46 protein-coding genes, 1 tRNA gene and 1 riboswitch are annotated in these 49322 nt (G+C 36.7%); of the genes, 30 read left to right on the forward strand and 17 right to left on the reverse strand.

The window, feature by feature from the left end; genetic code table 11:
* Positions 1-148: 148 nt before the first annotated feature.
* A tRNA-Trp gene (locus tag KO502_RS01165) sits at positions 149-225 on the reverse strand.
* Positions 226-614: 389 nt separating this feature from the next.
* Between KO502_RS01165 and queA the strand changes: the two genes are divergently transcribed.
* From queA to yajC, 3 genes are all read left to right on the forward strand, one after another.
* The gene (queA, locus tag KO502_RS01170) at positions 615-1721 is read left to right on the forward strand and encodes a tRNA preQ1(34) S-adenosylmethionine ribosyltransferase-isomerase QueA (RefSeq protein ID WP_216020720.1); all 1107 of its coding nucleotides are present in this window, start codon (positions 615-617) and stop codon (positions 1719-1721) included.
* Positions 1722-1858: 137 nt separating this feature from the next.
* On the forward strand, positions 1859-2992 hold the full coding sequence (gene tgt, locus KO502_RS01175) for a tRNA guanosine(34) transglycosylase Tgt (protein WP_216020894.1): 1134 nt from the start codon (positions 1859-1861) through the stop codon (positions 2990-2992).
* A 253-nt stretch (positions 2993-3245) separates the two neighbouring features.
* Positions 3246-3581 (forward strand): preprotein translocase subunit YajC, encoded by a 336-nt coding sequence (gene yajC, locus KO502_RS01180; RefSeq protein ID WP_216020721.1) that lies wholly within the window; start codon positions 3246-3248, stop codon positions 3579-3581.
* Positions 3582-3640: 59 nt separating this feature from the next.
* On the opposite strand, the gene KO502_RS17170 is transcribed toward yajC, so the two are convergent.
* Positions 3641-3769 carry a hypothetical protein gene (locus tag KO502_RS17170; RefSeq protein ID WP_289846758.1) on the reverse strand — a complete coding sequence of 43 codons (129 nt, stop codon included), beginning with the start codon at positions 3767-3769 and terminating at the stop codon, positions 3641-3643.
* A gap of 147 nt (positions 3770-3916) precedes the next feature.
* Between KO502_RS17170 and secD the strand changes: the two genes are divergently transcribed.
* The 4 genes from secD to KO502_RS01200 all read left to right on the forward strand — a co-directional run bounded on the left by secD (position 3917) and on the right by KO502_RS01200 (position 9500).
* The gene (gene secD, locus KO502_RS01185) at positions 3917-5764 is read left to right on the forward strand and encodes a protein translocase subunit SecD (protein WP_216020722.1); all 1848 of its coding nucleotides are present in this window, start codon (positions 3917-3919) and stop codon (positions 5762-5764) included.
* A gap of 33 nt (positions 5765-5797) precedes the next feature.
* The gene (gene secF, locus KO502_RS01190) at positions 5798-6745 is read left to right on the forward strand and encodes a protein translocase subunit SecF (RefSeq protein WP_216020723.1); all 948 of its coding nucleotides are present in this window, start codon (positions 5798-5800) and stop codon (positions 6743-6745) included.
* A 568-nt stretch (positions 6746-7313) separates the two neighbouring features.
* The gene (locus tag KO502_RS01195; RefSeq protein ID WP_216020724.1) at positions 7314-7922 is read left to right on the forward strand and encodes a MarC family protein; all 609 of its coding nucleotides are present in this window, start codon (positions 7314-7316) and stop codon (positions 7920-7922) included.
* Positions 7923-8078: 156 nt separating this feature from the next.
* Positions 8079-9500, forward strand: coding sequence for a DEAD/DEAH box helicase (locus KO502_RS01200; protein WP_216020725.1), 1422 nt, complete (start codon positions 8079-8081; stop codon positions 9498-9500).
* A 118-nt stretch (positions 9501-9618) separates the two neighbouring features.
* Here KO502_RS01200 and cobA read toward each other — a convergent pair whose 3' ends face one another.
* Together cobA and suhB are read right to left on the reverse strand one after the other, a co-directional pair.
* A complete protein-coding gene (cobA, locus tag KO502_RS01205; RefSeq protein WP_216020726.1) occupies positions 9619-10410 on the reverse strand; it encodes a uroporphyrinogen-III C-methyltransferase in 792 nt (263 codons plus the stop codon).
* Positions 10411-10550: 140 nt separating this feature from the next.
* Positions 10551-11354 (reverse strand): inositol-1-monophosphatase, encoded by an 804-nt coding sequence (gene suhB, locus KO502_RS01210; RefSeq protein ID WP_216020727.1) that lies wholly within the window; start codon positions 11352-11354, stop codon positions 10551-10553.
* 478 nt (positions 11355-11832) lie between these two features.
* On the opposite strand from suhB, the gene trmJ reads away from it, so the two are divergent.
* From trmJ to KO502_RS01270, 12 genes are all read left to right on the forward strand, one after another.
* A complete protein-coding gene (gene trmJ, locus KO502_RS01215) occupies positions 11833-12654 on the forward strand; it encodes a tRNA (cytosine(32)/uridine(32)-2'-O)-methyltransferase TrmJ (RefSeq protein WP_216020728.1) in 822 nt (273 codons plus the stop codon).
* A 9-nt stretch (positions 12655-12663) separates the two neighbouring features.
* Complete coding sequence (gene cysE / locus KO502_RS01220; RefSeq protein WP_289846759.1) at positions 12664-13515, forward strand: serine O-acetyltransferase; 852 nt, start codon at positions 12664-12666, stop codon at positions 13513-13515.
* Between the two features lie 365 nt (positions 13516-13880).
* Positions 13881-14390: a Fe-S cluster assembly transcriptional regulator IscR gene (gene iscR / locus KO502_RS01225; RefSeq protein ID WP_216020730.1), complete on the forward strand. Its 510-nt coding sequence runs from the start codon at positions 13881-13883 to the stop codon at positions 14388-14390.
* A gap of 44 nt (positions 14391-14434) precedes the next feature.
* A complete protein-coding gene (locus KO502_RS01230; RefSeq protein WP_216020731.1) occupies positions 14435-15649 on the forward strand; it encodes an IscS subfamily cysteine desulfurase in 1215 nt (404 codons plus the stop codon).
* 95 nt (positions 15650-15744) lie between these two features.
* Positions 15745-16128, forward strand: coding sequence for a Fe-S cluster assembly scaffold IscU (gene iscU, locus KO502_RS01235; RefSeq protein ID WP_216020732.1), 384 nt, complete (start codon positions 15745-15747; stop codon positions 16126-16128).
* Positions 16129-16139: 11 nt separating this feature from the next.
* Positions 16140-16463 carry an iron-sulfur cluster assembly protein IscA gene (iscA, locus tag KO502_RS01240; protein ID WP_216020733.1) on the forward strand — a complete coding sequence of 108 codons (324 nt, stop codon included), beginning with the start codon at positions 16140-16142 and terminating at the stop codon, positions 16461-16463.
* A gap of 197 nt (positions 16464-16660) precedes the next feature.
* A complete protein-coding gene (hscB, locus tag KO502_RS01245; RefSeq protein ID WP_216020734.1) occupies positions 16661-17188 on the forward strand; it encodes a co-chaperone HscB in 528 nt (175 codons plus the stop codon).
* A gap of 66 nt (positions 17189-17254) precedes the next feature.
* Complete coding sequence (gene hscA / locus KO502_RS01250) at positions 17255-19117, forward strand: Fe-S protein assembly chaperone HscA (protein WP_216020735.1); 1863 nt, start codon at positions 17255-17257, stop codon at positions 19115-19117.
* Between the two features lie 141 nt (positions 19118-19258).
* A complete protein-coding gene (gene fdx, locus KO502_RS01255; protein ID WP_216020736.1) occupies positions 19259-19597 on the forward strand; it encodes an ISC system 2Fe-2S type ferredoxin in 339 nt (112 codons plus the stop codon).
* A gap of 287 nt (positions 19598-19884) precedes the next feature.
* Positions 19885-20757, forward strand: a complete 873-nt coding sequence (locus tag KO502_RS01260; RefSeq protein ID WP_216020737.1) for a DMT family transporter — start codon at positions 19885-19887, stop codon at positions 20755-20757.
* A 202-nt stretch (positions 20758-20959) separates the two neighbouring features.
* Positions 20960-21751, forward strand: a complete 792-nt coding sequence (locus KO502_RS01265; RefSeq protein ID WP_216020738.1) for an aspartate dehydrogenase domain-containing protein — start codon at positions 20960-20962, stop codon at positions 21749-21751.
* A 181-nt stretch (positions 21752-21932) separates the two neighbouring features.
* Entirely contained in the window at positions 21933-22265 is a 333-nt protein-coding gene (locus tag KO502_RS01270; RefSeq protein WP_216020739.1) for a 50S ribosome-binding protein YggL, read from the forward strand.
* A 469-nt stretch (positions 22266-22734) separates the two neighbouring features.
* On the opposite strand, the gene KO502_RS01275 is transcribed toward KO502_RS01270, so the two are convergent.
* Positions 22735-24837, reverse strand: coding sequence for a TonB-dependent receptor (locus tag KO502_RS01275; RefSeq protein WP_216020740.1), 2103 nt, complete (start codon positions 24835-24837; stop codon positions 22735-22737).
* 159 nt (positions 24838-24996) lie between these two features.
* Here KO502_RS01275 and KO502_RS01280 point away from each other — a divergent pair, with 159 nt between their 5' ends.
* Positions 24997-26022: an AraC family transcriptional regulator gene (locus KO502_RS01280; RefSeq protein ID WP_216020741.1), complete on the forward strand. Its 1026-nt coding sequence runs from the start codon at positions 24997-24999 to the stop codon at positions 26020-26022.
* 54 nt (positions 26023-26076) lie between these two features.
* On the opposite strand, the gene KO502_RS01285 is transcribed toward KO502_RS01280, so the two are convergent.
* Positions 26077-28464, reverse strand: a complete 2388-nt coding sequence (locus KO502_RS01285; protein ID WP_216020742.1) for a peptidase U32 family protein — start codon at positions 28462-28464, stop codon at positions 26077-26079.
* A gap of 247 nt (positions 28465-28711) precedes the next feature.
* Here KO502_RS01285 and KO502_RS01290 point away from each other — a divergent pair, with 247 nt between their 5' ends.
* Positions 28712-29398, forward strand: coding sequence for a glutathione S-transferase (locus KO502_RS01290; RefSeq protein ID WP_216020743.1), 687 nt, complete (start codon positions 28712-28714; stop codon positions 29396-29398).
* Positions 29399-29657: 259 nt separating this feature from the next.
* Here the strand turns inward: KO502_RS01290 and KO502_RS01295 are convergent, their stop codons facing one another.
* Positions 29658-30176, reverse strand: coding sequence for an NUDIX hydrolase (locus KO502_RS01295; protein ID WP_216020744.1), 519 nt, complete (start codon positions 30174-30176; stop codon positions 29658-29660).
* A 316-nt stretch (positions 30177-30492) separates the two neighbouring features.
* Between KO502_RS01295 and KO502_RS17175 the strand changes: the two genes are divergently transcribed.
* On the forward strand, positions 30493-30621 hold the full coding sequence (locus KO502_RS17175; protein ID WP_289846760.1) for a hypothetical protein: 129 nt from the start codon (positions 30493-30495) through the stop codon (positions 30619-30621).
* Between the two features lie 26 nt (positions 30622-30647).
* Complete coding sequence (locus KO502_RS01300) at positions 30648-31856, forward strand: hypothetical protein (protein WP_252730439.1); 1209 nt, start codon at positions 30648-30650, stop codon at positions 31854-31856.
* Between the two features lie 135 nt (positions 31857-31991).
* On the opposite strand, the gene KO502_RS01305 is transcribed toward KO502_RS01300, so the two are convergent.
* The 6 genes from KO502_RS01305 to KO502_RS01330 are packed head-to-tail and all read right to left on the reverse strand — an operon-like array spanning position 31992 to position 39023.
* Positions 31992-33482, reverse strand: coding sequence for a cadherin repeat domain-containing protein (locus KO502_RS01305; protein ID WP_216020745.1), 1491 nt, complete (start codon positions 33480-33482; stop codon positions 31992-31994).
* Positions 33483-35603, reverse strand: a complete 2121-nt coding sequence (locus KO502_RS01310; RefSeq protein ID WP_216020746.1) for a TonB-dependent receptor — start codon at positions 35601-35603, stop codon at positions 33483-33485. It lies immediately after the preceding gene.
* Positions 35604-35606: 3 nt separating this feature from the next.
* The gene (locus KO502_RS01315; RefSeq protein ID WP_216020747.1) at positions 35607-36500 is read right to left on the reverse strand and encodes a cobalamin-binding protein; all 894 of its coding nucleotides are present in this window, start codon (positions 36498-36500) and stop codon (positions 35607-35609) included.
* Between the two features lie 32 nt (positions 36501-36532).
* Positions 36533-37153 carry a cob(I)yrinic acid a,c-diamide adenosyltransferase gene (cobO, locus tag KO502_RS01320; RefSeq protein WP_216020748.1) on the reverse strand — a complete coding sequence of 207 codons (621 nt, stop codon included), beginning with the start codon at positions 37151-37153 and terminating at the stop codon, positions 36533-36535.
* A gap of 36 nt (positions 37154-37189) precedes the next feature.
* On the reverse strand, positions 37190-38209 hold the full coding sequence (locus KO502_RS01325) for an iron ABC transporter permease (protein WP_216020749.1): 1020 nt from the start codon (positions 38207-38209) through the stop codon (positions 37190-37192).
* The gene (locus KO502_RS01330; protein ID WP_216020750.1) at positions 38202-39023 is read right to left on the reverse strand and encodes an ABC transporter ATP-binding protein; all 822 of its coding nucleotides are present in this window, start codon (positions 39021-39023) and stop codon (positions 38202-38204) included. Before KO502_RS01330 ends, KO502_RS01325 begins: the two co-directional genes overlap by 8 nt.
* A 29-nt stretch (positions 39024-39052) precedes the next feature.
* Positions 39053-39211: riboswitch (cobalamin riboswitch) on the reverse strand.
* A gap of 241 nt (positions 39212-39452) precedes the next feature.
* On the opposite strand from KO502_RS01330, the gene bfr (KO502_RS01335) reads away from it, so the two are divergent.
* Together bfr (KO502_RS01335) and bfr (KO502_RS01340) are read left to right on the forward strand one after the other, a co-directional pair.
* Entirely contained in the window at positions 39453-39938 is a 486-nt protein-coding gene (gene bfr, locus KO502_RS01335; protein WP_216020751.1) for a bacterioferritin, read from the forward strand.
* 9 nt (positions 39939-39947) lie between these two features.
* Positions 39948-40415, forward strand: a complete 468-nt coding sequence (gene bfr, locus KO502_RS01340) for a bacterioferritin (protein ID WP_216020752.1) — start codon at positions 39948-39950, stop codon at positions 40413-40415.
* A gap of 111 nt (positions 40416-40526) precedes the next feature.
* On the opposite strand, the gene KO502_RS01345 is transcribed toward bfr (KO502_RS01340), so the two are convergent.
* A complete protein-coding gene (locus KO502_RS01345; protein ID WP_216020753.1) occupies positions 40527-40721 on the reverse strand; it encodes a (2Fe-2S)-binding protein in 195 nt (64 codons plus the stop codon).
* Between the two features lie 370 nt (positions 40722-41091).
* On the reverse strand, positions 41092-43164 hold the full coding sequence (locus KO502_RS01350; protein ID WP_216020754.1) for a M13-type metalloendopeptidase: 2073 nt from the start codon (positions 43162-43164) through the stop codon (positions 41092-41094).
* Between the two features lie 292 nt (positions 43165-43456).
* On the opposite strand from KO502_RS01350, the gene KO502_RS01355 reads away from it, so the two are divergent.
* The 4 genes from KO502_RS01355 (at position 43457) to KO502_RS01370 (ending at position 46931) form a co-directional block, all read left to right on the forward strand.
* The gene (locus tag KO502_RS01355) at positions 43457-43630 is read left to right on the forward strand and encodes a hypothetical protein (protein ID WP_216020755.1); all 174 of its coding nucleotides are present in this window, start codon (positions 43457-43459) and stop codon (positions 43628-43630) included.
* An 82-nt stretch (positions 43631-43712) separates the two neighbouring features.
* A complete protein-coding gene (locus tag KO502_RS01360; protein WP_216020756.1) occupies positions 43713-44483 on the forward strand; it encodes a class II aldolase/adducin family protein in 771 nt (256 codons plus the stop codon).
* Between the two features lie 301 nt (positions 44484-44784).
* Positions 44785-45969 carry a mandelate racemase/muconate lactonizing enzyme family protein gene (locus KO502_RS01365; RefSeq protein WP_216020757.1) on the forward strand — a complete coding sequence of 395 codons (1185 nt, stop codon included), beginning with the start codon at positions 44785-44787 and terminating at the stop codon, positions 45967-45969.
* A 290-nt stretch (positions 45970-46259) separates the two neighbouring features.
* Positions 46260-46931: an HAD family phosphatase gene (locus tag KO502_RS01370; protein ID WP_216020758.1), complete on the forward strand. Its 672-nt coding sequence runs from the start codon at positions 46260-46262 to the stop codon at positions 46929-46931.
* 54 nt (positions 46932-46985) lie between these two features.
* On the opposite strand, the gene KO502_RS01375 is transcribed toward KO502_RS01370, so the two are convergent.
* The gene (locus KO502_RS01375; RefSeq protein ID WP_216020759.1) at positions 46986-47939 is read right to left on the reverse strand and encodes an amidohydrolase family protein; all 954 of its coding nucleotides are present in this window, start codon (positions 47937-47939) and stop codon (positions 46986-46988) included.
* A gap of 17 nt (positions 47940-47956) precedes the next feature.
* A complete protein-coding gene (locus tag KO502_RS01380) occupies positions 47957-48682 on the reverse strand; it encodes an SDR family oxidoreductase (protein ID WP_216020760.1) in 726 nt (241 codons plus the stop codon).
* 136 nt (positions 48683-48818) lie between these two features.
* On the opposite strand from KO502_RS01380, the gene KO502_RS01385 reads away from it, so the two are divergent.
* Positions 48819-49265 carry a DUF3010 family protein gene (locus KO502_RS01385; protein ID WP_216020761.1) on the forward strand — a complete coding sequence of 149 codons (447 nt, stop codon included), beginning with the start codon at positions 48819-48821 and terminating at the stop codon, positions 49263-49265.
* Positions 49266-49322 lie beyond the last annotated feature (57 nt).

A 49322-nucleotide genomic window follows, 5' to 3' on the forward strand; every position in this document is an offset into this window, starting at 1 on the left:
TTATCGGAATTGGTATAAGATAATGAAGTTAAATATAATGACAGAATTAAGGAATAACGAAAACAGTTAAGCTAAATAATTAGTAATAAAAGAATAAGTATTTAGATAGGTATTTGCCGAAAGGCTTGGAAATATTAAGAAGAGAAAATGGCAGGGGTGGAGAGACTCGAACTCCCAACCATCGGTTTTGGAGACCGCTGTTCTACCAATTGGAACTACACCCCTGCAACGGATTCGAATTATACTGATGAACGACCAAAGGTAAAGGAGTAATTTTGTTTTTTTAACAAATAATTTAACTTTATCGTTTGTTTGCCGTATTTATCGACAAAATGCTAATTAAATCGCCAGTCGCGCATAGTGAGTCAGCTTGCGGTTAGTTGTGAAAATATAAATTATCATTTAAGTTGATAATTTATATAGGGTTAAAGCGTCTTTTGTGTGAATAAAGATAACAAATTTATAGGCTATGAAGGATTTTTACGTTTCATGCATCACTTTAATGCACCTGCTTTCATTCTGCTATATAAGCAATTCAAGTGAATTTACTTGCTATCAAGGTCGTGCAGCTCTAAAATTACGCCTTTTTTAAAACCAGTAAAATAGCCTCAAATATGCGTGTTTCAGATTTTTCTTTTAATTTACCCGAAGAGCTTATAGCTCGATACCCAAAAGCCGAGCGTACTGCTAGCAGATTAATGAGTCTAAATGGTGATTCTGGGGCTATAACTGATGGTGTGTTTACTGATATTGTAGAGCAATTAAATGCGGGTGATTTATTAGTTTTTAATAATACTCGTGTTATTCCTGCAAGAATGTTTGGTCAAAAAGCCAGTGGCGGTAAAGTTGAAATATTAATTGAACGTATAGTTGGTCAACATACTGCACTTGCTCATATTCGTGCGAGCAAATCGCCGAAAGTTGGTAATGTTATTTACTTAGGTAATGAGTTAGGTAATGAATTAGAGCAAAACTCAGTAGATAACGTTGAGCCAAGCCCATTTAAAGCAACTATGGTTGCGCGTCACGGTGCATTGTTTGAATTAAATTTTGACAGCGATAAAACAGTTTTAGACGTTTTAGAGCAAATTGGCCACATGCCATTACCACCTTATATCGACCGACCTGATGAAGACAGCGATAAAGAACGCTATCAAACCGTTTATAATGAAAAGCCAGGCGCAGTTGCAGCACCAACGGCAGGCTTACATTTTGATGAAGCGTTATTAGAGAAGATTAAAGCTAAAGGTGTAGATCTTGCTTTTGTTACTTTACATGTTGGCGCAGGAACTTTTCAGCCTGTAAAGGTTGATGAAATTACCGACCATGTTATGCACGCAGAATACGTCGAAGTATCAGATGAAGTAGTTGCACAAATTGCGAAAACTAAAGCGGCAGGTGGCAGAGTGGTTGCTGTTGGTACAACCTCTGTGCGCTCTCTTGAAAGTGCAGCAAAAGCTTCGGCAGAAAAGGGCGAAACCTTAGGCGCTTTTTATGGTGATACCGATATTTTCATCACCCCTGGGTCTGAATTTCGGGTTATTGATGCCTTGGTAACTAACTTTCATTTATCAGAATCTACGTTACTTATGCTGGTTAGCGCATTTTCAGGTTACGAAAATATTATGAAAGCATATCAACATGCCATTGCTGAGCAATATCGATTTTTTAGTTATGGCGACGCTATGTTTTTAACTAAGCAAAAATCCAGCAAAAATTAAGTGAAAGTTAACCGTAAAAGCACACAAATAGATTCTATTTCAATCAATTAGCTAAATAGCCAATTAACACAACTAACCGCTAGCCTGTTTCGCTAGTAGGTAAAGGTAAAATTATGACAGAGCAAGTAAAAAATAAAATGACTTATGAGTTAATTAACACTGACGGTAAAGCCCGACGTGGTCGATTAACTTTTGATCGCGGCGTAGTAGAAACTCCAGCATTTATGCCTGTAGGTACATATGGCACTGTGAAAGGTATGAAAACTGATGAAGTTGAAGCTACAGGCGCAGATATTATTTTAGGTAATACCTTTCATTTAATGTTACGTCCAGGTACAGAAATAATTGAACAGCATGGCGGTTTACATGGTTTTATGAATTGGGATAAGCCAATTTTAACTGACTCAGGTGGTTTTCAAGTTTTTAGCTTAGGAAAAACGCGTAAAATTACTGAAGAAGGTGTACGTTTTAGCTCTCCTGTTAATGGCGATAAAATAATGTTAACGCCAGAACGCTCAATGGAAGTACAAAAAAGTTTAAATTCAGACGTTGTGATGATTTTTGACGAATGTACGCCATATCCTGCGAGTCATGAAGAATCGAAAGACTCAATGGAGCTTTCACTTCGTTGGGCGCAACGTTCAAAAGACGCACACGGTGATAGCCCAAATGCTTTATTTGGTATTGTGCAAGGTGGCATGTATGAAGACTTACGTGAAGTATCAATTAATGGTTTAAAAGCGATTGAATTTGATGGTTACGCCATCGGTGGTTTGTCAGTAGGAGAGCCAAAAGAAGACATGATCCGCATATTAGATCATACCGCCCCCTTGATACCTAAAAATAAACCCCGATATCTGATGGGAGTTGGTAAACCGGAAGACTTAGTTGAAGGTGTTCGTCGCGGTATTGATATGTTTGACTGTGTAATGCCAACACGTAATGCCCGTAATGGTCATTTGTTTGTTAATACCGGCGTAATCAAAATCAGAAATGCAAGTCATAAAACTGATACAGGCCCACTTGATGACACCTGTGATTGTTACACCTGTAAAAATTATTCTCGTGCTTATTTACATCATTTAGATAAGTGCCAAGAAATACTAGGCTCGCAATTAAATACCTTACATAACTTACATTTTTACCAAAAAGTAATGCAAGGTTTGCGTGATGCGATAGAGCAAGGTAAATTAGACGCCTTTGTTGAAGAATTTTATGCATTACGCGGCTTACCCGTACCGCCATTAGCGGCAGGTAGCGAACAAGTTTAATTGTAGGCGGGAATTTATTCGCGCTTTTTATACAAGTAAGTAAAAGTAATAAAAATAGTTACATATAAAAATTCGTATTTTGTATGTAAAAAATTTAAATAATCCAATAGCTATGCAATTTGCAGCTATTTAGCAAAATTAGTAGGAAAAGACACGGAGTTGACGTTAGTCAATGAGTACCTTTGACACCGCAATTTAGTTAAAGAGCAATAAATTAAATAGTTATTATCTAATAATACATAGAGGAATAAAAATGAGTTTATTTATCAGCGAAGCCCATGCCGCAGCAGCTCCAGCACAACAAGGTGGCGGTTTTGAAATGATGATCATGTTAGCTGTTTTTGGTTTAGTGTTTTACTTCATGATTTACCGCCCACAAGCAAAACGTGTAAAAGAGCATAAAGGCTTAATGTCTTCGCTAGCAAAAAATGATGAAGTATTAACGCAAGGCGGTATTGTTGGCAAAATCGTTAAAGTATCTGACGATAAAGATTTTATTGTGATAAGCATTAGTGAAGGTACTGAAGTTACAGTACAAAAAGGTGCAGTAAGCACAGTACTTCCTAAAGGTACAATGAAGTCATTGTAACAGCCAATCTCATTGGCAGTTAATACAGTAACGGCATCAGAAATACTCATTGACGTGCGTCAACTCCGTGTTTCTTCTTTGTTACTGTAATAATTGACTTCGAGCTCAGGATTACAATCAAGTAGTTTCTTTATTGTTTTATCGTCGTTAATTGGCTTTATTTCATCATCAAAAGTACTCATTGACATGCGTCAACTCTGTGCTTTTTCTTTGAACTAAAGCCAACTAACTTAGCTAAAAAAATAAAGTGTTAAGCTGAGTTAACATTAAGTTAAAGCTTCATGTAAATAGCATGTTTTGTTTACTCTAAAGAAATAAAATAAAAAGGAAAGATTGTGTTAAACAAATACCCTTTATGGAAAACACTGATGGTGGCGATGATTGTCGCTTTTGGTGCGCTTTACGCAACACCTAATTTATATGGTGAAGCTCCCGCAGTACAAGTGTCTGGATTACGTGGTGTTGAAGCCGACGCATCAACGCTTGATAATATCCAAGCTCAATTAAAACAACACAATCTTACTTTTGATAGTATTTCCTTAGAAAACGGGCAAGTGTTAACACGTTTTAAAAACACTGAAGATCAACTTAAAGCGCGTGATGTACTTGACGACTCTTTAGGTAATAAATTTTCGGTTGCGTTGAACCTAACGCCAAATACACCAGAGTGGCTTTCTGCTATTGGTGGCACGCCAATGAAGTTAGGTTTAGATTTAAGTGGTGGTGTTAGCTTCTTGATGGAAGTAAACATGAAAGCTGCCATTAATAAAGCACAAGAAAGCATGGTAGATGACTTTCGAGGTGACTTACGTAATGAAAAAATTCGCTACCGAAGCGTTAAAGAAGAAGGCGATGGTGTTGTTGTAATCTTCCGTAAAGTTGAAGATTTAGACGAGGGTGAATCACTATTAAGCAAGCGCTACCGTGACTTACTATTAACTACTGACGAAGATAAGTTAATACTCAGCGCAAAAATGAGCGAGCAAAAACTTAAAGAAGTTCGTGAGTATGCCTTACAACAAAATATTACTATTATTCGTAACCGTGTTAATGAACTAGGTGTTGCCGAGCCACTTGTGCAACGCCAAGGGCAAAAACATATCGTTATTGAATTACCAGGTGTTCAAGATACTGCTAAAGCAAAAGAAATTCTTAATGCCACAGCAACCATTGAGTTTAGATTAGTAGATACTGACGGTGATTTATCACAAGCTTTAAATGGTCGCGTTCCTGCTAGCTCTATATTATTAACAGATAAAGACGGCAAACCAAGTTTACTTAAAAAACGAGTCATGCTAACGGGTGATCATATCACCGATGCAAAATCAGGTTTTGATGAATATTCTCGCCCAGAAGTAAATATTTCACTTGATAGTGCGGGTGGCTCTAAAATGTCAAATGGCACCAAAAATAACATTGGTAAGCCAATGGCAACGGTATTTATTGAATACAAAGCCACAGATAGAAAAGATGCTGAAGGCAATATTATTTTTGAAAAAGTAGAAGAGATTATTTCAGTTGCTACCATCCAAGCTCGTTTAGGTAAAAGCTTCCGTATTACTGGTTCAGGATCTGCTTCTGAAGCACATAACCTAGCATTATTATTACGTGCTGGTGCGTTAATAGCGCCAATTACCATTGTTGAAGAGCGTACTGTTGGTCCAACGCTTGGTGCTGAAAACGTTCAGTTAGGTTTTGAAGCTATCATGATGGGCTTTGGTTTAGTATTCGTATTTATGATGGTCTACTACCGTGCTTTTGGTGTAGTTGCTAACCTTGCACTTGGTGCAAACTTAGTGCTAATTGTGGGCGTTATGTCTATGATCCCGGGTGCAACATTAACATTACCAGGCATGGCGGGTATTGTACTTACCGTTGGTATGGCTGTTGATGCCAATGTACTTATATTTGAGCGTATTCGTGAAGAAATTCGTGAAGGAAAAACTATTCAACAAGCCATTCATCAAGGTTACGAAGCCGCATTTTCAACCATTATTGATGCGAATATTACTACATTAATTGCAGCGTTAATCTTATTCGCTATCGGTACAGGCCCAGTTAAAGGTTTTGCTGTAACATTATCAATCGGTATCATTACGTCAATGTTTACCTCGGTTGTTGTATCTCGCACCATAGTTAATGCTATTTGGGGCGGTAAGCGCCTTGAAAAGATTTCGATATAACTTCCAAATTAAGTAAAAGGCAGAATTAAGATTATGGAAATATTACGATTAAAAAACACGGTTAAATTCATGAGCTATCGAAAGATAGCCATGGTTTTCAGTGCATTGTTAATGATTGCTTCAGTGGTATCATTATCAACAAACAAATTAAATTTTGGTTTAGACTTTACCGGCGGAACTCTTATTGAAGTTGGTTTTCAAGAAGCCGCTAATTTAGAAAAATTGCGTCAAGTGATGAGCAGCAATGGCTTTGACGATGCAAAAGTGCAATTTTATGGCAGTAGCCGTGATGTCGTTATACGTTTAGGTTTACGTGAAGACGTTAAAGCTGAAATGTTAGGTAACGAAGTACTTGATATATTACAAAACTCAACAGGTCAAACTGTTGATATGCGCCGTATCGAATTTGTTGGTGCTAGTGTAGGTGATGAGTTAGCAGAGCAGGGTGGTTTAGCTATGTTAACAGCACTTATCTGTATATTGATTTACGTTGCTTTTCGTTTTGAATGGCGCTTTGCTGTTGGCTCCGTGGTTGCGCTATTTCACGATGTGCTATTAACACTTGGTTTATTCTCTGTATTGCAATTAGAGTTTGACTTAACTGTATTAGCGGCAATATTAGCGGTAATTGGTTATTCACTTAACGATACTATTGTTGTATCAGACCGTATTCGTGAGAATTTTAGAAAAATACGTGAAGGTGAGGCAGAAGAAATTATTAATATTTCTTTAACGCAAACACTTAGCCGAACCTTTATTACCTCAATTACCACATTATTAGTATTAGCAGCTTTATTCTTTCAAGGCGGCGCATTAATTCATGGTTTTGCTACAGCATTACTATTTGGTGTGTTTGTTGGTACTTACTCGTCAATTTATGTAGCGAGTTTAGTGGCGTTAGCATTAGGTATTTCAAAAGAAGATTTAATACCTGAAGTGATTGAAAAAGAAGGCGCAGATCAAGAAGCGATGATGCCTTAGCATTGAACTTATGATTAGTAACATCACCTTTAAATAATAGAAAACCCTATTGATAAAGTGTTTTATAAAAAGCCGAATAATGCGAGTTATTCGGCTTTTTTGTTTGCTTTAGAAAATATATAAAAAGCACTGATTGTTACAATATTTAATATCGGTATAAAAAAATAAGACTATTTAAATAATAAAGGAAAATGTTAATATAGCTATTATTGAGAAGAGTTACTTATCTAGTAATTTACCAAGTAACCTTACTTAAACACTTTTACTTAAACGTTAATTTACAACATTAATTTATAAGCGTTTACCCTAAAAGTTTTTACTTAAGCAGTGCAGAATACATAAATTCGTAATATCAGTCAGTCATTTGTCAGTTTAATATTATCAGTAAAAGAGTTTATCAATTTATTACCTTAAGCCATTAAAATTCAATCGTGGATTGTTTTTGAAAGTAGATAATAAATCATTCTAATACATCACTTTTTAATTATCCGTTTGTATTAATTACCTGTTTTTTATTTATCTAGCCCACTCACCGTCTTAAATTTTCGTCAACAAAAGGATCGCACTCATGATTGATTACCTTTCTATATTTATTTTCTTTTTTGCTGTTATTGATCCTATTGGCACTGTACCCGTTTTTATAGCCGCAACTCGTCAATTTGATGAAAAAACTAAACGCATGATTGCTATTAAAGCAACATTGTTTGCAACAGCTATTCTAATGTTTTTTGTGATAGCGGGTGAGGTGATCCTTAATGCGATGGGGGTTCCATTGTCAGCATTTCAAATAGCAGGTGGCATTGTATTATTTATATTCGCACTCTCGATGATTTTTGGTGATGGTAAGCCTGAAACTGAAATAAAACTAGCAACAAGTGGTAATGAAACAGCAATTTATCCACTTGCGGTTCCCTCTATTGCTAGCCCAGGAGCAATGCTTGCGGCAGTATTAATGACCGAAAATGGTAGATTTAATTTAATAGAACAAACCCTTACTGCGGGCATGATGTTAGCCGTGTTAGGTATTGTTTTTATATTATTAATCGGTGCTAGTTTTATATATCGAGTTGTTGGTAGTAGTGGTGCAAGTATCATTAGCCGAGTGATGGGATTAATATTAGCTTCGGTGGCAACTTCAAACGTCTTGTCGGGTATTAAAACGTCTTTTGCTTTATAGATTATAACTTATCTAACAGTGTAAGTAGTTAGGCAGATTATAACTTAATAGACTTGGCAGACCGCATACTGTATGCTGCACGCCCCTCCATGCTGTCAATTTTTCGAAGATCTGCCAGTATTTTTGATATTTTTTATCTTGTTAAAGAGACAACTTATGAGTAATACCCCTAATACCTCAGCAGAAAGCAGCTTACCAAAAGAAAATTTTGCTGAAACGTTTTCAGAGTTGGGTTTATCTGAAGCAATTTTAAAAGCGGTAACAGACAAAGGTTATACCAAACCATCACCTATTCAAGCACAAGCTATTCCTGCGGTTATTTCAGGGCGTGATGTTATGGCAGCCGCGCAAACAGGTACAGGTAAAACAGCCGGCTTTACTTTACCTTTATTACAACGTTTAAGCAGTAGTAAGTCTAACAAGGTGTCGTCGAATAATGTACGTGCTTTAATCCTAACACCTACGCGTGAGCTTGCTGCACAAATTAGCGAAAGCATAGAAACCTATGGTAAATACTTAAACTTACACTCAACGGTTGTATTTGGTGGCGTTAAAATTAACCCACAAATGATGCGCTTACGCCAAGGTGTTGATGTATTAGTCGCTACGCCGGGTCGCTTGTTAGATTTATATAATCAAAACGCGGTTAGGTTTAGCCAACTTGAAGTATTCATTCTTGATGAAGCCGATCGCATGTTAGACATGGGCTTTCTTCGTGATATTAAGAAAGTAATTTCGGCATTACCAAGAAGCCGTCAAAACTTATTATTCTCAGCGACATTTTCTCCAGATATTCGTGCCTTAGCTAAAACCTTAGTGAATAACCCATTAGAAATATCAGTAAATGCTGAAAACTCTACCGCAGAAAAAGTTACCCAATGGTTAACTGCTGTTGATAAAAAACGTAAAGCTGATGTATTAATTCATTTAATAAAAGAAAATAATTGGCAGCAAGCTCTAGTTTTTACTAAAACAAAGCATGGCGCGAACAAGCTCACTAAACAACTTGATGCTGAAGGGATTACTGCCGCAGCAATACATGGTAATAAAAGCCAAGGTGCACGTACTAGAGCGCTTGCAGAGTTTAAAGATGGCTCGGTAAGAGTACTAGTCGCAACCGATATTGCAGCACGTGGTATTGATATCGACTTACTACCACAGGTTGTTAACTTTGACTTACCTAATGTTCCTGAGGATTATGTTCACCGTATTGGTAGAACAGCTCGAGCAGGCAATACCGGACAAGCATTATCATTAGTATGCGCTGATGAATTAGAATTATTGTGGGATATTGAACACGTTATTCAACAGCATATTGAGCGTAAAGTATTAGATAACTTCGTGCCTGTTAATACGCTAGGAAACTCTCGTCCAATAAGACCATTAAAACCGAAAAAGTCTAAGTTGTTTAAAAAGAGCGGTAAATCGAATGACGGGCGAGGTAAAGTCGAACATAAGGATGGACAACGTTCAGGTAGTAATGCTAATGGCAACAAGCCTAAAACACCTAACGATCAAGCAAGACGTAAACAGCCTGAAAATAATGGTGGTCCTAAGCCCCGTAGACCTAGACGTTAATAACTATTTAATTTAATTTAATAGGTACGTCGTTCTTCAAAAGTAAGTAAAACGCAACCATAAAAGGTTGCGTTTTACTTTGCCGTTAACCGTTGTCGATTATTACTATTTGCAGTGACTAAGGCGCTAAATAACCTAAATTAGTTAATTGTTCGCTTGGAAAAATACCCACAACATCACCAATAACAATTAAGCTTGGTGGTGTGATCTTATGCTGTATCACTAATTCAGCTAAGTTTGAGATATTTCCTTTTACTACTTGTTGATCTTGACGAGTACCTTTTCTAATTACCGCAGCAGGCGTATCTAATTCACGGCCCGCTTTAATAAGCTCTTCAATGATTCTTGGTAAGCTTTTTATACCCATATAAAATACAATTGTTTGCTCTTTATCGCTTAATGCGTTCCATGGCAAGTCTAATGCACCATTATCTTGCACGTTACCTGTAATAAAGGTGCAACTTCTTGCCACTTTACGGTGCGTCAATGGAATGCCCGCATAACTAGTGCAGGCTGAAGCTGCTGTCATCCCTGGAACGATATGGCAAGCTACGCCGTTACTTAATAAAAACTGTGCTTCTTCAGAGCCGCGACCAAAAACAAAAGGGTCGCCACCTTTTAAGCGAACAACTTTCTTACCTAATAAAGCAAAGTCTACTAATAATTGGTTGATACCGTCTTGTGGAACCCTGTGATCTGCTTGCTTTTTACCAACATATATTTGCTGACAATCACTAGGCAACAACGACATGATTTCTGCGCTTACTAAGCGATCATAAATAACCACTTCAGCTTGTTTGATAAAGCGGTAAGCTTGTAAAGTAAGTAAGTCAGGATCTCCAGGTCCAGCGCCTACTAAAGCAACTTCACCAGCAATAAAGGCTTGTTTGGTTTTATTGGTAATTTCCATGTGTTCTCTAATTTATATTTGTTTAACTGTTTGGCGTGCATAAAGCAAAAAAGACGCCACATTACTTTTCTAAAATAATGATAGCGCCTTTTTTAAATATTTTTATGGGGATTAACTGGTTAACAAGTATTTACGAATAATTACTTGCTAAGCGCATCACCTAAATGCGGACGAATCTCTTGTAAAACGTCTTTTAATATACGTGTGTTAGCAGCAACAATATTGCCTGATTGCATATGGTTATGACCGCCAGTAAAGTCAGTTACTAAACCACCGGCTTCAATTACTAATAATTCACCTGCAGCGGTGTCCCATGGTTTTAAACCAATTTCAAAGAAACCGTCTACACGACCAGCAGCAACATAAGCAAGATCAAGTGCTGCTGAGCCAGTGCGGCGCATATCTGAAGTTTTTTGGAATAACGCAGAAAACATTGCCATATAAGCAGCAGTGTGTTGTTTTTGTTTGAATGGAAAGCCTGTAGCTAATACAGTACCAGCTAACTCTTTGTTTTTATTAACACGGATTCTAAAGCCATTTAATTGCGCGCCTTTACCACGGCTTGCAGTGAATAATTCACCGCGAACAGGATCAAATACAACCGCTTGGTCTAATTTGCCTTTTACTTTTAATGCAATAGAAACAGCAAAGTGAGGAATGCCTTTAATGAAGTTTGTTGTGCCGTCTAATGGGTCAACAATCCATTGATAATCGTCATCACTGCCTTTTAAAACACCAGACTCTTCACCGATGATAGTGTGATCTGGGTAAGATTTACGAATAGTTTCGATAATTGCTTCTTCAGCACTACGGTCAACACTTGTTACGAAATCGTTAGTGCCTTTTGATTCAACTTCAACTTTATCAAGTTGCTCTAAAGAGCGAACGATAACTTTACCGGATGTACGCGCTGCGCGCACGGCAATATTTAGCATTGGATGCATATATAGAATACCTATTTGTAAATAAATTTTAAAAGAACAGTAAATCCCAAGCTAACATTGTCTTGGTGATTATTGAAAATATTGACGATTTATATATCTAACTAAAATTTCTATCTAATTACTGTAACCTAGTGACAAAAGCAACTAGCGTAACGAGAAAATAGAATAAAAATAAAATAATACAGATGTAGTGGAAATCGAGCGCGCAAATTATAGCAAATAAAAATTCATTTAGCGATAGAGTAATTAAAAATAATGTTTAATAAATAAACAGTTTTAGAAGAGTGTTCTATTAAAAAAAATAAAATTCATCAAATAAAATATTTACCAAGCTACAAATCAATAATATAGCCTACTTTTGTTAGTCACAGCATTGATCTTCTATGATAGAATACGCCGATAAAATTTGGATACTTTCCATATTCATTAAGTACAGCGTAAGTACAACACAATCACAACGTAATAAAGTAGAGTGAAAATGTCAGATTCTCAACAGGGTTCGCAACAAAATAACGAAACAGGTTCATTATTAGACCGCGTTAAAATAGTATTAGTTAACACATCAGACTGTCGTAATATCGGTAGTGCTGCTCGCGCTATGAAAACAATGGGACTTAGTCAACTGATACTTGTTGATCCAATTGAAATGCCAAACGGCCAAGCACAAGCATTAGCAGCTGGTGCAACTGACGTGTTAGCCAATGCTAAGGTAGTAAGCACTCTAGAAGAAGCGATTGAAGATTGTGGTTTAGTTGTTGGTACAAGTGCGCGTTCACGTACATTACCTTGGCCAATGTTAGAGCCTAGAGACTGTGGCGAAAAAATGATCCTTGAGGCTGAAGAGTATCCTGTTGCGTTAGTGTTTGGCCGTGAAAACAGCGGACTAACTAACGAAGAATTACAAATGTGTCATTTTCATGTACAAATACCAGCGAATCCAGATTACAGTTCATTGAACTTAGCGATGGCAGTACAAACTTTAAGTTATGAAGTGCGTACCAGTTACTTACTTAGCCACGATCAAAACTATCAAGAGCGCAGTACAGGTAACGGTAATTCAATTGCAAAACCAAAAAATGAAGACGATGAGCTTTATCCTGTAATTGAAGAAACTGAACGTTTTTATGAGCATTTTGAAAAAGCCCTTAAATCAACGGGGTTTATTGTAGAAAACCACCCAGGTTTAGTGATGACAAAAATAAGACGTTTATTTAACCGAGCACGGCCTGATGTTAAAGAAGTTAAAATGATGCGTGGTATTTTTGCTTCAATGGAAAGAGCAAGCAAAGACAAATCATAGTTATTATTTTTGGTAGCGAATTTTAAGAAGAATCAAAGAAAGGATAAGTTTATGTTTAGCCGTATCAAAGAAGATATCAACAGTGTCTTTGATAGAGACCCAGCTGCTCGCACCAGTTTAGAAGTATTACTAAATTACCCAGGATTACATGCTATCTGGTTTCATCGTATTAGCCATAAATTATGGCGTGCGAACTGGAAATTATTAGCACGTATATTTTCTACATTTTCACGTTGGTTAACGGGTATTGAAATTCACCCTGGTGCTACTATAGGTAGACGCTTTTTTATCGATCACGGTATGGGGGTTGTTATTGGTGGTACCGCTGAAATCGGTGATGATGTAACACTATATCAAGGAGTTACTTTGGGCGGTACTAGTTGGAAGCCAGGTAAACGCCATCCTACCCTTGAAGATAATGTAGTTGTAGGTGCTGGTGCACAAGTACTTGGTCCTATAACCATAGGTAAGGGCGGTAAGGTTGGATCTAACTCGGTTGTGGTTAAAGACTTACCAGCGGATGCTACAGCGGTTGGTATCCCAGCTCGAATTATTACCAATAAAAAGAAAACCGATGAAGCAGAGCAACGTGAAGCTGTTGCTAAAAAATATGGTTTTGATGCTTACGGTGTTTCAAATGACAATCCAGATCCGGTTGCGAAAGCAATCGGCCGTTTATTAGATCATATGCATTTAATGGACGCTAAGGTAAGTGAACTTTGTAAAGAGGTAAATACCTTAGGTGGTGATGTTTGCTCACAAAACTTACCTGAGTTAAGTGTCGGTGAATTTGATGAAGATGAAAAAGCAGCAGCTAAGCGCCGTGAAGGTAAAGTAGCAAGTTTCGATCCCGAAATATAATCACCTCAACTCACCTAACTTGCTACTTAATAGGAAGTTAGGGTCTTATTATCGATATAAATAATTACTTTGAATTTAATATCTTAAGTAATAGTTGACTAAATTAGTCAACTATTACTTTTAGCCTTATTCTAGTTGTTGTATAATACCCGAGTAAACTACTAAGGTATTAGTTTGACTAATCTGAAAGGTTATGTAGAATGCGCAGCCAACAGGTCATATAAATAAGAAACCTTAGTAGCTCATAAGTAATAGGTTTAATGCTTTTCTTATGGTTTGTTGATAAATGGTTTAAATTTAGCAGTCCTACTAAATTCATTTTAACTAAAGTTTTGAGTACACAATTCAGTATTTGAGAGCAGATTATGAAACTTACTTCTAAAGGTCGTTACGCAGTTACTGCCATGTTAGATGTCACTATTCATGCCGTATCTGGACCTGTTTCTTTGGCTGATATTTCAGAACGCCAAGGCATATCACTGTCTTACTTAGAACAGTTGTTTTCTCGCTTGAGAAAAGAAGGGCTCGTCACCAGTGTTCGTGGACCAGGTGGTGGTTATCGCCTAGGAAGGTGTTCGGCGCAAATAGCGGTTGCAGATGTTATTTCTGCCGTCAATGAAAGTGTTGACGCAACTAAATGCTCAGGCAAAGGTAATTGCCAAGATGGAAACCAATGTTTAACACACTCTCTTTGGGAAGGGTTAAGCAATCGAATTGAAGAATTTTTGCAAAATATCACCTTGTCACAATTAGTTAATAAGCGTGATGTGCAAGATGTTTCTAAGCGTCAAGATGACATACATATTAATGCCAATAAAAGCATAGCCTTAGAAACGTTAATAACTACTAAAAGTGTAATGAACGACTGGTCATAACCAGTTGTGTCGTATTAAAGATTTACTATCGGAGAGAGCAAGCGATGAAGCTTCCTATATATTTTGATTATTCAGCTACTACACCAGTAGACAAGCGTGTTGCAGAGAAAATGATGCAATATATGACTAACGAAGGTCATTTTGGTAACCCAGCATCACGTTCACACAAGTTTGGTTGGCAAGCAGAAGAAGCGGTTGATATCGCCCGTAACCAAATTGCAGAATTAATTAATGCTGATCCACGTGAGATTGTTTTCACTTCTGGTGCAACTGAATCTAATAACTTAGCAATTAAAGGTGCGGCTAACTTCTACAAGAAGAAAGGCAAGCACATTATTACTTGTAAAACTGAGCATAAAGCAGTTTTAGATACGTGTCGTGAATTAGAGCGTCAAGGTTTTGAAGTAACATACCTTGATCCTGAAGAAAATGGCTTAATTGACCTAAACAAATTAAATGATGCAATGCGTGATGATACTGTATTAGTAAGTATCATGCATGTGAACAATGAAATTGGTGTTGTTCAAGACATCAGTGAAATTGGTGAAATGTGTCGTGCACGTAAAATCGTTTTTCATGTTGATGCTGCACAAAGTGCCGGTAAATTACCAATTGACATGCAATTATTGAAAGTTGATTTAATGTCAATTTCAGCACATAAAATGTACGGCCCGAAAGGTATCGGTGCATTATACGTAAGCCGTAAGCCACGTATTCGCCTAGAAGCACAAACACATGGCGGCGGACATGAACGTGGTATGCGCTCTGGTACGTTAGCAACTCACCAAATCGTTGGTATGGGTGAGGCATGTCGTTTAGCTAAAGCTGAAATGGCACAAGATTTAGCACACGTTACAGCAATGCGCGATCGTTTATGGGCTGGCGTAAACAGCATGGAACAAGTATTTATCAATGGTGATGCTGATAAACGTTACCCAGGTAACCTAAACGTGAGCTTCAACTTTGTTGAAGGTGAATCACTTATCATGGCCTTAAAAGACTTAGCGGTATCATCAGGTAGTGCATGTACGTCAGCTAGCTTAGAGCCATCTTATGTACTTCGTGCTTTAGGCTTAAATGATGAAATGGCGCATAGTTCAATTCGTTTTAGTTTTGGTCGTTTTACGACAGAAGAAGAAGTTGATTACGCAATTAACCTAATTAAAGGTGCAATTGGTCACTTACGTGATATGTCACCGCTTTGGGAAATGTTCCAAGACGGCATCGATTTAGATTCTATTGAATGGGCTGGTCACTAAGCGATATAAGTTTTAGTGAACAACACATTATTTAAATAACACTCAATGTCAGATCGCTTCATAGAAAACTGTCTGACACAAGCTAGGAGAATAACATGGCTTACAGCGAAAAAGTACTAGACCATTATGAGAACCCACGTAACGTTGGTTCACTTGATAAAAACGATCCATCAGTAGCAACTGGTATGGTTGGCGCACCAGCATGTGGTGACGTAATGAAGTTACAACTTAAAATTTCTGATACCGGTATCATTGAAGATGCTAAGTTCAAAACTTACGGTTGTGGCTCTGCAATTGCTTCAAGTTCATTAGTAACAGAATGGGTTAAAGGCAAGTCAATTGACGAAGCTGGTAGCATTAAAAATACTGATATTGCTGAAGAGTTAGCATTACCACCAGTAAAAATTCATTGCTCTATTTTGGCTGAAGATGCTATCAAAGCAGCAATTGAAGATTACAAAACTAAACAAGGTAAATAACGGAGAAACCAATGTCTGTAACCATGACACCTGCAGCAGCTGAACGAGTTAAATCTTTCATGCAAAACCGTGGCAAAGGACTTGGGCTTCGCTTAGGTATTAAAACTACCGGTTGTTCAGGTTTAGCCTATGTGCTTGAATTTGTTGATGACCTTAACGAAGATGATGAAATGTTCACTATTGAGGACGTTAACATCATCATCGACGCGAAAAGCTTGGTTTATCTTGATGGTATTGAACTCGACTTTACTAAAGAAGGTTTGAACGAAGGCTTTAAATTCACCAATCCTAATGCCAAAGGTGAGTGTGGGTGTGGTGAATCGTTCAACGTATAATACTTAAACTCTTTGTAACTTGATTCAATTACCGCGTTGAAAGTGCTCATTGACATGCGTCAACTCCGCGCTTTCGCCTTGTACTTGAAGCAAGTTTCTTCGAGTTTAAAACATTATATAAGGTAAAGAATAAAGTTAAACCTTTTAACACTAAGCTTATATCTCAAGCTTTAAATACTACTTTCTAGGTGCTAGCCGTGAATTATTTTCAACTATTCAACATTGAAGAGTCCTTTGATGTCGACATTTCGCAACTTTCCTCTAGTTATCAAACGTTGCAAAAATCCGTACATCCTGACAAGTTCGCTCATACTTCCGAGCAGGAGCAACGCATTGCGGTGCAAAAATCTGCACAGATTAATGATGCTTATCAAACTTTAAAAAATCCTTTGTTACGTGCTGAATATATATTGACAGAACGTGGCGTTGATATGCCAAGCGAGCAAAATACCTTTGGCGATACCAGCTTTTTAATGCATCAAATGGAACTGCGCGAAATGCTTGAAGATATAGAGCACGCGAGCGATGTTGATCAAGCATTATTAGAAGCACAGCGAGTTTTTTCAAGTGAATACCTAGAGCTTTCTCAACAGATGCGAGCTCAGATCATTGAAAATAGCGATGCATCAAATAGTGGCGCATGCGATAATTTACGCAAGTTAAAGTTTTATCAAAAACTGAACATTGAATTAGATCGTCTAGAAGATAGTTTGTTTGACGATTAACTTGGCAAGTTAATAGCTAAGTCCGAGTAAATTAGAAATCACCGAACCAAAAAACTGAGTTTAATCATGGCTTTATTACAAATAGCAGAACCTGGTCAAAGTACCGTTCCTCATGAACACAGATTAGCAGCAGGTATCGACCTTGGTACTACCAATTCATTGATCGCCAGTGTGCAAAGCGGAAACCCGCGTACTTTATCTGATGAACAAAACCGTGACATTTTACCTTCGGTAGTTAGTTACCAAACTGATAACACCTTAGTCGGTTATGATGCACAAGCATTGAGCGTTACTGACCCACAAAACACAGTGACCTCTGCCAAACGGTTAATCGGTCGCTCTTTACCTGATATTAAAAGTAAATATCCGTCATTACCGTATGACTTTTGCGGCGAGGATAATCATCCTGAAATAATGACACGCAAAGGTGCAGTAAACCCTGTGCAAGTTTCAGCTGAAATTTTAAAAACCTTAAACGCTAGAGCAGAATCTACATTAGGTGGCGAGCTTACAGGTGTAGTTATTACTGTACCGGCGCATTTTGATGATGCACAACGCCAAAGCACTAAAGACGCGGCAAAATTAGCAGGCGTTACGGTTTTACGTTTATTGAATGAGCCAACGGCAGCGGCAGTTGCTTACGGTTTAGATTCTGGCCAAGAAGGTGTTATCGCGGTATATGATTTAGGTGGCGGTACTTTTGATATTTCAATTTTACGTTTAAACAAAGGCGTATTTGAAGTGTTAGCAACTGGTGGTGATTCAGCCCTTGGTGGTGATGATTTTGATGTTGTTTTAGTTGATTATATTGTTGAGCAAGCAGGCTTAGTTAGACCGTTATCGCCATCATTAGAACGTCAATTAATGCAGCAAGCTTGTTCGGTTAAAGAACAGTTAACAGATGCTGATGAAGTTGAGATAAAACTTAACTTAGAAAATGATACTACTTGGACACAAAGCATTACTAAAGCTAAATTTAATGAGTTAATTGGTGGCTTAGTTAATAAAACCTTACGCGCTTGTCGTCGCACTTTGAAAGATGCTGATATCAGCATTGATGAAGTGATTGAAACGGTTATGGTTGGCGGCTCTACTCGTGTGCCATTAGTGCGCAGTGAAGTTGAAAAATACTTTAACAAAACACCATTAACCTCAATTGACCCTGATAAAGTGGTTGCCATTGGCGCGGCTATTCAAGCCGATATTTTAGCGGGCAATAAGCCTGACAGTGATATGTTATTGCTTGATGTTATTCCATTATCGCTTGGTTTAGAAACCATGGGCGGCTTGGTTGAAAAAGTGATTTCGCGTAACACCACAATACCTACCGCTAAAGCACAGGAATTTACTACCTTTAAAGATGGTCAAACGGCGATGGCTGTACATGTATTGCAAGGTGAGCGCGAATTAGTTGATGATTGTCGTTCGCTAGCGCGTTTTGAACTTCGTGGTATTCCTCCAATGACCGCAGGTGCTGCGCATATTCGTGTTACTTTCAAAGTAGATGCAGATGGTTTACTTTCTGTTTCAGCCATGGAAAAGTCTACAGGTGTTGAAGCGAGTATTGAAGTTAAGCCTTCATTTGGTCTTGATGATAATCAAATTTCTCAAATGATTAAAGATTCAATGACTAATGCTGCAGATGACATGCAAGCACGTATGTTAAAAGAGCAACAAGTTGAAGCGGCGCGAGTAATTGAGTCAGTACAAGCGGCACTAGTTGCCGATAGCCACTTACTTAACAGTGACGAAATTTTAGCTATTGAGGCGACTATTAAAGCGTTGAGTGATGTAAGCCAAGGTGATGATATTAAAGCGATAGAGTCAGCGCTTAAAGTCATCAGTGATAGTACAGATATGTTTGCTGAGCGTCGTATGGACAGCTCAATAAGTAAAGCCTTAGCAGGACAAGAAGTTGACAAAATTTAAATAAATTAACAACACTATTTTATAAACGCCTTTAATGTTGTCTATGTTAACCTTGTATATATTAATATCGTCAAAGTAGTATCGTTAAAATAAGATAGTCTTTAAGTTAGGCGCAAGCCTCGTAAGCAGAGAATAAATAAAATGCCAAAAATTATATTTTTACCAAATGAAGAATTATGCCCTGAAGGTGCTGTTCTTGAAGCCGAAACAGGTGAAAGCGTATTAAATGTCGCTTTAAAAAATGATATTGGAATAGAGCATGCTTGTGAAAAAGTATGTGCCTGTACAACCTGTCACGTGATCATTCGTGAAGGTTTAGATTCTATTGAAGAAAGTGATGAGCTTGAAGACGACATGCTTGATAAAGCGTGGGGATTAGAGCCAGAATCACGTCTTAGCTGTCAATCAATTGTTGGCACTGAAGACTTAGTGGTAGATATTCCTAAGTACACAGTAAACATGGTGTCTGAAAACCACTAATTAAAAATAGGTAGTGACTTAATTCACTATTATAAAAGGCCATTAACCTATTTGTGTTAATGGCCTTTTTTGATCAAGCACATAAATAACCTAATATAGTAAATATCATTTATGGAATTTACTGTACCATTTTTAGCTGTTTATATTATTTATAAAATCAATATACTAGCGCCCTAAGATAGACAAGGTTAATTATGATTTTAATTCGAGTAAGCTCGAAAACGCTTGAATTAAGTCTTTAAAAACTAGCCAGTCAGCATAGCTTAAAATTATTGGAGAAGTAAACAATGTGGATCATCTATGCATTATTAGCAGCCCTTTTCTTTGGTATACGAGGAGTAATGTACCAATGGACATCACAGAAAAACATTAATCGTAACTTAATGCTTTTCGGGGTTTTCTTTGTGGGTTGTGTGATCAGCGCCGTTGCAATGCTAGTGCTCGAACAACAATTTTATACATGGAAAGATGTTACTGTAGGCATGCTGTTAGGGTTAGGATCTTTTTCTGCTAATGCCTTTTTGCATAAAGGTTTCTCGGTTGGTAAAGCTTCGCTCATTGGGGTTTTATCTGGTTTAACGCCACTATTTGTAGTGTTGTTAGCTTTTTTAATATGGAAAGAAACATTAACCGCTCTACAATTAGTCGGTTTCGTGATCATCTTTGTTGGTCTTTATATAATCCGTTATTCAAATGACATATCTTTTAAAAACTTACAAGGTGCCCAGTGGGGCTTACTTGCGGCACTTTTCTTTTCATTTAACGACTTATTAAGTAAACAATCTACCCGCCTTGAAGCTGATCTGTTTGCAACTTTATTTTTAATGTTCGGTGTAGGCAGTTTCTTATTTGCGGCGAGTTGGTTAAAAAATAAAAACAATTATGTTATCGATGAAAATGATCAGCGTCCGCGTTGGTCAAATGGCAAAACTTTTTCTTGTGGTTTACTCGTCGGCTTGACTAACGTAGCAGGTATGATTGCAATAATCTCAGCGTTTGCAATCGGTACTACAGGTCTAGTTTCGGCAATATCAGCAATGAATATTTTAATCATTATCTTGTATTCACGTGTTTTTCTAAAAGAATCTTTTAGTCGTCAAGAGATTATAGGTTTAACCACAGCTATTGTCGGTATTTTGGTCTTACGTTTAAGCCAGTAAATCTATTACATGCCTAGCCGTTGGCTCTGGAACGTCATCCCCGAGGTGTCTTGTCGGGGATCCATTAGTTCAAATGACATAGGTTTTCGATTGGACACTTTGAAGATAATGTTTCCAGCATTTGCCTATTTTAACTCATAGAAATGTTTACTTTCTTATCTCCAATTTACAAAGATAAATAGTTAATAAGCAGGTTTTAAAAATGAAGAAAAAATTAGCAATTATTGGTTGTGGTTACTTAAGTCAAACTATCGCGATGGCCATAAAAGACGGCACGCTTTCTGGCTATGAATTAGTTGCGGTATTGGGTAGAAATCCGTCCAGAACTAAACAATTTGCAGATTACTTTAACTGTAAAGCTTGTACTGATATTAATGCTTTGCTGGCGTTAAAACCTGAATTTGTAGCAGAAGCGGCATCAGCTGAGTCAATCATTGATTACAGTGAAATAATACTTGCTGGTGGCGCTAATTTGATTGTGTTATCAACAGCGGCATTTGCTGATGCAGACTTATATAAAAGAGCTATAAAAGTCGCATCACAAAATAATAGCAAGATATATATTGCTGGTGGTGCTACGGGGGGCTTTAACTTGTTGCGAACCGCTGCATTTATGAGCCCAACGCCGATTGATGTAACAATAACTTCTAAAAAGTCACCTGGCTTTATTGCCAGAACACCTTTTTATCAAGACGGTTTGATGAACATCACTGGGCCAACAAGAGTGTTTACCGGAACCGCTAAAGAAATTATTGATATTTTTCCTTATGTTTTCAATGTTATTCACGCAACTGCGTTAGCAAGCGCAGGGGCTGAAGCGACAAAATTCAACATAGATGCTGAGCCTAACTTCAGCGGAGATGATTACAGAATTGAAGTGACAGGTGATAAAGTTGCTTTAGATTTAACGATAAAATCGGGTGATTATGCTATTGCCGCTTGGAGTGTTGTTTCAATCCTTAATAATGCAGCTTCACCGGTTGTTTTTATGTAGCCGTTATGTAGCAATAAATTACTGCTCGGCCTATATAATTACTCTCAAGCGGTTATTTTTATCGATAGTTGAATCGCATCACGTTACAATTATCGAATAAATAGCTTACGATTGATTTTTTATATTTATTAAAAGATAGTCCTCTAAGCGCGCGTAATACAAAAAATACCAAGGAAATATTATGAGTTCTGTAAAATCACGTAGATTAAGAAAAAAACTTTATTTAGATGAGTTTGCGGTAAAAGGCGTTGAAGTTGATTGTACTTTAACTTGTAAAGATGAGCCTGAATTAGCCGTAATAATGGATGACTTTTTACTTTATGTCGATTCGTTAAACTTGTTTGTTAGCGGCGGTGGTGATCTAACGACTTTGTCTGGTTTTATTTCTTCTAATGAGCGTTATGGCTCAGTAACTGAAGCTCAAAGAGCAAGTATCTCTGCTTGGTTAAAAGAGCAAAAACTAGTTGCAGAGTTCACCGTGGGTGAACTTGTTGATGCAAACTACGGCGAATAAAGAGTTATTAAACAGCTAACTTACGTAATAAAAAGTGAGTTAGCTAAAGTGATTTTCTGTAAACTTACTCACAAGCTAGTTATTATTGTTATCAATGAAATTAGTTTTAGACGTTGACTAGGTTTTATGGCTCTGGTTGTCCTTAAAATGAAATAATTCATTCGATTTTATATATGTAATAATTCCATCTTTTACTTTTGACTCTCATATAAGTTTTCATTTTTAAAGTGACCGTATCAGTTAGAGCATATGTGCGCTCTATCAACTCCAAAGAAAGTAAATCAGCCAAGGTTTAAACTTTATTGGCTTTGTGGGTATCAGATCGAAAGCATTTGAAAGTTGCATAAAAAATCCATAGTCAGTTACCTAACTATGGATTTTTATGAACATTTGCGTAGGTCAACCGAGCAATGTGTTAATTTATCGGTATTAGGCTAGAAAGCCTCCTTCAACTATTATTTAGCTGTAATTAAAATTGATAAGATACTGTCGCTTTAATGTTACGACCAGGTTCAAAATCTTGTAAATATAACTCACCAAATCTTGGGTGAAAAGACACGCCTGTTCTTGATGATTGCGAAGCGTAAAACTCATCAAACACATTATCAACACCTAAAATAAGTGATAAACCTTGTACTGACTCAGGGGCCCAACTTACATAAGCGTTATTAACAGTATATCCGTCTTTACTATTATCTAATGTTGCACCATCTAAATCGAGGTCGGCCGAAACATCATCCACAATTAACACTTCCCAATTTAATGAGAGGTTTATTGCTTCTATTGTATAGTTAACCGTTGCACTTAACGTATTTCCTTGTTGTCTATCCAGTCGAGCGCCATCTAAATCCATGTAATCATCGTAAGCACTTAATTCACTTTCCGCTGTTGAATAAGTAATTGCACCGCTAAATTGACCTTGTTGGTAATTAACATAAGTTTCAACACCTTTTATTTGCATATCACCAATATTATCTTTCCATGAAGCTCCTTCTGGAGAAGTCGCATAATCATAGATATAATTATCAATATCGGTTCTAAACAGCGTCGCACCAAGTGATATTTTACCTGATTCCATAATCGGTAACTGATATGCAAATGCTAATTCATAGTTAATACCTGTTTCAGCTTCAATATCTTCATTAGTTGTTTCATATAAACCTGAGCCGGTAAATACTTCACTAATCTCAGGCCCTTTAAATATTTCAGTCGCGCTTAACTTAAATAATAAATCATTACTTGGCTGTAGTTCTAATGCTAAAGCGAATGATGTGTTAGTAAAAGTATCATCGACGACCGTAGAATTAATTTCGTAATTATCGTAACGAACCCCTGGAATAACGGTGAACATATTATTTAGTGCAATTCTATCTTGGATATATAACGCTAAATTACTGCTTTTCTCGCTTGACTCATCAACACTAGCGGTATACTCGGCGTTATATGAAGTGTCTTGCTTTATATAATCTATACCGTAAGTTATATCTTGGCTTATAGCACTATCAAGTGATGTTTCAGCAATAACATTAAAACCTGTATTTTTAGCTTCACCGGTTACAATAGCTGCTGAATCTACCCAGTCAACATTGTCAGCCCAGCCTAATTCATCACGCCATAACTCACTTGTATTTGAATATGCTGCCGCTTTTATTAACGTTGAATCAAAGCTTAACTCATAATTCAACGTTAAGGTGTCACGAGTAAACTTAGTTGGCCAAAGTAATGGAATCTCCAAAGAATTAGTTATCGCTAAATCAGTTGCAAGGCCCATATCAGGTCGGTAGCTATAATCCCCTTCATCAGAATAAGTCTCATAACTTAATTGAATTCGTTGGTTGTCTGTTGGCTCCCATCCAAATTTAATTAATGCATCATCTAGTTTACCCTCTAGGCCTCTTACAGTCCCATCAGTTCCTTCGATAACTTCACCAGAAGAGTTAGTGATTTCACCACCACCTACTTCATAGTTGTCACGGTTTACAGCATTATAATAACCAAGGAAGTCAACACTCTCTCCGAGTAAGCCATAACCTGTGATTGAATAACTTTGACCTGAATTGTCACCTGCACTTGCTTGAACACGGCCACCAAAATTGTCATTGTTATTTAGAAGTTCTTTTGCTTGTTTCGTTTCAAAAAGCACAGAACCACCTAAGCCGCCATTGATAACAGAGTTGCTACCTACATTAATATCAACTGACTTTAAAATATCGGCATGTATTTGTAAGTTACCCATATGGTGATACATATAGGTATTTTGTTTCGCACCGTCGATTGAAATATCTAAATCTTTATCATCCATACTACGAATGGTAATACGTTGGTTTAACGAATGTGCTCCACCAACATCAACGCCTGGAATGGTACGAAGTAAATCACTAATATGATCGGCTTGTTTATTAATAATTGACTCACCTTTCAAATACATTGAAGATGAGTTAACCGCAGTATTCCATACGGCAATACGCTCAATTTCTTTTTCTTCAGAAACCTCAGCCGCCATAAGGTTAGTAGAGAGTGTGGAAGCGATTGCCAGTGCTGTGGCATGATATTTAAAGCGCGTTGATAACATAATTATTCCTGAGTATAATTTAAAAAAGTGATTGTTAATAATAATGATTATCATTATAAGTCTTTGGGGTTGACTTATTGTACAATTAAAAACAATTACCAATCGTCAAGTTCTTATTGAAAATCGTCATGTTTAATATGCTATTAATAGGAAAATAAAATGGATATTTCTTCAAGAGAGTTATCGAGAAAAGTTAGAGATGCTGGTTATAACGAGAACTATATTGAAGTGTTAGAGCCTAAAGCCAAGCAGCTTGTGAATGGCGATGTGTATTTTTCTAAATTACCGAGTGGAATTAACCTCCACTATTGCGATGTTACTGAAAATACTAGTGGGCAAAGCACAGCTAAACTAGACCCTTGTCTTAGTGTTAATTTCTTATTGGCTGGAAAAGTCAGTTTTGCACTGTCTAATAATAAATATGATTTTGAAGCGTCAGAAGAAGTAAAGAATAATAGCAGTTCTTCTGCGGTTATGTTTATTAACATACTTAATGCTAAACATGTTTTTACACGTTATTTTCATCAAAACCGTCACGTTAAAAAACTTAATATGACGGTTAGCAAATCTTGGTTATTAGAGCGATGTGGTCATGATACTGAAAATAAAGAAATAGAAAGTCTTTTTTTAAGTGCTCAGCCTGTTTATCAATGGTCATGTTCTACTGAGTTATTGACGTTAATAGAAAATTTATTTATCGACCTGAAGAACAAAACATCGAAATATCAATGGGAATTGGAGCAACAGGCATTTTCAATTTTTACGCAGGCTTTTCAACTATTACAGGTTGAAGTAAATCAAAAGGATAATAATATAGATAAAGATAAGAAAGCAGAATCAACCGATATTATGCAATCTATTAATGTATATGAAAGTAAAATAGCAAAACTGATCAAAGAAAATAATAATATAGAGTTAAGTGAAGTGTCCTCAAGCCTTGGCGCAAGTATCAGTACTTTACAGCGTTATTTTAAATCGAAATATCAATTAACCCTAAAAGAATATATTAGAAATGAAAAGCTTGAAGAAGCAAGAGGCTTGCTTATATTTGATAAAAAATCTGTCGGTGAAGTCTCATACTTAGTCGGTTATAAACACGTAAGTAATTTCTCTTCAGCTTTTAAAAAGTATTTTTCAATTACACCTGCTGCACTACAGCATGAATATAAAAACTTACGAAAATAGTGATGCTCACCTAGCCTCAGTGAGCACTTATCAGTTTATCTACTTGCCGTTGGCTTACAAACCATTATGATATTGCACATTGGTTGATGCTGGTACCAAACTCTTCAAGGTTTGTTCGGCAACTACTTGTTCGTTAGATAACTCTTTTTTATAGTGATTTACCGCGTTTGCTTCTATGGTCGGTTGAGTCAATAACAGGGCAAAGTTCTTAATTAATTCGACTCTGTCTGGCGCGGCTTTATCGCCTTGGCCAATATTGGTTAAATCAATCATAAAGCCGTCATACAGTGATGATAAATCTTGGATAACTTCAGTATTTAAAAACTGATCTTGGTTGTAAATACTCGGGTAACCGGCTTTTTGTTTATCAATAGCAAACGACTCATCTTTAAGGTTGGTAATGCTTGTAGATTTATCACAAGAGAGCATACAGCCATTATCAATACGTGGTTTTTCACAGCCTACGCTTTGCTGAAAGAAACACTGGCGGCTAGTCATTAACAATATTGGATGATAAATACTGTAGAAAAGTTTGAAGTTTTCAGGTCGAGCAATGGTTTTCATTTGCTGATTATTAATTTCGTTAGAAATAAATGCGCCGCTACAATCAAACTCTTCTTGCATCGCTAATAAAGCGTATGAGTTGGTAGTATTTAAAAATGGTCCAGCAATCCATTCTATACCTAATTCAAAGGCGCGGTTAGCAATACCTGTGTTGTTAGTGACAATAAGTTTAGGACGTACTTGCTCTAAAATATTTACCGCTACATCATAATCTTTACCAATTAATACCGATGGGAACCACGGAATTAAGGTTGGATTCTCGTTAAAGAAATCAACGTATTTAGTACAGCCGCGTTTATAGGCATCAGGTAGCTTAAAGAAAACATCGATATCTTCAGCTCCATTAACATTAAAGCCTGCTAATTCAGCAAGATTACTATCAGCTTCATCACAAATAAGTAATGATAATTTTGTTTCAGTCTCTTGTTTATCACTTTGCTTATTATTAGTTGGCTTAGGGTGACGTTTAAGTTTTGGCAACGTCACTTCTGGCAATACCTCGATACCGTCGCCAAGTATGCTTGTCAGTTTATTTTTAAGAACATTAAGCTCCTTAAAAGCGATAGTCACACCTGATGGAATATCTAATGTGCTTAACTCTGTTAAGTTAAACTCAGCATTGTTAAAGCTTTTAAAACGTTTTTCGATTGCTTCGCTATCTAAGCATTTTTTCTCGCTAGCAATCAATGAACGCTCAGTTTGTAAGGTATGTGTTTGCTCACTAACTGATTCATCAGGAAAACCTTTGTTAAGAGTTTCACTTACTGTTGCGGTAACCGTTAATGGCGCGTTAGCTTTACCTGAAAAATGCAATGCAAGCTGACGTTTTTCAATGCTCAAATATTTTATTTTATCGAGGGCATCGGCTTGTAAAACGGCTTTTTCTTGGTTGAGTTTTTCTTCAATATCGTGAATTTGCACGACAGAAATGGCGTTGTTTTTATCAAGTGCGTGATATTTAGAATTGTCTCGTGGGTTTTCAATAAACATGGATTGATTTAAATCACCACGTAAAAATGCATTTGAAAAATCACGATTAAATACTTTATAAAGGCGTTCTCCATCTTGGGTTAGTTCACCAGTTTCAACAAAACCGTCTATTTGTTTACGGAAACTATCAATAACGGTGTGAACGTAACTTGCGCCCTTTATGCGACCTTCCACTTTAAATGAATACACACCAGCTTCAATTAGCGCAGGTAAGTCAAAAAAGGCCGAGTTGTCTTTAATATTTAATGGGAATTTATTACCTGATTCGGTTGGCTTGTATTCTTCTCGACAAGCTTGGCTACAACGACCGCGGTTACCTGAGTTACCCACACTGGCAGACGTTGAATAACATAAGCCTGAAAAGGCGATACATAATGAGCCATGTACAAACACTTCGGTTAACACATCTTGCTCGTGTGAAACCGCGGTAATGGTTTTTATTTCTCTTAGGTTTAATTCACGAGATAAATTAACACGTGACACGCCAAGTTTTTTAAGAAACGGAATTTGACCGACATTGTGCGTAGTAAGCTGCGTTGAAGCATGCACATCAAGGGTAGGGAAGTGCTTTTTAAGAATATAAAGCATACCAATATCTTGCACGATAACACCATCAAGAGTGGTGTTAGCTAATTTACTTAACAGCTTAGCTAGTGTGCCAAATTCACGCTCTAAAATAATGATATTTAAGGTTAAAAATATTTCACAGTCGTAACTATGGGCAAGACGTATAATGCCAACGAGTTCATCAAAAGAAATATTAGAGGCGCGGTTTCGGGCGTTAAAGGTATCTAAACCACAGTATACGGCATCGGCGCCAGCAATAATTGCCGCTTTAATTGCATCGACATCACCACCGGGGGCTAATAATTCTATTTTAGGACTCATGCTCAACTCATTTTTATACGGGTTATAACAGATAACTAATTATCGGTTAAATTTTAAAAGGGGGATTTTACCGATATAATGCCTGAAAGAATACCGTTAACTCTTTATAAAGATATTTATATAGGTATTTATATAGATATTCATATAAAGAATTGTTTGCGCTAACCCATAACTAATACATAACAAAATAATTAATAATAGCTAGTAAAGTCAGCTCTAAAACCTAAGCGAATGGAAATACACAGTAATGCCTGAAAATGATCTTATTGATAATAAAGAGATAAATAGTCTACCTATTTTATATTCGTTAAGAAATTGCCCGTACGCCATGCGTGGACGTTTAGCTATTTATAAATCGAAAAAAACGGTTTTACTGCGTGATTTAGTGTTAACTAATAAACCGCCTGAAATGCTTGAAGCTTCACCAAAAGGTACAGTACCTGTAGTTGTTTTGCCCGATGGACAAGTTATTGAAGAAAGCCTAGATGTGATGCTTTGGGCATTAAAACGCTCTGATCCTGATGATCTTTTATATGCTTATGATGAAAATTGTTTAGCCGAAATGTTAGTGATAATTAATGAGTTTGATACCGACTTTAAGCGCGCGTTAGAAGCCTATAAATGTGCTAAGCGTTATCAAGAAACTAATGTTGAAGAATGCCGACAGGTGTGTGAGCAATATATTGTTCGTTTAGAATCGAAATTAACTGAGCATAGGTTTTTAATGTCAGAGAAAGAAAGCTTACTCGATATTGCTTTAATGCCGTTTATCAGACAGTTTGCTCGAGTTGAACGCCAATGGTATTTGCAATCGCCTTACCCAAAAGTAAGACAATGGCTCAATAGTTATCTACAAAGCCCAGTGTTTACCAAAGTAATGGCAAAACATCCTTTGTGGGTAGATAGCGGTGAAGTGGTGTTTTTTAACGGATAAATAATAGCTTGGTTATTAAAGGCGGGATTTAAGTGGGATATTAAAGATAATGGATTTCCGACAGGAAATTTCGGAAATGACGGCTGCTATTGTAGCGTTATAAGTACAAACACCTGTTTTGTCATCCCCGAGTTCTCTTGTCGGGGATCCAGTTTTTATATCTTCTTTTTTAATAGTTAAACACATGGGTTTCCGACAGGATATTTCAGAAATGACGTATTATCTTTGGGATAATTTATTAACCAATCAAACTCAATTCTTAAGCAAGTAATTCATCAACAATACGCTTTAGTAAAAAGGTTTCGCGTTCTATTGATAAACCTTTTTTAGCGCTGTTAGCAATAGTTTCTTCATTATGTTTAATCGCCTCATAAATGTTCATCCACACGGGGTGCATGCCATTATTAATTTCATGTGTTTCAAGCTCAGGCTCTTTTAATTCATCATCAATGGTGCAGATGTAGCAATATGATTGCATGTGAACTATATCAAAATCAGGTTTATACCAAGGTCTAAACTCTTCATAGCGGCCAAATGCTTTTATGTTATCAACGTTTTGTGCACCAGTTTCTTCTTTTAGCTCACGAATCAACCCCTCTATTTTACTTTCACCTTCATCAATACCACCGCCTGGTAAGCTGTAGTCGTGATAACGCTTAGTATAAAGCAGTAAAATATCTTTATCTTTAAGAATAATGGCGCGGGTTGCTTCTCGGGTAAATGTGCTGGCAGATAAGTCGGTAATGTCGGGATGAATGGTTGATTTAAGTAAATGCATAAATGAAATGACAGCTTGCTAAGATTAAGAAGTTATTTACATAATAAATGGGGGTAAATTAGTGATTATCAAGCGAGTATTTTACCGCAAGTTACTCGTTCTTTCAGAGAAATACGATAATTTATAAGGCAAGGTTACAGCTTTTAGGTAAGTGGCTTAGAACAAAAGTTAACTAATGATTAGTTAACTTAGGTATAATGCAAAAAATTTATTAAATTAGCTGTTACCTTGATACGTAAGCGCATACGAGTATTTAATAAACATTATTTAATTTCGATAACATTTACCTATAGATTAACGCCGAGAGGGTTGTCCTTTGAATAAATCTTTATCTCCACTTTTATTATCTTCTTTATTTTTAGCATCCATACTACAAGGTTGTGGTGGCAGCGATTCAGAGCCAGAAAAAACGCCCGTAATTCCTGTAGAGCGTACCTTTCATTAACCGCAGAATTGACTAACGATTGTGGCGTGGCAACAGCTTTTACCGATGTTGAATTATTATTGCAAGATGATACTTGGCAAACATTAAGTACTCATACACCAGATGAAAATGGTGTGATTAGCTTAGTGACTAGTGATCAATTTATTAATTACACTTTAGTCGCTAAAGATCAAAAAGGCAGTGACGCTGAAGGATTAAATGTTGTTAGTTTTTATCAGGCAAGCAGCGATACACCATCGCACTATCAAGCACAGTTTGATAGCTTGGTTGATAACACAACGTGTGAGTGTGTAACGCAAAATATTGAATTATCACATCGTCCTTTTGCTTCTCAAACATCAGTTACTAGCTCTTTAGCGTATAACAGCTGGCAAATGGCTGATGAGGAAATAACTTTATTTGAAGGGGTAAATGTTTGTCGTGCTATTGATGGCAGCTGGCCACTACATTCGTTCTCAGTATCAGGATTTGATAGTAACGATAAGGCTATTGCCGTAGCTGGCTTTATAGATGATTTTACCTCGAATGAAGATAACACCTGGCAAGTATCGGCTTTTGACGTTGCAGACAGTGTTGATTTACCATCTCATCAAGAGTTTAGTACCAATCAAATAATTGGAAATACAACACATTTTAGTGAGCTTGTTGCTGAAGATGTTGCAAGCTTATTAGTGTTTGATACCCATAGTTATATCAGCGAAGCCGTTTATCAATCACAAGCTAGCGTTACCTTTACTGAAAGTAATTCTATTTTTGGTAGTACAGTGATTAAAACTCATCACCAAGTTATATCGGAAATCGCACAAGAGTCTTTTGCTGTGAAAGCGAGTGAGAAAAAACCAACGATTGATGAACAGGCTTTTTCAGAAATTAAAGCTAATGGTAATTACAATTATACCGAAGTTTCAGGTTATCCGATGGCTATTATTACTTTTGAATTTACCGCTTATGATCCTGGTACACAATTATTAATGCCCGCACAATGGACGTTTTATGGTCCTAAAAGTGGTACGTTAGCAATCAGTGGTGGATTAACAGGGTATGAAGATATTATTGATATTGAAACAGATAAAAAATCGACTGATGTGTATTTAATTAAAAGTTCAGTGACTAATAATTATCAAGATTATATAAGTTATTATCAGGCAGGAAATTCTGTAAGTCAGACTTTAGATACAAGTGATGAGTTTATTCGCAATATTCATAGGGTGGAAATTGGGATTAAACTAAATTAATAAGTTTGTATACGTATTAGTTAATTAACCTACGGTTTAAACAACTTGGCTGAACGAATATTAAAAAGCCTGCATATTTGCAGGCTTTTTTGCTCAAGATAATTACCAAGTAAATAATTTAATTAATAATTTATATTACTCTTCAATAAAGCGAATAGTACCTGGGTTTAAGGTAGTAGCTAAACGGCTAATACGCTTGCTATTGGTATTAGTATCAATAATATCAACACCTGGTACCATTGGATCAGCAACACTCACCCATAAAAAGTTAGCAGCGTCCAAACCAATAAAGCTAATAGCTTCTGTACCTGTATCAGCTACACCCGTTGCTACAATATCACCCGTTGTTGGGTTAAATTCATAAATTGAACTTACTTCGTGGTATGACGGGCTATAAATTGCTTCGCTTGCGTAGAAGTAACCTTTTTCAGAGGATACAACCACACTTGATTGAATATAACTGGCAGTATTTTCATCAATATCTGCGGCGTCAAGCACTTGGCGAACACTGTAATCACCCGTGTTAATCTCTTCAATACGGCTAAATGATAAGTCTGTAGAGCCAAAGCTATTTCGAGTAGTAACAAATACTTTGTCTTCATTGCTCACTAAACTATGTTCAAGTGGGTTAACACCTGTTAATGGAATACCCTTTACGCTGTCTTCATCATTAGCATTGGTTTCTATCTCTGTGTCTGTAGCAGTATCGAATACAGCAACATAAGCAACACCTGGTGTCCAAGTATCATCTATTCTTTGCATTGCGATATATAATTTACCATCGTTAATTACCGCTGAAGAAGGGCTAGGTGTACCACTAGTGTTAGTTTCTGGTACGTAACTTGTTAAGTCTATTTCTCCTGTTTTAAAATCTTCGCTAGTTGTGGCTTGTGGATTAACAATCCAAACTTTACTAGAGCCATAGCGAATTAAATAGGCTTTAGTTTCATTTAATGATACTAAGGCATAAGTATTACGGCTAGTAGAGTCTTCTGCATCTTGTGTTGAATAAGACCAAATAAGGGTATCACGGTCAGCTTCATCAACTGCGCTGTATTTTTCAATGGTATCAATAAAGTAACGACCAATATGAAATACGTCACCTTTATAAGTGCTTAAGGTGTAATCAGAAGCATCTTTAACATAATAACCCGATGCTACTTGCTGATCTTTTGCATCAAGATAAGCAACTTCTGAGTTAGTATAATCAGGTGCTACAGTTTGCACTAAGGCAACTGACGGCGTATCTTTTACATCACCAACCGTTACTGCAACATCAATAGAGCTACTTAAAGCTCCTTCACCGTCATCCGTTGCAATGATGGTGAGGTTAAACGGACCTATTTCACCATCGTCATAATCAGGCGCTTCGTTAAAACTTAATACTCCTGACTGATCGATAGAGAATAAGTTATTAGTATCATTTAAAGATAAGGTGATAGTGTCATTATCGGCATCAGTTGCGGTGTATTGACCAACTAATACGGTATTTTCAGCAACAACAGGTAATAAATCACCTGTTAATTGTGGTGCTGTATTTTTGTCGTCTGAATTACAGGCTGTTAATAATATTGAACTAATAGCCAAGGTTAGTGGCAATAAGTTATTGCTAGTCTTAAGTAACATTTATATATCCTCAATTGAAAATTTTAATTGGATGCTTCGCCCTTGAGCAGGTCGATTAGCAAGATCTTGATATTGGTTATCAAATAGGTTTAAACAGCTTAAATGAACCGTGTATTTTTTCACTTTCCAACGCACTGATAAGTCTGTCACTGAGCGGTTGGCAGGATTTCCGGTTTTATTTTGCGTGTTATTTGTCTCAAATTGATTACTGCGATTAAAGTACAAGTCTTTATCGATATTGCTATTTATATTGATGTTCCACGCTTTGTTTAATTGATAACTCAATGATGCGCCATATTGTTGATGATAAATACCCGGCAGTTTTTTATCGTTAAAAGCAACGTATTGAGATTGGGTATCGCTATCAATTAATTGAGCGAGTAAAGAAAACGTTAATTTAGACGTTATGTTGCCACCGGCTTGTAACTCTAAACCTATTAATTCAGCATTACTGACATTGGTATAACTTCCTGTGCCACTTGAATTAAATATGGCAACAATAGCGTTCTCTAATGACTGATAATAAACAGACGAAGAAAAATTTAAAGGCATTGAAACAAAAGGTGTTATTGACTCTTTGTTTACTGAGTTTTGGTATTTTAGCGATAATGAATAAGTTTCCGCTTCTTCAGGTTGTAAATTATCATTGCCTTTAAAAGTGCCACTGTCGCCAAAAAGTTCATACAGGGTAGGAGTTCTTACACCGTTACTCCAATTGAAAGCGCTGTTAAGTTTTTTATCGCCCCAACTTAAACCAAACTCTTGTGTGTTGTAGGTTAGGTTTGAATATTCAGTATTTGCTGCGGGATTATTTATTGCTAAATGACTATTTTTTTCACTTAATTTATTCGCTAAAACGTAAGTATAAAACGGCACAGAGTCACCTTGCCAAGCCAAGCGTGCACCAACATTTAGTTGATCTTGTTTAGCTTCTGTATCGCATGTACTAATACCATTACAATCACTGCTTACACCATTTTTAGTTGAGAATGATTCAAACTCTTGGTTGGTTGCATTAATTGATGGACTAAAAGTAAAATTCCTGAAAGTAAAGTTAGGCTTTACCCCTAAGTGTTGGTTATTTGTTTTGTAGTCGCTGATATCTTCTCTGAATTGATTTGGGCTATTAATATAGCGTTCATTTTTATTATCGTTATAAAAGTCTAACTCAAGGGTATCGATATATTTTATGCTGCTGATCCAGTTGTATTGCATGCCAAACCTAAGGTTGTCTACTGCAACATTCGAGCTGTTTTTAGGAGTGTTATTCTGATAATTTGGCTGTGCTTTATCTTGTTTATTGTAATTTATATTTAAACGAAGTTGGTGTTGGTCTATTTGTGCGCTGTCATTAATAAATAAAGATATTTTTTCAAATTCATTATTTATTAATGGCTCTGTTATGGATTGGTTAGGATCATTAAAGCTTTGTGGCACAAGATAATCATAATCGTTTTCACTGGCTAAATAAGTACCACCAATAGCCAAACTATGGTGCTTAAACGCTGTGTTCTTCATTAAACTTAATTCTTGATAACCAAATGAGCCGAGAGCTGCGCTTATTTTGTAATTGCTTTTGCTAGGGTTATAAGTGTTTATTCTGATCACGCCACCAATAGGGGTTGATCCTGTGCCAATGGCTTGGTTTTTACTTATCTCAATACTTTCTATTTGCTCGGTGGGGATTTGATTAAGATCAAAACTACCAAATTGGCTATCGTTGACTAATTGCCCATCAATATAAAATTGCACTTGTTTAGCGCTTGAGCCGCGAATAGAAATTGATACAGGGTTACCTAAGCCACTTATTTGTCGAATTTGAATACCGTTAACTTGGCCTAAAATATCAGATAAATTTTGTGCTGAATCGACAAAATCTTCACGGCGCAGTATTTCATAATTACTACTGGCAAAATCATGACTATTAACTACTTCAATAACCTCAATAGATTGCTTGCTTACTGCTTGCTCTGCAGCTGTTGGAAGTGCATTAGCAGGTTTATGTAATTGTCTATTCTCATTATTCTGAGCAGCAACTTGACCTTGCATTAGCAAAGTAGCGCAGCCTAATAGTATTAATGGTGATGAAGACAACCTTGTATGATTAGTTCGATTCAACATAATTTATTTAGCAGCACCTAATGTTAATTTTTGTGTTGTTACTGTTGATGTTGAAAATAGTTTTTTACGAATATTATCTACGGCAAAACATAAACTGTCTAAGGCATTTAAACTACGTAATGTCATACGGTGTATCGCATCAGTATCGGGCTTAATAATATTATTATTTTTAACCGCAGGTATCATTGGCCAATTTTGCCAATTAAAGCTTTCTCGCTCTTTTTGGCTTTTTGAATTAGGTTGAATAATAACTTGCACCGACGCCGGTAATACTTGTTCAATGCTAATTTGCGGATAAGGGGTTAAGGCTTTTTCAAATGGATTATTAACGCCACAAATATTAAGAAACTGTTGCGGCCAACTATGTTGAGCAACGGTAGTTAACGGTCTAGACCATAATTCATAAAACCCCGTGATTTCCGTTTTGTTGTTATAGGTTTGCGTTATTGCTTTTAACTCTTTTTCAAATTCTTTAGCCACTTGCTGGCTTTTTTCACTATTACCGGTCAACTTTCCAAACAGACGAGTTTCATCAGCAATATCTTTAAACGTGTTGGGTTGAGAGTAAACAACAGTAAATCCTAGTTGCTTTAAACGCGCTAGATCGTCACTGGGGTTACCACTTTTCCAAGCGATAATGAGATCAGGCTGAAGCTCAATAACACGCTCAAGTTGTAAACGTACATAATTGCCAATGACAGGTATCTTTTTAGCTTCTTCAGGGTGATTAGCAAACGATGTTGTGCCGATTATTTGCTCACCCGCACCAATATCATAAAGCATTTCAACAATATGCGGCGATAAGGCGATAATTGTTGGCTTTTTTATTTCTGCAGAGGTTTGGCTATATGCAAACTGAGAAGTAATTACAGAGATGATAAATAGTAATGATTTCATGATAATAATGTTAATTGTTATGAGCTTAGCTCTTACCAATCAATCCCTTTTTGCGCTTTAATTCCGTTATCAAATGCATGTTTAATTGATTGCACTTCACTTACTGTATCGGCAAGATCAATAATGGCGCGATGACACGCTCGACCTGTAATAATTACGTGCTGATTTTTAGGGCGATTATTTAACGCCGCAATCACTTCCTCTAACTCTAAATATTTATACGACAGCATGTAGGTCATCTCATCTAATAACACGACATCAATATTATTATCATTCAGTAAACCTTTACATTTTTCCCAAACCTGTTTGGCTGCGGCAATGTCTTTTTCTTTATCTTGGGTATTCCAAGTAAAGCCTGTACCCATTACTTCAAATTGTACGCCAGCGTTTTCAAGTAATTGACGCTCACCACAAGCCCAAGTACCTTTTATAAATTGTGCTACCGCGGCATTTAAACCATGACCTACGGCACGGGCAACGGTACCAAAACCTGAAGTGCTTTTGCCTTTACCATTACCTGTTATAACTATTAGTAAGCCACGCTCATCAGTTGCGCTGTCAATACGTGAGTCAACTTTCTCTTTCAATTTTTGCATACGCGCTTTATGTTTGTCGTTTGCGTTGTTCTCATTACTTGTGGTGTTATCAGTCATAAGATTATCTCCAAAGTTGCGTTATAAAAAGTTGTGTTATAAATTACTCTGGCGAGAGCGATACATAATAAATAAGAAAAATAAACTGCCTAGTGCAGAGGTTATTATACCAATAGGTATTTCCGCTTCAGGTAGTGAAGAGCGGGCTACTACATCGACCCAAATAAGAAATATTGCACCAATAAGTGCACTGCCAATGATTAATTTTAATGTGGTTACGCCAATAAGCTGTCTAACAATGTGTGGGATCATCAAACCTACAAAACCTATGCCGCCACAATAGGCAACAATCGTGGCGGTAAGTGCGGCACAAATGGCTAACATTAATAAGCGCAGTTTATCGACATCAACCCCTAAACTTGCAGCACTTTCATCGCCAAGTAGTAAAGCGTCAATTTGTCTGTGCAGTGCTATGACAGTCGCTATGGCGATGATTAGCACACCGCTAATAACATAAAAGTTACTTATTTCAACGCGTGCTAAACTGCCCATTAGCCAGAAAATAACGCGGTTAGTCGCAAAGGGTTCGCCAAAATATAAAATAAATTGAGTGATAGAGCCGAGCATAAACGACACCGCAACACCGGCTAATAAAAGTTGCTCCATGTGTTGTAATACTTTGGCAATAAAAACAACAATAACAACAGAAAATAAAGCACCAAGAAATGCCGCTAAGGGGAGGGCTATGGTTAAGTTATCAACAAGAGATATGTTAGCAATAGTGGCGCCTAAGCCTGCGCCTGAAACAATACCAAACAAGTAAGGATCAGCTAGCGGGTTGCGTGTGGTGTTTTGCAAAATAGCGCCGGCAATAGCTAAACCCATACCAGCAACTAAAGCGACAAGAACGCGTGGAATACGTACTTGCCAAATGACTACGTTAGCCACTTGGTTTTGACAACTACTAAATAAGCACGACATTAAATCGTTTACACCAATATTAGCAGGCCCAAACGTAATAGAGGCGATGGCTGAAACAATAACTAATGCCGCTAAAGTAAATAAAATAGCAGGTGTTTTGCTTGAGGGTGCTTTATTGACAGACTCTTTATTCATCGGTTTGTATTTCTGCTTGCTGTAGCTGTTCTTTTAGATAAAAAGATACTCGGCTAGCTCCAGTTATTTCATCAATACCTTGCTGGCAAGGTAAGCCAAACACCGCGCTTAATTGGCTTGAAGTTAATACTTCTTCTGGTGTGCCGTCACAAATCAACTCACCTTTATTTAACAACAATAAACGTTGGCAATATAAACTGGCGAGATTGAGATCATGCACTGTCATGATGACAGTGATATTAAGCTGGTTAACGAGTTGCAATACTTGATGTTGATAATAAACATCAAGGTGGTTTGTTGGCTCATCTAGGATTAAAATTTGGCTTGATTGTACTAAGGCTCGAGCAATTAATACGCGTTGTTGTTCACCGCCTGAAAGTTTATTAAAGGCGCTGTGTAACTCGTGAGACAAGCCGACTTTGCTCAGCGCTAAAGTAATTTGCGCTTTGTCGTGGTCGTTATTAATTGAGAACAGTGATTTATGTGGTAATAACCCCATTTTCATCACATCTTCTACAGATAATGCGAAAATAGCGTCATTTTTTTGCATAACTAACGCAAAGTGCTGGGCAACTTCTTTAGCGCTATAAAGTGTGAGATCTCGACCTTTTAATTGAATACTACCACTTGTACTTACATGAGTAAGTAGCTTTCCTTGATTGGTTAAACACCGTAATAAACTGGTTTTTCCTGCGCCATTAGGGCCAATAATACCGATCACTTCACCCTTGCGAACATTAAAGTTAATATTCTGCAAAATAGATTTATGCTGGATTTTCCAGCTAAGGGCTGAGACGGTTAGCAGTGTAGACATATTTAAACTCGTGTTTTCCCGCACGGTAATAGATTGGTTTTTTAGTTAGCTATCTGACTTTGAAAGAATATTTATAAGTAACTTAAATATTACGTTCATTTACAGTTGCGGGAACAGTGATGGATTTACACCATCTTCGTTAACACGAAAAACCTTTGGAGTCGCATTCTAGCGCAGCTACATTTTATTAGCAAATTTTAGGTGTTTAGATGGCTATTTGTTAAAGGTAACTTATTTGTGATTTGGTTATTAATAATTGCATCATATTAGAAATGGTAACAAGAATAATTTTCACTTAAAAAATAATCACTTAGTTAAATAAAAAGGTGGTTAAATTAGATAAATAACTATCAATCTACTAGGCTTTAAAGTAATTTATATTGAGTGTTTTATTTTCATATTATTATTTTTTATATGCGGAGGTGAACAATGCAAGGTAGTCCTAAAGTAATCGAAAGCTTAAATAACCTATTACACAATGAGTTAGCAGCGATAGATCAATATTTTATTCATTCTCGAATGTATCAAGATTGGGGGTTAGATAAACTTTATGATCAACTTGAGCATGAAATGCAGGAAGAAATTACTCATGCCGATGCACTGATTAAACGTATTTTATTTCTTGAAGGCGTTCCTAATTTAAAAAGTAGACGAGATTTAATTATTGGTGATGATGTACCGAGTATGCTCAGCAATGATTTAATTTTAGAAATGGAAGTGGTAACTGCATTAAAATCGACAATAGCGTTATGTGAAAGTGAAGGTGATTTTCAAACCCGAGAAATGTTAGAAAAGTTGCTGTTTGATACCGAAGAAGATCATGTGTATTGGCTTGAAAAACAACTGGGCTTGATTGAACGAATTGGTTTGCAAAATTATATTCAATCTCATATGGGTCAACATTTACCCGCATAAGGAGTTGTTATGAAAGGCGATACTAAAATTATCACTTTATTAAATAGTGTTTTAGCTATTGAATTAGTGGCGATTAATCAATATTTTTTACATGCACGAATGTATAAAAATTGGGGTTTAGAAAAGCTCAATAAAGCAGATTATAAAATATCAATTGAAAAAATGAAGCAAGCAGATAAATTGATTGAACGTATTCTGTTTTTAGAAGGCTTACCTAATTTACAAGACCTAGGGCGTTTACATATTGGCGAGCACACTCAAGAAATGCTGCAATCGAATATGGAATTAGAATATGTTTCGCGTGATGCTTTACAAACTCTAATTGCGGAAAGTGAAAAATTACATGATTTCATCACCAGAGATTTAGCAGAAGAGCTACTTGAAAATGTTGAAGAAAAAATTGATTGGGTTGAATCGCAACAATATATTATTGAGCATGCGGGTATTGAAAATTACTTGCAGTCGATGATGGAGTAATAGCTTCTATTAATCGTTAATGTTTTAAAGTAATAAGTAATAAGTAAATATATCTTAATTTAAGCGAGTTGCATCGTTAACTCGTTTAAATTAGCTTTAGAGTAAATAAAACTAAGCTACTTGGGATTGCGTTTCAGCAATTTGAAGTAGCTTTTTATTTAGTACACGTTTAGTGCACTGACAACACTTGCCGCATTGTGTGCCAACTTTAAGCTCGATTGCTAACGATTTCATTGTTTCAGCACCATTATCAATAGCAGACTCAATTTGGGTATCGGTAACACCGTGACAAAGACAAACGTACATACAAAATATCTCACATGAAAAAGATTTAATAATTTAAATTCAGTATACGCATAATAACCTTAATGATAATAGTTATCAATAGTGTTACTTTTGTTGTACGTCTTACTTAAAGTAAGTGAATGATCTTGCGTTATATTTAATTTGAATATTTTGGTTTGAGTATTTCGGTTTGAGTATTTAGTTTAACTATATAATCTAGTGTTACCCTATATTCGTTTATATGGTTTTAGGCGGGCGACTTAATTTGAGTTAAGGGAAAGAAAGTGAAAAGGAGCCGAAGCTCCTTACGTTTTTTGGCTACCTAGTACCTAATTTCTAGGTTCTAGGTTCTAGGTTCTAGGTACTTGGTCTGAACCCCTAAGTTAAGCGCCTACCAAATCTTAACGCGTTTTTCTGGCGCAATGTACATAGCATCTCCAGGTTTTACATCAAAAGCTTTATAAAACTCGTCTACATTTGATAATGAACCTAAAGCACGGAATTCAGCAGGAGAATGTGGGTCGGTAGCCACGCGGTTACGCAAAGATTCTTCTACCATTTTCATTCGCCAAATTTGAGCATAACCCATAAAGAAACGTTGATCGCCAGTTAAGCCATCAATAACAGGCGCTTCTTTACCATTTAATGATGCTTTGTAAGCTTTATAAGCAATAGTAACCCCAGATAAATCACCAATATTTTCTCCTAAGGTTAGCTCTCCATTTATGTTTAAATCATCAAAAACGTGATAATGATTGAATTGCTCAACTAAAGCTTTAGTGCGTTTAGAAAACTCAGCTAAATCTTGTTCGCTCCACCAGTTTCTTAAGTTACCGTGGGCATCATATTTACTACCTTGATCATCAAAGCCATGACCCATTTCATGACCGATAACAGCGCCAATACCGCCATAATTTACGGCATCTTCAGCCGCCATATTAAAAAATGGCGGTTGTAATATTGCTGCAGGGAAAACAATTTCATTTGCGGTTGGGCTGTAATATGCGTTAACCGTTTGAGGTGTCATGTGCCATTCCCATTTACGTTTTGTTTCTGCTAATTTTGCAATGGACTTTTCGTGAGACAAACGAGATGAGCGAATAATATTACCAACTAAATCATCACTATCAATTGTTAAGGCTGAATAATCTTCCCATTTATCTGGGTAGCCTATTTTCGGTGTGAAAGCCGCGAGTTTAATCTGTGCTTCTTTTTTTGTCTCAGCAGACATCCAGTCAAGGTCTTCAATACTTGTACCATAGGCAAGGCGTAAGTTTTCAACTAATTCACTCATGCGTTGTTTAGCTTTAGGAGTAAAATGCTGTTTTACATATATTTTGCCTATAACCTCACCTAAGTTACTGTTAACAACACCCACACCGCGCTTCCATTGTGGACGTTGTTCTTTGCGACCGCTTAATTGTTTTGAATAAAAGTCGAAGTTTTCGTTATCAATTTCTGTTGTGAGGTAACTAGCAAAGTTACTTAAACTGTGAAATGTTAAATAGGTTTTCCAATTCGCTAATGAGGTTTGAGCAAAAATATCACCAAAACCTTGCACAAAATCAGGTTGATTTATAATAATGTTTTCTATTGTATCAACCCCTTGAGCCGTTAAATATGTAGGCCAGTCAAACTCACTTGTTAACTGATTTAATTCATTAACTGCATATTTATTATAACGTTTTTCACTATTTCTACTCTCAACCTTAGTCCAATGGTATTTTGCCAATTGAGTTTCTAAATCCATAATGGTTTTAGCGGCAGTTTTACCATTAGGGATATTGGCTAGAGTGAACATTTTCTCTATGTGCTTAAGATACCCTGCACGTAAATTGACAAACCGTTCAGTGTTATTGAAGTAGTAATCTTTATCGGGTAAACCTAAGCCATTTTGCCAGATATGAGCAGCATAACTATTTGAGTTTTTAGCATCTACGCTAATGTAAAACGCTAATGGATTACTAACACCAACAGCTTGATATTGACCAAAAAATGCCGCTAACTCTGATTTATTAGTGATGTTATCAATCGCATCAAAAATAGGTTGTATTGGGTTAATGGCAAGGCTATTTCGTTTTTCGTTGTCCATATAAGAACGAAAAAGATCAGCCACTTTTTGTTCGTCGCTACCTTGTTTGAGGTTTTCAGTTGCTGCTAATGATTCAATAATAACATTCACATCTTCATCGGCTTGATCACGTAAATCATAGAATGAACCAATTGCCGTTTTATCATCAGGAATAACCGTTGTATTTATCCAATTACCATTGATGTATCGATAAAAGTTATCTTGTGGTCGAATACTGGTATCCATATTGGCTTTATCAATACCTGAAAGTAATGGCGACACTACAGGTGACACGACTGAAGTGTTGCTACTATTATCTATGTTAGCAGTAGGTGTGCAGGCGCTTAGCAGTATTAAAGACGAACATATTGCGCTAGTTATTTTTACTTTCATGAGTTTTCCTTGTTTATCTGCTTGTCAGCTGATTACCTTAAATATAGTTATCGGTGTATATATGAAGTAGGGAGCATTTGGCTGTATGTTATAAGCTAAGTTCCTGTTTTATCGATTCTACGGCGTAATGATAGTTATTTCTAGCTAACAAAATAACTGTTTACAATTATCTTTATGTTTAGCATATCGTGGGTTTGCGACAAGCTAATATTCAATGCTACATTGCTTATTTAATTAATACTGAAGGAAAAACAATAAGACCTTCAAGCTCGGACTCGGAGATTAGACTTAAATGACTTTACTTATTATTTTGGCTTGCGTTTTTTTTGCGGTGTTTTTAATGGTGGTTTTAGGTGAACGATTTGGTAAACCTATGAGTGAAGAGCAGCAACGTAAGTATAGTAAAATATTACCTATTTTAGTTTTTGTTCTAATTGGTGCCGCTATTATCAAAGCTTTTATATAAAGCGAGCTAAACGACTTTAATGCCTATGCATCATCAGGTAAAATTGGTCAATTATCATTATTCTTAAAGCAAAGGCTATCGCATGTATCAATTGCCCAAACTTGATTTAAAAAACAAAGTGTCAGATGAAGAGTGGCAGGTACGAGTAGATTTAGCCGCCTGTTATCGATTATTACAATTACACGGCTGGGACGATTTAATTCATACTCATATTTCAGCGCGTATTCCGGGTACTGAACATTTGCTTATTAATGCCTTTGGTATGGCATTTGAAGAAATCACCGCATCAAATTTAGTAAAAATTGATATTGATGGCAATATCATTGATAAAGACTGCCCGTTTGAAATTAACCCAGCAGGTTTTACTATTCATAGCGCTGTTCATGAAGCGCGCCATGAAGATCTTTGTGCTTTACATATACATACTAATGACACTATTGCCGTAGGTAGTTTAGAAGAAGGACTGTTACCATTAAGTCAATACTCAATGTTTGCCTTAGCATCGATGAGTTATCATGATTATGAAGGCCTAGCAGTAAATGATGAAGAAAAATTAAGGTTACAACAAGATTTAGGCGACGCAAACTTTATGTTACTACGTAATCATGGTGCCTTAACTATGGGTAAAACCATTGGTGATGCCTTTATGCACATGTATGACTTAACGCGAGCTTGTCAAATACAGTTGCAGATTATGGCAACAGGTATGAAGCCAATTTTTGCGCCGCAAAGTATTATTGATGGTATTAAAGCGCAGGCGAATGTTGTTCACAGCGGGAAAACAGGTGGGCAGACAGCATGGCCCGCCATGCTTCGCAGAGTATATCGCTCCGACCCAGCCTTCGATCAGTAATAAAAATTAGTAAGTAGTGGTTTATCTTTTTGCTGTATCGTCCTATTTATGCGTCAAAAGTACTCTCAAATTATTCGGGAAATAATTTGCACACCCTAAGGGTGACCTGAAAGGTGGAGTACAGGATGTACGGAATCTTGACATGCGTCAACTCCGTGCTTTTTCCTTTAAATAGAACAATACACCTTCAATCTAAACCACTACTGGATTTTAACGTGGTGAGCGTATTAATTACGTAAAAATTAAAATCACATTGAAATTAATCTTTTGAAATTAAGTTAAAAAAACAACCGAGAGACATATGAAAATAACTCATGTAGAAGTTTTTGATATTCATTGCCCTAAGCGTACTGCTTGGAATCCTGTTTTTGTTCGTATTCATACCGATGAAGGTATTACTGGTGTTGGTGAAGCGGGCTTAGCTTATGATTGGGGTCATAGCGCTGCTGCCGCAATGATTAAAGAGATCAGTGAGGCTGTACTTATTGGTTTTAATCCGTTTAATACCGAGCTTTTATGGTCACGTATGTTGCGTGAAAGCTTTTGGGGCTTAGGCGGCGGGCCAGTATTGTATTCAGCAATGAGCGCTATTGATACCGCGCTTTGGGATATTAAAGGTAAAGCGTTAGGCGTACCTGTTTATCAGCTTTTAGGTGGTAAAGTTAACGACAAACTACGTACTTATGCGAGCCAATTACAGTTTGATTGGGCGCCTGAAATATCTAAGCTAATTGAACCTGAACAATACGCAGAAGCAGCGCTTAAAGCGGTTGCAGAAGGTTATGATGCGGTTAAAGTTGACCCGATTGTTTATAACAAAGATGGTAGCTCTTCGTTTGATAGAACCAAATTATTTACTAATCCGCAAATGCGTTTATTTGGTGACAGATTACGCGCTATTCGTGATGCAGTAGGTGATGATGTGGATATTATTTTTGAATCGCATTCATTAATGGGCGCAGCCTCAGCGATTCAAATGGGCAAAATAGTAGAAGAAGTTGGCTGTATGATGTACGAAGAGCCAGTGAATTACTTAAACCCTGCGGTACATAAAAAAGTATCTGACAATGTAAACGTGCCAATTGCTGGCGGTGAGCGTTTGTATCATCGTTGGGATGTTCGTCCATATTTTGAAGATCAAAGTATTGATGTACTACAACCTGATGTTGGTTTATGTGGCGGCTTTACTGAAGCGAAAAAAGTGTGTGATTACGCCGATGTTTACGATATTCGTGTTCAAGCTCATGTTTGTGGCGGCCCAGTGGCAACAGCTGCGTCATTACATTTAGAAACGGCTATTCCTAACTTTTTAATTCATGAGCATCACACATATGCAATTAAAGACTGGAACCGTGAGTTATGTTTACAAGACCCACAACCTGTTGATGGTTTTTTCCAAGTCAGTGAAGAGCCAGGTATTGGTATTGAGCTTAATGACGCGGTTGTGAAAAAATCACCAAACGTGACGATTAAATCACTTAAGTAAAATCGCTTAAGTAAAGTCGTTAATAAGTTAAATAAGATACGACTAAGCTAAATTTTTGAAACGCATTGTTGGAGAACAATGCGTTTTTTTGTAGCTACAATGACTAGTTAAATTTGTAGATAACTTTACCTTTTAGCTTTTTCATGTGAATTTAAGTTTTCCATTAATAAGAGTAGATTCATGCATTCAAAAGAATGTCATGTATTGCTAGTATAATAAATATTTTAAAACACTACCTCTATAAGATGAGTGAATAAAACTCTGTTTCTATAAGATGAGAGAATAAAGCTATGTTGAACTACGATGACTTTGATGCAATTTTATTTGATATGGACGGCACCATTTTTGACTCTGAAACCGTTCATCGAGAAGCGTGGAAAATAACAGCTAAGCAGTTCTCTCAAGTGTTTACTGATGAAATGTATATACAGTTTATCGGCTTAACGACACCTGAAAGTATGAAGTTAGCCATGGAAATGTTCAATAACTCTGATGAGGCCGCTGAGTCATCAAAGAAGGTGGATATAACCTTATTTTCATCGTGTTATTACGAAAACCTTAAATTACTTGTGCAACAAGCTGTGCCGCTTAAAAAAGGATTTCTTGATTACCTAGCTAAAGTTAAGCAACTCAATAAACCGCTTGGTATTGTCACTTCTAGCGCTTCAACTGGTGTTAAGTCCAATTTTTATTCTTATGATTTTTACCCAGCGTTTACTTTGGTGGTGACTCGTGATGATGTGAAGAAGTATAAACCTGATCCTGCTCCCTACTTACTTGCCTGTGAACGGTTAGGCGTTAAACCAGAGCGTGTTATTGTGTTTGAAGACTCAAATGCAGGAGCTACTGCGGCACTTGCTGCAGGATGTTATACGATTGGTATTCCAGATCTTGTTGCTTTTAATGATGAAACGAGTAAACGGTTACATCGTGAGATAAAAAGCTTTGAGGTTTTATTGTAGCTTTTACTATAACTTTACTGAGATTGAGTTGTGTATTACTTGTTTTAGCTGACTTTATTCATTTAATAATAACTTGTAATGTTTTTTGGCGTTGTTAAAACAAAGAGCAGAGAGCAGTTGTTCAGGTTCACTTAAATTAAGCGCATTATGTTTAGTTAGTGAGCATACACTATTTATTTGGGATAATTCTCCCAATATTGTGCGCCAATAATCTTGATATGACTGGTTGAATAAACAAAGTGGAAAATTACTAGCTAGCATCACTCTGCTTTGTCCAAAGCTTAATAGGCAGTGTGTTAAAACCGCTTGTTGCCAATTACTTTTATAGTGTCTATCTGTCATTTCCCAGCCTGAACATTTAATACAGCAGTTGTCGAATCGGCTTAATAAATTGATAGCTTGTTGCCAGTTTTGCCATGCAATTAACGTTTTAAAATCGCTTTTTTTTATAGTTTCATTAAAAGCCACAGGAAAGCCAGCATGATTGATAATAACTTGCAGTTTTGGCATCAAGGTTAATATTTTGGTTAACTCATTAACAGCTTGAATATCATCAAGTGGCATTTGTATATCAAAGCTTAGCTTATGCTCAGAAAGGATAGCTAAGTTAGTAAGTACTTGCGGTTTTGGGAGAATTTCGCAGGCGTTATCATCTAAAATATAACGGCAGCCAACAACACTGTCATAAGCTAATAACTGCTTTAAATGTTGCTTAAAGGTTTCTTCTGGCTGTGTAATGTCTATAAAGGCAACTGCGCTAAAGGGGGTTGCTGTTATGACTTTTGTTAACCACTTTATTTCTCGCCAAGGTTGTTCATTATCAAACCCCGCTTCAATGTGAACAAAGCCCGCTAATTCATAGGGTGCATTTAATGCTAAATCATCAAGGTTAAAGTTTTTATTGATGATGTGTTTATCAGACCAATGTGGTGGGTTATCAGTTTTTAGCCACTGATAATCCCCTTTGGCTAAATCAAATAAATGTAAATGCGGATCTATTATTTTCATGGTTTGAATTTTTATTGCTACTGGGCGGTGTAACCACCATCAATTACTTGCAAACTGCCGGTGATGAACTTGGCTTTATCTGAAGCTAAAAATAATACCAACTCGGCAACTTCTTCTGCTTGGCCTAATCTACCTAATGGTTGCAATGCGGCTTCTTCCGCATGTACTTCATCTTTATTAGCGCCTGACTTTTCACAGTAATTATTAATCGCTTTATGATATAACGGTGTTTCAATCGTGCCAGGGCAAACCGCATTAGCACGAATATTAAATGATGCGTAATCAAGTGCGGTAGTTTTGGCGATAGAGGCGAGGGCGCTTTTACTCAAGTTATAAGCAAACGAATTGTGTTTGGCGACAAGTGCTTGCTCTGAAGACATTAAAATAATAGCGCCATTGTTGTTGGCCTTCATTGATGGTAATACCGCTTTAACCGCTGCATAAGCACCTTTAACATTGATGCTAAATACTTTGTCTAGATCAGCTTCACTGGTGTTTTCAATGTTAGCGGAAAAGTGAATGCCAGCATTAGACACTAAAACATCAATAGTGTGCTTATCAGCAATTGTGTTAACTATCTCATTGACTTGCTTAAGGTTAGTTACATCACACTGACAAAACTCGCCCAGCGGTGAGGGTGATAAATCTAAATTGAAAACGCGATAATTATTCTCTACGAACAATTTTACAATACTCAAACCAATACCTGAGCTACCACCTGTGATCACACATACTTTATTCATTTAACGTTTCCGGTTTTCTATTATTCAATAATATTTAAATGATACCTGTTAGTGTTGGCAACTTCCATTTAGTTCTTGGTGTAGTTTCGCAATAATGAGGTTATAATATTGGCAATTTGATTAATGAGGTTTTTCCATGAGAGCTTGTGGCGTAGAAATTAAAAGTAATGAAGCAATTATTTGCATCATGACAAAAGAAAATAACTTGTATGATATTCCTCATACACGCGTACAAAGAGTGACGCTTGAAAATGCTGGTGATGCTGAAGCAATAAGAAAATTTCAATTCACTTTTGCTAAACTGATGGAAGATTACCAAGTAACACACGTGCAAATTAAAGGTCGTGCAGTAAAAGGTAAATTTGCAGGTGGTGCTATTGGTTTTAAGATTGAAGCGGCTATTCAATTAATTGCTGACTTAGAAGTAGAAATTTTAGCAGCTACTTTTCTTAAGAAAGAATTAGCCAGAAGTCAGGTTGATATTGATTTTAGAGATACCGGCTTAAAGCAATTTCAAGAACAAGCATTTACCACGGTTTTTGCTTATTTAGAATCTAAAAATCACGCTTACCCTGCAGAGTAATTTATACCAAGTTGATTAAGTTCTTTCCCACTCAGCGAAAGTTAAAAGGCTTAGAGG

Source organism: Colwellia sp. E2M01, assembly GCF_018860585.1.
GTDB lineage: Bacteria > Pseudomonadota > Gammaproteobacteria > Enterobacterales > Alteromonadaceae > Colwellia.

What these genes read in the sequence shown, in the direction of transcription:
- queA (WP_216020720.1), top strand. Translation starts at nt 615, where the DNA reads ATGCGTGTTTCAGATTTTTCTTTTAATTTACCCGAAGAGCTTATAGCT.
- tgt (WP_216020894.1), top strand. Translation starts at nt 1,859, where the DNA reads ATGACTTATGAGTTAATTAACACTGACGGTAAAGCCCGACGTGGTCGA.
- yajC (WP_216020721.1), top strand. Translation starts at nt 3,246, where the DNA reads ATGAGTTTATTTATCAGCGAAGCCCATGCCGCAGCAGCTCCAGCACAA.
- KO502_RS17170 (WP_289846758.1), bottom strand. Translation starts at nt 3,769, where the DNA reads ATGTCAATGAGTACTTTTGATGATGAAATAAAGCCAATTAACGACGAT.
- secF (WP_216020723.1), top strand. Translation starts at nt 5,798, where the DNA reads ATGGAAATATTACGATTAAAAAACACGGTTAAATTCATGAGCTATCGA.
- KO502_RS01195 (WP_216020724.1), top strand. Translation starts at nt 7,314, where the DNA reads ATGATTGATTACCTTTCTATATTTATTTTCTTTTTTGCTGTTATTGAT.
- KO502_RS01200 (WP_216020725.1), top strand. Translation starts at nt 8,079, where the DNA reads ATGAGTAATACCCCTAATACCTCAGCAGAAAGCAGCTTACCAAAAGAA.
- cobA (WP_216020726.1), bottom strand. Translation starts at nt 10,410, where the DNA reads ATGGAAATTACCAATAAAACCAAACAAGCCTTTATTGCTGGTGAAGTT.
- suhB (WP_216020727.1), bottom strand. Translation starts at nt 11,354, where the DNA reads ATGCATCCAATGCTAAATATTGCCGTGCGCGCAGCGCGTACATCCGGT.
- trmJ (WP_216020728.1), top strand. Translation starts at nt 11,833, where the DNA reads ATGTCAGATTCTCAACAGGGTTCGCAACAAAATAACGAAACAGGTTCA.
- iscR (WP_216020730.1), top strand. Translation starts at nt 13,881, where the DNA reads ATGAAACTTACTTCTAAAGGTCGTTACGCAGTTACTGCCATGTTAGAT.
- KO502_RS01230 (WP_216020731.1), top strand. Translation starts at nt 14,435, where the DNA reads ATGAAGCTTCCTATATATTTTGATTATTCAGCTACTACACCAGTAGAC.
- iscU (WP_216020732.1), top strand. Translation starts at nt 15,745, where the DNA reads ATGGCTTACAGCGAAAAAGTACTAGACCATTATGAGAACCCACGTAAC.
- iscA (WP_216020733.1), top strand. Translation starts at nt 16,140, where the DNA reads ATGTCTGTAACCATGACACCTGCAGCAGCTGAACGAGTTAAATCTTTC.
- hscA (WP_216020735.1), top strand. Translation starts at nt 17,255, where the DNA reads ATGGCTTTATTACAAATAGCAGAACCTGGTCAAAGTACCGTTCCTCAT.
- fdx (WP_216020736.1), top strand. Translation starts at nt 19,259, where the DNA reads ATGCCAAAAATTATATTTTTACCAAATGAAGAATTATGCCCTGAAGGT.
- KO502_RS01260 (WP_216020737.1), top strand. Translation starts at nt 19,885, where the DNA reads ATGTGGATCATCTATGCATTATTAGCAGCCCTTTTCTTTGGTATACGA.
- KO502_RS01265 (WP_216020738.1), top strand. Translation starts at nt 20,960, where the DNA reads ATGAAGAAAAAATTAGCAATTATTGGTTGTGGTTACTTAAGTCAAACT.
- KO502_RS01270 (WP_216020739.1), top strand. Translation starts at nt 21,933, where the DNA reads ATGAGTTCTGTAAAATCACGTAGATTAAGAAAAAAACTTTATTTAGAT.
- KO502_RS01275 (WP_216020740.1), bottom strand. Translation starts at nt 24,837, where the DNA reads ATGTTATCAACGCGCTTTAAATATCATGCCACAGCACTGGCAATCGCT.
- KO502_RS01280 (WP_216020741.1), top strand. Translation starts at nt 24,997, where the DNA reads ATGGATATTTCTTCAAGAGAGTTATCGAGAAAAGTTAGAGATGCTGGT.
- KO502_RS01285 (WP_216020742.1), bottom strand. Translation starts at nt 28,464, where the DNA reads ATGAGTCCTAAAATAGAATTATTAGCCCCCGGTGGTGATGTCGATGCA.
- KO502_RS01290 (WP_216020743.1), top strand. Translation starts at nt 28,712, where the DNA reads ATGCCTGAAAATGATCTTATTGATAATAAAGAGATAAATAGTCTACCT.
- KO502_RS01295 (WP_216020744.1), bottom strand. Translation starts at nt 30,176, where the DNA reads ATGCATTTACTTAAATCAACCATTCATCCCGACATTACCGACTTATCT.
- KO502_RS01305 (WP_216020745.1), bottom strand. Translation starts at nt 33,482, where the DNA reads ATGTTACTTAAGACTAGCAATAACTTATTGCCACTAACCTTGGCTATT.
- KO502_RS01310 (WP_216020746.1), bottom strand. Translation starts at nt 35,603, where the DNA reads ATGTTGAATCGAACTAATCATACAAGGTTGTCTTCATCACCATTAATA.
- KO502_RS01315 (WP_216020747.1), bottom strand. Translation starts at nt 36,500, where the DNA reads ATGAAATCATTACTATTTATCATCTCTGTAATTACTTCTCAGTTTGCA.
- cobO (WP_216020748.1), bottom strand. Translation starts at nt 37,153, where the DNA reads ATGACTGATAACACCACAAGTAATGAGAACAACGCAAACGACAAACAT.
- KO502_RS01325 (WP_216020749.1), bottom strand. Translation starts at nt 38,209, where the DNA reads ATGAATAAAGAGTCTGTCAATAAAGCACCCTCAAGCAAAACACCTGCT.
- KO502_RS01330 (WP_216020750.1), bottom strand. Translation starts at nt 39,023, where the DNA reads ATGTCTACACTGCTAACCGTCTCAGCCCTTAGCTGGAAAATCCAGCAT.
- bfr (WP_216020751.1), top strand. Translation starts at nt 39,453, where the DNA reads ATGCAAGGTAGTCCTAAAGTAATCGAAAGCTTAAATAACCTATTACAC.
- bfr (WP_216020752.1), top strand. Translation starts at nt 39,948, where the DNA reads ATGAAAGGCGATACTAAAATTATCACTTTATTAAATAGTGTTTTAGCT.
- KO502_RS01345 (WP_216020753.1), bottom strand. Translation starts at nt 40,721, where the DNA reads ATGTACGTTTGTCTTTGTCACGGTGTTACCGATACCCAAATTGAGTCT.
- KO502_RS01350 (WP_216020754.1), bottom strand. Translation starts at nt 43,164, where the DNA reads ATGAAAGTAAAAATAACTAGCGCAATATGTTCGTCTTTAATACTGCTA.
- KO502_RS01355 (WP_216020755.1), top strand. Translation starts at nt 43,457, where the DNA reads ATGACTTTACTTATTATTTTGGCTTGCGTTTTTTTTGCGGTGTTTTTA.
- KO502_RS01360 (WP_216020756.1), top strand. Translation starts at nt 43,713, where the DNA reads ATGTATCAATTGCCCAAACTTGATTTAAAAAACAAAGTGTCAGATGAA.
- KO502_RS01365 (WP_216020757.1), top strand. Translation starts at nt 44,785, where the DNA reads ATGAAAATAACTCATGTAGAAGTTTTTGATATTCATTGCCCTAAGCGT.
- KO502_RS01370 (WP_216020758.1), top strand. Translation starts at nt 46,260, where the DNA reads ATGTTGAACTACGATGACTTTGATGCAATTTTATTTGATATGGACGGC.
- KO502_RS01375 (WP_216020759.1), bottom strand. Translation starts at nt 47,939, where the DNA reads ATGAAAATAATAGATCCGCATTTACATTTATTTGATTTAGCCAAAGGG.
- KO502_RS01380 (WP_216020760.1), bottom strand. Translation starts at nt 48,682, where the DNA reads ATGAATAAAGTATGTGTGATCACAGGTGGTAGCTCAGGTATTGGTTTG.
- KO502_RS01385 (WP_216020761.1), top strand. Translation starts at nt 48,819, where the DNA reads ATGAGAGCTTGTGGCGTAGAAATTAAAAGTAATGAAGCAATTATTTGC.